Source organism: Massilia cavernae, assembly GCF_003590855.1.
Lineage (GTDB): Bacteria > Pseudomonadota > Gammaproteobacteria > Burkholderiales > Burkholderiaceae_D > Telluria_A > Telluria_A cavernae.
Window position 1 is genome coordinate 1 of the sequence record NZ_QYUP01000094.1, and the last position, 49,415, is coordinate 49,415.

A 49,415-nucleotide genomic window follows, 5' to 3' on the forward strand; every position below is an offset into this window, starting at 1 on the left:
GAAGCGCATGCACTGCACCAGCTCGTCGTCAGATACGGTCAGGATGTCGTCGACGTCGCGCCGGATGATGGGGAATGTGTACTGGCCGAGGTGTTGGGTTTGCGCGCCGTCGGCAATGGTCCTGGGCGTCTCGATGTGGACGATGGCGCCGGAGCGGAAGGACTGCTGAGCGTCGTTGCCCGCCTCCGGTTCCACACCGTACAGCCGGCACTGCGGCGACAAGGCCCGCGTTGACAGGGCCGATCCCGCGAGCAGGCCACCCCCGCCCAGGCAAACGAAGAACGCGTCGAGCGGCCCCGTTTCCTCGAACAGCTCCTTGGCGGCGGTGCCCTGTCCTGCGATGACGTCCGGATGGTCGTAGGGCGGAATCAGGGTGAACCCATGCTTGTCGGCGAGCTCGCGCCCGATCTGTTCGCGGTCCTCGGTGTAGCGGTCGTAAATTACGACGTTGCCGCCATAACCCTTGGTCGCTGCGACCTTCGCGGCCGGCGCGTCGTGCGGCATCACGATTGTGGCCGGCATGCCCAGCAGTTTTGCGGCCAGGGCGATGGCTTGGGCATGATTGCCGGAGGAAAAAGCAACCACACCAGCGCTGCGCTGTTCATGGGTAAACTTCGACAAGGCGTTGTATGCGCCTCGGAATTTGAATGCGCCCATTCGCTGCATGTTCTCGCACTTGAAGAACATCTGGGCGCCAAACTCCTCGTTGACGGTGCGCGAGGTCAGGACAGGGGTATGGTTCGCGGTGCCGGCAATGCGCCCGGCCGCTTGGACAACGTCATCATACGTGGGCAGATCGAAGGTGTTCAAGTCGGGTTCCTCCAGTTATTTAATGTCGTTGTAGGCCGTCGCACGTGAAATGCCCAGGTGTGAGGCTGCGATTTCCATGGCGCGCCGTAGCTCCAGGAAGCCGCCATCTCTTAATTCCCGCATCAGGACGCGGCGTTCGCCGGCCTTCAGCAGTTGCGGAGACGATGCCAGGCCCGCGGCATATTGGTCAATGCGGCGGCGAATTGCCTCGGCGTTCGCCGGATCGAGCGATTCTTGAACTGGCGAAGCATCCGTTGCGTTGAATTGTTCGAGTGCATTCTGCATTGAGCGAAACAGCGTGAGGTCCACGTTCAGGCACAGGGCGGCGATATACCTTCCTTCAGCGTCCTTGATGCCGATCGAGGTGCTCTTGGCGGGGCGGCCGTCAGCGAACTGGTTTGCGTAGTTGGCCAGGATCTGTGGATAGTTGCTGTCCGCGATACGCGCGAGACCGAGTTCAGTAGCAGGGTCGTTAGTGGCCCGTCCGGACAAATTGTTGTGGACGGCGAGCACCGCATGTTTCGGATCACGCAGGTCATGCACAAGCACTTCGCAGAAGGGAGCAAAGGTCTGGGCCAGCCCCTGTGCGATCTGCTTCACCTGGTCGATCAGCGCGGCCTGATCGTCTTGCAGCTTATTGTTCGGCATATCAAGGCGCGTTCAGATAGTTATCTTTCAAGCGTACATAGTGTTCGGCTGAATAGCGCAGGTACGCAAGCTCGGCATCGTTCAAAGGCCGGACTTTTTCGACAGGCCGGCCCATGTACAGGAAGCCGCTTTCCAGCGTTTTGCCGGGCGGGACAAGACTGCCGGCGCCGATCATGACGCGGTCCGGAACGATAACGTCGTCCATCACGATACTGCCCATGCCGATGAGGCATTCATTCCCGATCCGGCAGCCATGAAGGATTACTGCGTGCCCCACGGTGACATAGTCCCCGATGATGAGGGGCGAACCGCAGGGCTTCTGGCTCGTCTTATGGGACACGTGCCCCATCGTAAGGTCTTGTATGTTGGAACAGCGTCCGATGACGATGTCGTTGACGTCGCCGCGTAGCACCGCGTTGCACCATACCGAGCTATCAGCGCCGAGTTGGACGCATCCGATCACCTGTGCGGATTCATGCACGTAGGTGCGCTCGGCAAGATGCGGAGCGGCGTCGAGATAATTGGAGAGCGACATGGAAAGCCAATTGAGAAATTTTGTATAATATTAGATATTTTATCCACTGCGCGAAAAATGCGCAAGTGGGGGGCAAACCAATCAAATCTCATCGGGTCTCGAAAATATTGCTGTAATGGAATTAATTGCCCCCGAACATGGTGTGCGCCGTTCCTGTTGGCATTAAGATAAACTCGCCGGACTCTCAAGCGCCACCTGTCGGTGGTGCCGGGCGACGAATGCGGATCGGTGTTCACCCTGACCCTGCCGCTCAACGCAAGCTATTGAGGGTTTAGTTAAAATCTATTTCTAAATTCGTTTCAATAGCCCTATACTACGTCCTCACCTGTGCCTTAACACCAACCATGCAAGGAAACTACGAATGAAAACTGTAGGCGAAAAACTCGACGCGTTCAGCGTCCCAGCTGCCAAGCCTGGCTTCAACCACCATGAAGAGAACGGCGTTTCGGCCTTCGAAACCATCACCGAGTCCTCGTTCCCTGGCAAGTGGAAAGTCATCTACTTCTACCCGAAGGACTTCACCTTCGTGTGCCCAACCGAAATCGTCGAGTTCGCCAAGCTGAACAACGACCTGAAGGACCGCGACGCAGTCCTGATGGGCGGTTCGACCGACAACGAATTCTGCAAACTGGCATGGCGCCGCGAACACAAGGACCTGTCGGGCCTGAACCACTACGCCTTCGGCGATTCGACCGGTTCGCTGGTCGACATGCTGGGCGTGCGTGATCCGCAAGCTGGCGTCGCACTGCGCGCGACTTTCATCGTCGACCCGGACAACACCATCCAGCACGTTTCGGTCAACAACCTGAACGTCGGCCGCAACCCGCAGGAAATCCTGCGCATCCTGGACGGCCTGCAGACGGACGAACTGTGCCCATGCAACCGCACCGTTGGCGGCGAAACGCTGTAAGAACTCCAACCCGCTTCGGCGGGTTTTTCATTCTCTTTCTGATAGGAAAAATATATGGATTTTCTGAATTCAATTAAGGAAATGATTCCTGACTACGCGAAGGACATCCGCCTGAACATCGACGGCACCATCGCGCGTTCCAGCCTGGAAGGCGTGGACGCGGTCGGCGTGGCGCTGGCGGCGGCGTTCGCGGCGAAGAGCCGCAAGATCATCGACGTCATTACGGCAAGCGGCGCCTTGAGCCCCGAAGAGCAGAACGCGGCCATGACGGCGGCGGCGCTGATGGGCATGAACAATGTGTGGTATCCCTTCGTGGACATGGCGGACGACGCCGATTTGAAAAACCAGCCAGCGCAGCTGCGCATGAATGCGTATGCGACCAACGGCGGCGTGGACAAGCGGCGTTTCGAGATGTACGCGCTGTCGGCGTCGATCATCGGCAAGTGCCACTTCTGCATCAAGTCGCATTATGAGCTGCTGAAGAAGGAAGGCATGAGCGCGCAGCAGCTGCGCGATGTGGGCAGGATTGCGGCCGTGGTGAATGCGGCGTCGCAGGTGATTGAAGCGTCGAACTAAAGAACATTCGCTATATGGCGGAATGCCGCCCAGGCCGCATTCCGCCATTTTTCGTTGCGGCGCGCATCAGTGGATCAGGAGGGCTGCTGCACCGGAGCCATGCAATACTTCAGTCGCGACGAGAAGGTAGGTCAGGGCGCTCGCAATCGCCAGGTGTACTGCGGCTAAAGTGATAGGAAGCTTGATCATGGCATTTCTCCGATTCGTTTATCATTTTGCATGACTACATCGTATCGAAGCTACTATGGGGCAAGTATCGGCAAACAGTCCGAGACCGTGTAGGAGCTTGGCTAATCGGCTCGTCTGAATGGATGGGCTCAACCCTAGGGGTGCTCCTACGACGGGTATAGGCTGCGTCCTATTCCGGGCATATGGGCCACGCAATACAGTTGGGTTATGACCACATACAACCACCAGCTGATGCATAACGGGGCGCGCGCGGTTCGCCGCAACGCCATCTCCACCCTCCTGAAGAAGGTGTTCGGCATCGAACGCCTGCGCGACGGCCAGCGCCGCGTCATCGACAGCGTCCTCGACGGCAAGGACACCCTGGCCATCATGCCGACCGGCAGCGGCAAGTCGCTGTGCTACCAGATTCCCGCCCGTATTTTCCCCGGCACCACGATCGTGGTCTCGCCGCTGATTTCGCTGATGAAGGACCAGCTGGAAAAGCTGGTCGAACTCGGCATCGGCGCTACCCAGGTCAACAGCAGCTTGTCGCGCGCGGAGGAAGTCGAGGCGATGGAGGGCATCGCCAACGGAACTTACCGCATCGTGTTCTGCACCCCTGAACGGCTGGCCGTGCCGGAGTTCGTGGCGGCGCTGAAGAAGGTGCAGGTCTCGCTGGCGGTCATCGACGAGGCCCATTGCATTTCGACCTGGGGCCACGACTTCCGCCCGGCCTACCTGGAGATGGCGGCTTCGATTTCCGTGCTGGGCAAGCCGCCGGTGCTGGCGCTGACGGCCACCGCCACCGAGGAAGTCATCGAAGACATCGGCAAGCAGCTGGGACGCCCGCACCTGAACGTGATCAACACTGGCATCTACCGGCCCAACCTGCACTACAGCGTGCAGCAGGTGACTAGCGCCGCGGAGAAGTACGGCAAGGCGCTGGAACTCGTACAGAAAACGGAGGGTGTCGGCATCGTGTACGCGGCCACCGTCAAGGCGGCCGAGAAGCTGTACCAGATACTCGAGGAAGCCGGCGAGAGCGTCACGATCTACCACGGCAAGCTGCATGCGGCCGTGCGCAAGGCGAACCAGGACCTGTTCATGGGCGGCGAGCGCCGCGTGATGGTGGCGACCAACGCTTTCGGCATGGGCATCGACAAGAGCGACACGCGCTTCGTGATCCACCTGCAGATCCCGGCCAACCTGGAGGCCTACTACCAGGAGTCGGGCCGCGCGGGCCGCGACGGCAAGGACGCCAGCTGCATCCTGCTTTTCCTGCAGGACGACAAGCGCGTGCAGCAGTTCTTCCTGGCGAAGCACTATCCGGAAGCGGCGGAGTTGAAGACCCTGTATGCGCTGGTGCGCGAGCTGGCCGTGGAAGCGCCGGCGAGTTTCGACGCCATCGTCAAAGGCGGCGAGGACCTGCATCCGGCCAAGGTGAAGGTCTGCCTGAAGCTGCTCAAGGAGGGCAAGCTGCTGCGCCAGAACCGCAAGCTTGAATATGCGCTGACCGCCAACGTGCCGCAGGCGGCCGACTACGACGAGCTGGCCGAGGTCTACGCGCTCAAGGAGGAACGTGACCGTGCGGCGCTGGAACAGATGGTGTCGTATGCGGTGAGCGGCTTTTGCCGCTGGAAGGTGCTGCTCGATTACTTCGGCGACGAGGTCGAAGGCTTCGAAAAGTGCTGCCGCTGCGATAACTGCCTGAACCCGCCCGTGGTCATGGACGCCATCGAGATCCGCGACGACGAGTTCGCGCCGCCCGAGGCCGCGCCGGAGCCGGCCGGCCCGGTGTTCGAAGTGGGCGGCAGGGCGAAGGTGGCCAGGTTCGGCGAGGGCACGGTGCAGCTTGTTGCCGGCGACGAGGTCACCATCGCATTCCCGGATGGGGAAACGCGCACCTTCCTGGCGGAATATGTCGAACTTGCGTAGCCATAGGAGGCATTACTGCCATGACTCTCTACTCCCAATATTTCAGGTTTATCCAGGCGCTGTCGGTCATCGGCGCCTCCTGTTTCGCCCTTGCCGTGCAGGCGCAGGACCGGCCCCCAAAGCTGGGCGAGACCCCGCCGCCGCGCGAGGTGCGCTATTGCACCAACTGCGCCACGGTGGAAGCGCTCAAGCCGCCGACGGGGGGCGCGAAGCAGTATGAAATGACGATCCGCTACAGCGATGGAAGAGTGAAGACCTTCAGATATGACAACGACCCGGGCTTGCGGGTCGGCGAGAAGGTCAAGGACAACAATGGAGTGGTGGTGCGGGACGAGGCCGGGAAGCCTTCGCCGTAGGACGGAACGACGGGCTCTTGCCCGGTCGTGGTCCGTCCTGCGTGGTGGCTGTCGGCTTATGCCGTTGCCAGAACCGTGGTGTCGCCGGCAGCCTGGTCGAGCTCCGCCTTTTGCTTGGCCGCAGTCTGCTTGGCGCGCGAGCGCGAGGGCGGCAGGCGGCGCAGGGTTTTCAGCGCTTCCGCGTCCTTGATGCCGATGGTGCGCTGGTCGACGGTGATCAGGCCGATCTCGTTGAAGGCCGACAGCGTACGGCTGACGGTTTCCAGCGTGAGGCCGAGATAGCTGCCGATTTCATGGCGGGTCATGCGCAGGTTGAACAGCTTGCTGGAGTAGCCCATCGCGGCAAAGCGGTCGGCCAGCGAGACCAGGAAGCGGGCCACGCGCGCCTCGGCGCTGAGGGCGCCCAGCATGCCGATCATGGCCTGCTCGCGTACCAGCTCGCGGCTCATGACGCCGTACATGACGTTTTCCAGCTCGGCATGGACGCGGCCCAGCGCGGTCAGCTTCTTGAACGGCAGCAGGATCAGGTCGCAGTCGGACAGGGCCACCGCCTCGGACGCATAGTGCCGGGTGTGGATGCCGTCCACGCCGAGCATGTCGCCTTTCATCGGGAAGCTCAGTACCTGCTCGTTGCCGAATTCGTCGATCAGCACGGTTTTCAGGAAACCCGAATTAACGATGTACAGGGTGTCGAAGGCCTGCCCGATGGTGTGGATGCGCTGGCCGGTCTTGAACTGTACGTGCTGGAACAGCAACTCCTCGCTGTTGATGGAAACCGCCGCCGAAATGTGGAGCAGGTCGCAAACTTCCTTGAGGTTGGACCAAAGACGGCCCTGGCGTTGTCGGCCTGCTTCCATTGGCGAGGAATGCAGGGTCGACGAGGGGCTAGGGCGTGTTTCCGACGTATCCGTAGACAGCATGCTCATCTCCTAGGATGGAACTGACAGTTTCAGAGCTGTAGGCAATCACAGGGGGAACAACGATCTGTGACGCTTGGGACCGATGCTTCTGACGACCAGGACAGCGCGATTTGGAGCCCTGAACCGTGGAACTGAACTGCGAGCAAGCCGAATCGTTGGATTGAGTATGCCAACTCGAGTCCGGCATTGATATCAGCGAACGCTGAATTGAAGAGTAGGATGCGGCGCAGAAGGGTAGGAATTTTCCTATATTGCACGTCGCACCTCAGAGGGAGTCACGGGGGCGGCGGTTTGCCGCCTGGAAGCTGGGACCTGCGCTGGCGCAAGCAGGGTAGCAAGCCCCGGCGGCACAAAATCGGCGCGGGGATGTCTAAAACTTCTTGAGGCCTCAGGATTCGAAAGGCGACAGCAGGCGGTGCGCAACGGCGTACTGCACCATTTCCGACAGCGAGGTCATGCCCATTTTCTGCATGATGCGGGTCTTGTGCGTGCTGACGGTTTTTACGCTCAGGTGCAGGCCGTTGGCGATCTCGGTGATCGAGCGCCCGCTCACCAGCGACGAAAAAACTTCAAACTCGCGGTCGGACAACTGCTTGTGCAGCAACTGTTCGTTGGGCGTCATGATGTTCAGCGCCAGCTGCTCGGCCACTTCGGTACTGATATAGGGGCGCCCCGACGCCACCTTGCGGATCGCCCCCACCAGTTCGGTGCCCGCGCTTTCCTTGGTCAGGTAGCCCTGGGCGCCGGCGCGTATCGCCCGCACCGCGTACTGTTCCTCTTCGTGCATGGTCAGGATCAGGATCGCCAGCTTGGGCGTCTCGGCGCGGATCTGGCGGATCAGGTCGACGCCGCTGCGTCCGGGCATCGACAAGTCGAGCAGCAGCAGGTCGAACCCGCCCTGGCGGACATGGGAAAGTACCTCGAAGCCATTGATTGCCTCACCGACGATGTCGATATCCGGTGCGCCGTCGAGGATCCGTTTCAGGCCCTCGCGCATGATGGTGTGATCGTCGGCAATGACAATTCGAATCATAGTGTTGCCCAGGAAAGTTGATCGGTCTGCGACCGAGAGTTAGCATCCGATCATAAATGATTGGTCCATCCGAAGACTAATTCGAAATTGCAATAAACTCAATGCATGGTGACTAAGTTCCCGGCGCCTTGACCAGGCGGTGCACCAGCACGGGCTTCTGGGTATGCGACAGGACCTTGTTGGTGACGCTTCCCAGCAACAACTGGCCCCAGCCGCTGCGGCCGTGCGAACCCATGAAGATCAGGTCGCAGTGTTCCGCCCCGGCGACGTCGACGATCTTTTGCGCCGCGCCGTCGGCAAACGCCACCATGCCGCGGTGTTCCAGGCCGGCCGCTTCGGCCGCCTTCAGGATAGGCGCGAGGTGATCGCCGCCGACCCGCTGCATCTGGACCAGGTATTCTTCCTCGCTGGGGTAGGTGGGAGGAATGATTTCCACGTACACCGGGTACTGGTATTCGGGTGCGACGTAGAGGGCAAGTACTTCCGCGCCCATCTGCTGGGCAAATTTGACCCCTTCGCAGGCGGTGTGCTTGGAAACAGCGGAGCCATCGGTGGTAATCAGAATTTTCCGGTACATGGTGAGTCCTCCCACATGGATAATTCTATTCTAGTCCGCCTTTTGAAACTTGTTAGAACGTAAATGGTTGATTTCGCTCAAACTGGAAACATTCTTGCTCTGACAATGCGCGCGCCCTCATTTAATGATGCGTGGAAATTAATTTGGTGCCGCTCCGATGGCAAAACGTTAAAAATCCAAGATCGCGACACGGAAATCGGCAAGAAACCCACACTTTGCTTGTCGAAAATTTAAGTTTCTCATGTCAAACTGCTTGCCGCTGTGCTCGGACATTTACCATACGACATCGCGCTGCTACACTCGCGTAAACAGCGATGTTGCCGCGCATCATTAATCTGCATACTTCGCACCGCACCGACACGCACTACGCAACGAGCCGTTGCGACCTTATAAATGGAGAAGCAGGGATTATGACCGACGCCGCCGACGATTTCGACGCACTATTCGAGGAAGTTTCCGCGCAGCGCAGCAGCGCCCCGGTCGCCGCCGCCGCCCCCGCGCCGGTTGCGGACGAAGACGACATGGATGCCTTGTTCGACCAGGTCGCATCCGCGCGTCCGGTGCTGGCGGCGGTGCCGTCCCCAGCCGCCGCACCTGCCGCAAGCGGCGTCGAGCCGGCCGCCGGCGCCCCTGAAGCGGGCGAAACCACCGACCATGGCGACAACCCGATGTACGAGCGGCTGGGCGGCATCGTCCGCCTGCTGCACGACTCGCTGCGTGAACTGGGCTACGACAAGGCCCTGACCGAAGCGTCGAGCCAGATCAACGACGCCCAGGACCGCCTCGAATACGTGGCCACGCTGACCGAGCAGGCCGCCAACAAGGTGCTGAACACGCTCGACGACGGCATGCCGGCCCAGGACATGCTGTCCAAGAAGGCCAAGGAAATGGACACCCGCTGGAACGATTTGTTCGCCGGCAAGCTGTCGATCGACGAATTCAAGGTGCTGGCCGGCGATTCGCGCCAGTTCGCCCAGACCGTCGCCGAAGCGACCGAAGCCGAGAAGGCCCGCCTGCTCGACATCATGATGGCCCAGGACTTCCAGGACATCACCGGCCAGCTGATCAAGAAGGTGGTGAACATCACCAAGACCGTCGAACATGAACTGGCCGAGCTGCTGCGCGACAATGCGCCGCCTGCGGTTCGCGAAAAGCTGGCCGCCAAGCCGGTGGCACTCATGTCGGGCCCGTCGGTTCCATCGATCGCGCTTGACCAGGACAACGTCGACGACCTTCTTGCCGATCTGGGATTCTAATGGACGATATGCTCAAGGATTTCGTCGTCGAGGCGATGGATCTGGCTGTCAATGTTGAAGAGCACCTGCTACGCCTCGAACGCGACCCGAACAACAAGGAAACGCTGAACGCGGTGTTCCGGTCGTTTCATACGATCAAGGGCGGCGCGGGCTTCATGAACCTTCCGGCGCTGGTGGCTGCCTGCCACCTGACCGAGAACCTGTTCGACGCGCTGCGCACCGGCGCGGCGCCGGTCACGCCGATCGCGATCGAAGCGGCGCTGCAGGCGTCGGGTTTCGTGGCCGACCAGCTCACTGACCTGAACAACGGCACCCCGGCCGAACAACTGGCCTCGATGCCGGATGCGCTCGAGCGCATCCTGGTCGACGCCATCGAAGGCAAGACCGCCTCGGCGCCAGCAGCCTCACCGGCGCCCGCTCCCGCAGCGGCTGCACCGGCCGGCGCCGCGCCAGTGGCCGCAGCGGCGCCGGTTGCCGGCGCCGACGGCATCGACTGGGAAGGCATGTTCATGGCCGTGACCCCGGCCGGCACCTACACGCCATCGGCTGCGGCAAGCGCACTCGCGCAAGCCGCTCCCGCCGCCGCGCAGGCCGCGCCGGCATCGGCCGGCAAGCCGGCAGGCTGGGACGGCATCGAGCGCCGCGAAGAAAAGGTGCAGGAATTCCGCGCGGCTTCCGCGCCGGCCAAGGAAGACAGCATCCGCGTCGACGCGGTCAAGCTCGATGCGCTGCTCGAAGTGGCCGGCGAATCGGTGCAGGCCGCCAACCAGGCCGCCGTTCTGCTGGAGCGCCTGCTGCAGTTCAAGTTCGAAGGCCAGGCGGCTACCCTGATGGCGACGCTGACCGAAACCCTGGAACGTGCCTCGCGCTACTCGGCCGAATTGCAGCGCGCCACGCTGGCGACCCGCATGCAGCCGGTCGGCCGCCTGTTCCAGAAATTCCCGCGCCTGGTGCGCGAGCTGGCCAAGGACCTCGGCAAGGACGTCGAGCTGACCATCGAAGGCGCCGAGACGGAAGTCGACCGCGTGGTGGTGGACAGCCTGTACGACCCGCTGGTGCACATGCTGCGCAATGCGCTCGACCACGGCGTCGAATCGCCGGAAGACCGCGTCAAGGCAGGCAAGCCGGCCAAGGCATTCATCTCGCTCAAGGCGTGGCAGGAAGCGAACAGCGTCATGATCGTGCTGCAGGACGACGGCAAGGGCATGGACCCGGTCAGCCTGCGCAAGAAGGCGATCCAGAAGGGCCTGATCAACGAGAACGGCGCGCAGAGCGACGAGGAAGCCTACCAGCTGGTGTTCCTGCCTGGCTTCTCGACCAAGGAAGTGGCGTCGTCGGTCTCCGGCCGCGGCGTCGGCATGGACGTGGTCAAGACGGCGGTGGAAAAAAACCGCGGCGCGATCCACATCGAATCCGCGCTCGGCCACGGCACCAAGTTCGCGATCCGCCTGCCGATCGAACTGTCGATCGTGCCGACCATGCTGGTCTCGACCTCGGGCGCGCTGCTGGCGCTGCCGATGGCGGTGGTCCAGCGCGTGGTCGAACTGCCGGATACCTTCATGCAGGTCGGCGGCGCCCCGGTACTGAAAGACCAGGGCCGCCCGCTGCCGGTGCGTTCGCTGGCCGGTTCGCTCGGCTACGAGCTGTGCTCGGAGAAGGTCGGTATCGTGGTCAATTCGCCACAGCCTTACATCCTGGCGGTGGAAGCCGTGGACGGCACCGCCGACCTGGTGATCAAGCCGATGACCGCGCTGTCGGTCGACGGCATCACCGGCACCGCGCGTTCGGCCGAGGGCGAACTGGTACTGGTGGTCGGCCTGTCGTTCCTGATGGATGGCTGCCGCAGCACGGTGAAGATGGCCGCATAAAAAAATCGCGCGAAGACAATTCGCGCGACCGCAAGACCGAAATGCCCGCCGAGTTCAGCGGGCATTTTTTTATTTGCAAAAAAGGACGTTCGTGCAAATTTAAAATGTTGAATTGTATATACAAGCAAATATTGCACCAAAATGGCATTGGTGATACCGCATTGCACAAATATGGCATAATCAAATTCGGACTTTGATTCAGCGTCGCCAAAACCCACCTATCATGATCAAAACGCTCTACGACAAACTTTGGGAATCCCACATTGTGCGCGCCGATGAAGACGGCACCACAGTCCTGTACATCGACCGCCACCTGGTGCACGAGGTGACCAGCCCGCAGGCTTTCGACGGCCTGCGCGCCGCCGGCCGCAAGCTGTGGCGCACCTCCGCCAACCTGGCGGTGGCCGACCATAACGTGCCGACCACCGACCGCAAGGACGGCATCGCCGACCCTACCTCGCGCCTGCAGGTCGAGACACTGGACGCCAATGCGAAGAGCTATGGCCTCACCTACTTCAACATGAACGACAAGCGCCAGGGCATCGTGCACGTGATCGGGCCCGAGCAGGGTGCCACCTTGCCGGGCATGACGGTGGTGTGCGGCGACTCGCACACCTCGACCCACGGCGCCTTCGGTTGCCTGGCGCACGGCATCGGCACCTCCGAAGTCGAGCACGTGCTGGCCACGCAAACCCTGCTGGCCCGCAAATCGAAGTCGATGCTGGTACAGGTCGACGGCGCGCTGCCGAACGGCGTGACTGCCAAGGACATCGTGCTGGCCGTGATCGGCAAGATCGGCACCGCCGGCGGCACCGGCTACGCCATCGAATTCGGCGGCTCGACCATCCGGGCGCTGTCGATGGAAGGCCGCATGACCATCTGTAACATGGCGATCGAAGCGGGCGCGCGCGCCGGCATGGTCGCCGTGGACGACACCACCATCGAATACGTCAAGGGCCGCCCTTACTCGCCGGCCGGTCCGCACTGGGACCGCGCGGTGGAGTACTGGCGCACCCTGCGCTCGGACCCGGGCGCGCAGTTCGACATGGTGGTCACGCTCAACGCCGCCGAGATCCAGCCGCAGGTCACCTGGGGCACCTCGCCCGAAATGGTCACCTCGATCGACGGCCGCGTGCCCGATCCGGACCTGGAAAAGGACGCGGTGCGCCGCGACGCCATGGAAAAGGCGCTGGTCTACATGAACCTGAAGCCGAACACCCCGATCGAGGACATCCGCATCGACAAGGTGTTCATCGGCTCCTGCACCAACTCGCGCATCGAAGACCTGCGCTCGGCCGCAGCGGTCGTGCGCGGCAAGCAGCGCGCCTCGAACGTGCGCCTGGCGCTGGTGGTGCCGGGTTCCGGCCTGGTGAAGGAACAGGCCGAACGCGAAGGACTGGACAAGATCTTCAAGGACGCGGGCTTCGAATGGCGCGAGCCAGGCTGCTCGATGTGCCTTGCAATGAATGCCGACCGGCTCGAGCCGGGCGAGCGCTGCGCCTCCACCTCGAACCGCAATTTCGAGGGCCGGCAGGGGCAGGGCGGACGCACCCACCTGGTGTCTCCCGCCATGGCGGCGGCGGCCGGTATCGCCGGCCATTTCGTCGATGTACGCGCACTGCGCTAAAACTACCATCAAAACTAAAAGAGCCTCACCCATGAAAAAAGTATTCGCCCTTTCCCTGATCGCCCTCGTACTCACCGGCTGCAACACCATCTCCGGCATCGGCCGCGATGTGCAAAGAGTCGGCCAGGTTGTCACCGGCGCGGGCGGGAAATAATAATTCGGCGGATGCGGCCCCTGGCCATGTCCGCCCTACATGAGAGCCGCCGTAGGGCGGATAAGGCTGAAGGCCGCATCCGCCGCACGGGGCCCAAGAAAACCCCATGGACAAATTCACCCTACACGAAGGACTGGTCGTTCCCCTCGACCGTGCGAACGTCGACACCGACGCGATCATCCCGAAGCAGTTCCTGAAGTCGATCCACCGCACCGGCTTCGGCCCCAACCTGTTCGACGAATGGCGCTACCTTGACCACGGCGAGCCGGGCAAGGACAACAGCGGCCGCCCGCTCAACCCCGATTTCGTGCTGAACCAGCCGCGCTACCAGGGTGCGTCTATCCTCCTGGCGCGCAAGAACTTCGGCTGCGGCTCCTCGCGCGAACACGCGCCGTGGGCGCTCGACCAGTACGGCTTCCGCGCCATCGTCGCGCCTAGCTTCGCCGACATCTTCTTCAACAACTGCTACAAGAGCGGCCTGCTGCCGGTAGTCCTGTCCGAAGCCCAGATCGACCACCTGTTCAACGAAGTGAAGGCCTTCCCCGGATTCCGCCTCGTGATCGACCTCGAGAAGCAGACCATCGGAACCGCCGACGGCAGCATCTCCTACGAGTTCCAGATCGACGCCTTCCGCAAGTACTGCCTGCTGAACGGCCTGGACGACATCGGCCTGACCCTGCGCCACGCCGACGAGATCCGCGCCTTCGAAGAACGCCACCTGGCTGCCCAGCCGTGGCTTGCCAACGTCATCTAAACTGGGAACGACTACATGAAAATTGCAATCCTGCCGGGTGACGGCATTGGTCCTGAAATCATGGCGCAAGCCGTGCGCGTGCTCAATTCGCTGGGCGAAAAATTTGAGCTGGAAAGCGCCGACGTCGGCGGCGCCGGCTATGCGGCCCACGGCCACCCGCTGCCGCCCGCCACGCTGGCGCTGGCCAAGGAAGCAGACGCGGTGCTGTTCGGCGCCGTCGGCGACTACAAGTACGACTCGCTGGAGCGCTCGCTGCGCCCGGAGCAGGCCATCCTCGGCCTGCGCAAGGAGCTCGGCCTGTTCGCCAACCTGCGTCCCGCCATCCTGTACCCGGAACTGGCCGGCGCATCGACGCTCAAGCCGGAAGTAGTGTCGGGCCTCGACATCCTGATCATCCGCGAGCTGACCGGCGACATCTACTTCGGCAAGCCGCGCGGCGTGCGCGAATGCCCCGACGGCCCGTTCAAGGGCGAGCGCGAAGGCTTCGACACCATGCGCTACGCCGAATCGGAAATCCGCCGCATCGCCCACGTGGCCTTCCAGGCCGCGCAAAAGCGCGGCAAGCGCGTCACCAGCGTGGACAAGGCCAACGTGCTGGAGACCTTCCAGTTCTGGCGCGACATCGTCACCGACGTGCACAAGGACTACCAGGACGTCGAACTCGAACACATGTACGTCGATAACGCCGCGATGCAGCTGGTGCGCGCGCCGAAGAAGTTCGACGTCATCGTCACCGGCAACATGTTCGGCGACATCCTGTCCGACTGCGCCGCAATGCTGACCGGCTCGATCGGCATGCTGCCATCGGCTTCGCTGGACGCCAGCAACAAGGGCCTGTACGAGCCGTCGCACGGTTCCGCGCCCGACATCGCGGGCAAGGGCGTGGCCAATCCGCTGGCGACCATCCTGTCGGCCGCGATGATGCTGCGCTTCTCGTTCGGCAAGACCGAGCAGGCCAACCGCATCGAGAGCGCCGTCAAGCAGGTGCTGGCGCAGGGCCTGCGCACGCCCGACATCTACGAAGCGGGCACCACCAAGGTGGGCACCGAAGAGATGGGCAGCGCCGTCGTCAACGCATTGAAGTAGAAGATTTGAACATTAACGAGGAATGATGATGAAACTAGTAGGCTTGGTAGGCTGGCGCGGCATGGTCGGCTCGGTCCTGATGCAGCGCATGCAGGACGAGGGCGATTTCAACCACATCGAACCGGTGTTCTTCACCACATCGAACGCGGGCGGCAAGGCCCCGGCGATGGCAAAGAACGAGACCGTCCTGAAGGACGCCGCCGACATTACCGAACTGTCCAAGTGCGAGATCATCATCTCGTGCCAGGGCGGCGACTACACCAGCGAGGTGTTCCCGAAGCTGCGCGCATCCGGCTGGAACGGCTACTGGATCGACGCCGCCTCGACCCTGCGCATGAAGGACGACGCCGTCATCGTGCTCGACCCGGTCAACCTCGACGTCATCAAGGACGCGATGGTCAAGGGCGTCAAGAACTACGTGGGCGGCAACTGCACCGTGTCGTGCATGCTGATGGGCCTGGGCGGCCTGTTCCAGCACAAGCTGGTGGACTGGATGACCTCCATGACCTACCAGGCGGCATCGGGCGGCGGCGCGCAGCACATGCGCGAACTGCTTACCCAGTTCGGCACCATCAACAGCGCCGTCAAGCCGCTGCTGGACAACCCGGCCGCAGCCATCCTCGAGATCGACCGCGGCGTGCTGGCGGTCCAGCATGGCATGTCGGCTGACGAGACCAGGCAGTTCGGCGTGCCGCTGGCCGGCAACCTGATCCCGTGGATCGACAAGGACCTTGGCAACGGCCAGTCGAAGGAAGAGTGGAAGGCCGGCGCCGAGACCAACAAGATCCTCGGCCGCGGCGAAGGCTTCGGCACCACGCCTAGCGAGGCCCGGGCGATCCCGGTCGACGGCCTGTGCGTGCGTATCGGTGCGATGCGCTGCCACTCGCAGGCGCTGACCATCAAGTTGAACAAGGACGTGCCGCTGGACGAGATCAACGATATCATCGCGTCCAATAACCAGTGGGTGAAGCTGGTGCCGAACACGCGCGAAGATTCGATGCATCACCTGACCCCGGCCGCCGTCACCGGCACCCTGACCATCCCGGTCGGCCGCGTGCGCAAGATGTCGATGGGCGGCGAGTACCTGTCGGCCTTCACGGTCGGCGACCAGCTGCTGTGGGGCGCGGCAGAACCGCTGCGCCGCATGCTGCGTATCATCCTTGACAAGTAAGTTGTCAAACAGTGCAGTGCCGCCTGCGGCACTGCATTTGCGGTACTGTTATTGACACGCCAATTGCCCGCTCAAGAATGCATCAAAACACCCGATATAGGGGCGTAGGACCTCACATATAGGGCCAAAAGCTTGCGTGCTCCAAGGCATGATGATATGTTGAGACCTCCGGGAATTAGCTTTCCCCAAGCCAACTATTGACGCTGCCAACTATGCATGTAAACAAACGCCCCAAGATCGTCAGCTTCGCGATGAAAGCACTGGCCGGCGCCGTCGCCAGTGCCGTCCTGATGTCCTCCGCGGCGTACGCCGCCGGTCTTGGCAAGCTGACCGTCATGTCGTCCCTCGGCCAGCCGCTGCGCGCCGAGATCGAACTGACTTCCGTCTCCAGCGAAGAGGCCAGCGGCCTGGTAGCCAAGCTCGCCTCGCCCGAAGCTTTCCGGCTCGCGAACATCGACTTCAATCCAGCGCTGCTGTCGCTGCGCTTCACGATCGAAAACCGCGGCGGCCGCCAGTTCATCAAGATCAGCTCATCGCAGCCGCTGAACGAACCCTTCGTCGACATGCTGCTGGAGCTGAACTGGGAAAGCGGCCGCCTGGTACGCGAATACACCTTCCTGCTCGACCCGGCCGAACTGCGCGCGACCCAGCCCGCACAAGTGGCCGCGCCCGGATCCGCGCAAGCGCCCGCCACCCCTGCGCCATCCGCATCCGACTACCGTCCGGCCCAGCGTCCGGCCACGCCGGTGCAGCAGGCGCCGGCGCCGCGCGCACCGGAACGCGCCGCTGCTTCCGCCACCGAATACCGCGTCAAGCAGGGCGATACGCTGGGCAAGGTCGCCGCTGAACTGAAGCCGGTCGACATCTCGCTCGACATGATGCTGGTGGCGCTGTACCGGGCCAATCCCGACGCGTTCGCCGGCAACAACATGAACCGCCTGAAGTCGGGCCGCATCCTGGCGGTGCCCGACACCGACGCGATCCGCGGCACCGGCCAGGGCGAAGCGCGCGGCGTGGTCGTCGCGCATGCCGCCGATTTCAACGCCTACCGCGCCAAGCTGGCCGGCCAGGTCGCCACCGCGGCCCCGACCCGCACCGAGGAAGCGGGCCAGAGCGCCGCCGGCAAGATCACCGCGCGCGTCGAGGAGCGCCCGACCGCCGTCACCGAATCGAAGGACAAGCTGCAGCTGTCGCGCGCTGCGCCGGCCGCGCAGGCCGAGGGCCGTACTTCGGCAGCCACCGAGGAAGACCGCATCGCCAAGGACAAGGCGCTGGCCGAAGCCACCGCCCGCGTCAAGGAACTGGAACGCAACGTCGGCGATCTTGAAAAGCTGATGACCGTGAAGAGCCAGGCCGGCGCCGATGCCGCCAAAGCCACCGCGCCGGAAGCCGCGCCGCCAGTGGCGGCTGCCGCCGAAGCAGCAGCCAAGCCGGCGCCGGCCATCCCGCCGCGCATCAAGCCGGCCGCCAAGCCTGCGCAAGCCGCGCCGTCCGAGCCGTCGTTCTTCGAAATGCTGATGGATAACATCAGCCTGGTGCTGGCAGGCCTGGGCGTCCTGCTGCTCGCGCTGGTCGGCATCTCGACCGCGCGCCGCCGCAAGGCCGCGGCGGCCGACACCTCGCCGTCCGAGCCGTCGATCCTGGGTGCGCCGACCGACCAGGCGCACTCGATGTTCGCCGAAACCGGCGGCCAGAGCGTGGACACCAACAACAGCGTGTTCAACTCCAGCTTCGCGCCGTCCGCCAGCCAGCTCGATACCAACGAAGTCGACCCGGTCGCGGAAGCCGACGTCTACATCGCCTACGGCCGCGACGCCCAGGCAGAAGAGATCCTGAAGGAAGCGCTGCGCACCCACCCGGAACGTTATCCGGTGCGCCAGAAGCTGCTGGAGATTTACGCCGCACGCAAGGACCAGCGCGCGTTCGAAGCGCAGGCCAGCGAAATGTACGGCATGACCAAAGGGCAGGGCGACGAGTGGGCGCAAGCCGCAGCGCTCGGCCTGATGCTCGATCCGGGCAACCCCCTGTACGCCAGCGCATCCGGCGGCGAAGCTGTGATGGCCGAGCCAAGCGCGCAAGAGCGCGGCCAGCAGGCGATCCTGTCGCAGGAGTTTGGCGGTGCACTGGACGCCCAGCCGGCGGACAAGTCGGACATGGACTTCGACCTCGGCCTGCTGGACGCGGTGGAAGAGCCGACCGCCGCGCCGATCCCGGCGCCGGAAACCCAGCGGGAACCTGAAGTCCCGGTTGCAAGCGCCCCGGCAGCGGCGGAAGAGCACACCCTCGACTTCGACCTCGGCGGACTGGCTTTCGAGCCTGTCGCGCAAGCCGAACAGGCCCCGGCATCGGGCAGCGAGGAACAGCCTGCGCCGGTGCCTGCGGCCCAGGAAACCTCGGCGTTCGACATGGACTTCGACATGGACTTCGGCGCCGCGCCGGCCGAAGCCCCGGCGCCTGCGCCGACCAAGTCCTTCGATGAAATCAGCCTCGACCTCGGCCAGGACGAACAGCCGCAGGACTTCGGCACCGTCGACCTGTCCAAGGCGTCGGACGCCCTGCCTGATTCGCTGATGGACCTCGACGCGATGACCTTCGACCTGGCGTCGACCGCAGCCCCGTCGCCGGTCACCGGCACTGCCGACGCCGCCCCGCAAGCCCACCGGGCCTTCGAGGTGCCTGACCTGCCGTTCGAGCCGCTCGACGAATCCACCGTGGCGCCGATGGCGGCGCCACAGGCCACGCAATTCGACATGTCGGGCATCGACCTCGACCTGCCGCCAACCGGCCGCGATGAAACCGCGCTGCCCGACCTGGGCGAACTCGACCACCTCGGCGACGCCGGCATGGATGCGGGCGGCGAGATGTCGACCGTCGACATGGAAATGGAAACCAAGCTGGACCTCGCCATCGCCTACCAGGAGATCGGCGACAAGGAAGGCGCGCGCGAGCTGCTCGATGAAGTCATCAAGGGCGGCAATGCCGGACAAGTCGGCAAGGCCAATGGGATGCGGGCGAAACTGGGTTGATGAAAGCTTCACACGACGGCCAGTTATCGAAACGCATAGCACTCGGGGTCCAGTACGACGGCAGCAGCTGGAGCGGCTACCAGAAACAACCAGGCGGGAACACGGTCCAGGACCGGCTTGAAGCGGCGCTGCGCGAGTTTGCGCGCGCCGACCTGCCGACCACCTGCGCCGGCCGCACCGACGCCGGCGTACACGCGCTGGAGCAGGTGGTCCACTTCGACACCAGCCTGTCGCGCGACATGAACAGCTGGGTGCGCGGCGTCAACGCCTTCCTGCCCGAATCGATCGTGGTGCGCTGGGCCACCGAAGTGCCGCACGACCCGGACAACGAATTCCACGCGCGCTTTTCCGCCTTCTCGCGCACCTACCACTACGTCCTGTACAACAACCCGCACCGTTCGGCCCTGCTGGCCAGGCGCGCGGGCTGGGTGTTCCGCCCGATCGATGCGGACCTGATGCGCCAGGCCGCCGAATGCCTGGTCGGCACCCACGATTTTTCTGCTTTCCGTTCCTCGCAGTGCCAGGCCAAGACCCCGGTCAAGCAGCTGCACGAACTGCGCATCGAGCAGCGCGGCGACATGATCATATTTACCGTCTGCGCCGCCGCATTCCTGCACCACATGGTGCGCAATCTGGTCGGCTCGCTGATCTACGTCGGCATCGGCCGCAAGCCGCCCGAATGGATGCGCGAGGTACTGGAAAGCGGCGACCGCGACATGGCCGCGCCCACCTTCATGCCCGACGGGCTGTACCTGGCCAAAGTAGGGTACGATTCCAAGTGGGGGCTGCCTCAGGAAGACGCGCCCCTCTGGTTCTGAACAAAGGAGGGCGCATGCAGCGCACACGCATCAAGATCTGCGGGCTGACCCGCCCCGAAGACGTCGCCGCCGCGGTAGCCGCCGGCGCCGACGCGCTTGGCTTCGTCTTCTACGAAAAGAGCCCGCGCTTCGTCACCGCCGCCCGCGCCGCCACGCTGATGGCGGCGGTGCCGCCGTTCGTCACCACGGTGGGCCTGTTCGTCAACGCCACGCCGCAGGAAATGGCGGCGGTCACCCACGTTGCGCCGGTGTCGCAGCTGCAGTTCCACGGCGACGAGTCGCCCGAGCACTGCGCCGCGCTGGCCCAGATCGCCAACCGGCCGTTCCTGCGCGCCTTCCGGGTACGCCCTGACACCCGGCCCGTCGAACTGCTAGAATACGAAAATCAATACCGCGCCGCCAGTCCACTGTTCTCGGGTCTTTTGCTCGACACTTTCGTGGATGCCTACGGCGGTGCAGGAAAGGTCTTCGATTGGTCCCTCATCCCAAAAGAAATCGCGCCTCGGGTCGTTTTGAGTGGTGGCTTGAGCGTACAAAACGCGACTGACGCGGTGGTACGTGTACGTCCCTATGCGGTCGACATCAGCAGTGGTGTCGAACAGCAGAAGGGCATCAAGGACGCCCACAAGATCGCCGCCTTCACGCAGGCGGTCCGGGCAGCCGACGCCACCCCTGAAAGCGAGTTTACCAATGAAAGAAGTACCTGAACGCGGCGGCGCCGCGAAACTGTTCAAGACCCCCGACTACCAGCTGCCCGACGCCAAAGGCCATTTCGGCCCGTACGGCGGCTCGTTCGTCGCCGAGACCCTGAGCCACGCGCTGGCCGAACTGAAGGAAGCCTACGCGCGCTACAGCCACGACCCCGGCTTCCTCGAAGAATTCCGCTATGAGCTGAAGCACTTCGTCGGCCGTCCTTCGCCGATCTACCATGCCAAGCGCTGGTCCGACATACTGGGCGGCGCCCAGATCTACTTCAAGCGCGAAGACCTGAACCACACCGGCGCGCACAAGATCAACAATGTGATCGGCCAGGCGCTGCTGGCCAGGCGCATGGGCAAGCCGCGCATCATTGCCGAAACCGGCGCCGGCCAGCACGGCGTGGCTACGGCCACCATCTGCGCCCGCTTCGGGCTCGAATGCGTGGTCTACATGGGCGCGGAGGACGTCAGGCGCCAGGCCCAGAACGTGTACCGCATGAAGCTGCTCGGCGCGACCGTGGTGCCGGTGGAATCCGGCTCCAGGACGCTGAAGGACGCGCTCAACGAAGCGATGCGCGACTGGGTCACCAACATCGAGAACACCTTCTACATCATCGGCACCGTGGCCGGCCCGCACCCGTACCCGATGATGGTGCGCGACTTCCAGTCCGTGATCGGCGAGGAATGCCTGGTGCAGATGCCCGAGATGACCGGCCGCCAGCCGGACTATGTGGTCGCCTGCATCGGCGGCGGCTCGAACGCGATGGGTATCTTCTACCCTTACATCGACCAGAAGGGCGTGCAGCTGGTGGGCGTGGAAGCGGCCGGCCACGGCATCGACTCCGGCAAGCATGCGGCGTCGCTGACGGCGGGCATTCCCGGCGTCTTGCACGGCAACCGCACCTACCTGCTGCAGGACGAGAACGGCCAGATCATCGAAACCCATTCGATCTCGGCGGGCCTGGACTATCCGGGCGTGGGACCCGAGCACGCGTGGCTGAAGGACTCGGCGCGCGCGCAGTACGTGTCGGTAACCGACGAGGAAGCGCTGAAGGCCTTTCACGACTGCTGCCGTATCGAAGGCATCATCCCGGCGCTGGAATCGTCGCACGCGCTCGCGTATGCGGCCAAGCTGGCTCCGACGCTGTCGAAGGACAAACTGATCCTCGCCAACCTGTCGGGACGCGGCGACAAGGACATGCACACCGTGGCTTCAATGATGGGGCTGGACTTCAGCTAGACCCACCTCCAACCTACAAGCCACGAAAGAGAAAAAACATGTCCAGAATCGCAGCAAGCTTCGCGGCGCTCGCCGCACAAAACAAGACCGGCCTCGTCACCTTCATCACCGCGGGCGACCCGGCGCCCGAACTGACGGTGCCGCTGATGCACGCGCTGGTCGCCGGCGGCGCCGACGTCCTCGAACTCGGCGTGCCGTTTTCCGACCCGATGGCCGAAGGCCCCGTCATCCAGCGCGCCTGCGAGCGTGCGCTGAAATTCAACATCAGCCTTGGCGACGTCTTCAACTACGTGCGTGAATTCCGCAAGACCAACCAGACTACGCCAGTGGTGCTGATGGGCTACGCCAACCCGATCGAACGCATCGGCCCGGACGCCTTCATCAAGGCCTCGAAAGAGGCGGGCGCCGACGGCGCCATCGTGGTCGACTACCCGCCGGAAGAGTGCGAGCAATTCGCCAGGTCGATGCAGGCCAACGGGCTTGACCTGATCTTCCTGCTGGCCCCGACCTCGACGCCGCAGCGGATCGCCGAAGTGGCGAAAGTGGGCAGCGGCTTCTGCTACTACGTGTCTCTGAAAGGCGTGACCGGCGCCGGCAACATCGACATCGAGGACGTCTCGCGCCGTTTGGCGTCGGTGCGCGAGCACGTCAAGCTGCCGATCGGCGTGGGTTTCGGCATCCGCGACGCCGAGACGGCGAAGGCGCTGGGCAAGGTGGCCGACGCCGTCGTCATCGGCAGCCGCATCATCCAGGAACTGGAAAACGCGCCGCGCGAGCGGGCAGTGGAAGCGGTGCAATCCTTCGTCTCCGCCATCCGCACCGCCCTCGACAGCGCAAACCAGGCGTAAAAACTTTCATGAATCGGGGACAGACCCCACACCAGTAGCGACGTTCAATCGAACTGAATGTTCCAAAATATGGGTCAGACTGGGTCACGCTGACCACCATTTTGAAATATTCCAAAATGGTGGTCTGTCCCTTGGTCTGTCTCCGACTTGCGCTCGTTCGGTTTAGTCCGTCACCGGATAGTTGCGCGTGGTGATCACCCCCATCGGCGTCGTCACCTTCACCGTCAACTGGGCGCTACTGACTTCATTGGAGCAGGCGAGAGTATTCGGATTTTGAATCGCATCGCTCTGCATCTGCACCGGATATATCCAAGCTTCGGCGCGTGGGTCGTTTGTATTAGGAACGACAAACGAAGTCGGAGTAAGCAACTTACCATTCGATGTTTTGAACTCAATTAAAGTGCCGGCTGGCAAAATATTCCCCGGGAGATCGAACGCCAGTTGAGTAGCACTTGCCCGGTTCTTCTCGAATACTGTCGGGTTCGTATCGCGGATAGCTAGGTTTATCGTCACCGCGTTATTAACGAAAGGCGTGCCCGTAGTGCAATGGCTTAGGGCGAAAGACTGGGCGCCAAGCGAGTCGATTGCTGCCGAACTTCTCGACATTACCTGAACAAGCGCACCACGGACGTGTGTCACGGGCATTTGAACCGGCGGGGTAGGTACGACCTTTAAGACGCCGTTGTATTGGCCTTCTCCTAACTGGTTCCAGCCTCCATTGTTATCCGAATCGATAAAAATCTCGCCCGTTTGCCTCACTAAATTGTTTCCAAGTGTCCACCCGTCGTTGGGATTGGCGGGGCGCGGCTTTTCGCTCCAGTTTGAGTCTTCGACGCCCCAGTTTGCATTGGCATTCAGATCGGTTACGGCGCGGTCATTTCGGAAAGGTTCACCCAAATCTTGGAACGGATCCGAAGATTCTTGGTAGTAGATATTCGTTCCTTTTTGATCAACAAAGCTTTCTTCCCCAAGTGCGTAGGCCAAGATTGTTACGCGTCCATCTGAGGGGCGCGGGTTAGCAGCGCAAAAGCGCACGCTGCAAGATCCAGGAATGCCCTTCTGTAAAATTACGCTACCGTCCGTAAGCGTAGTGTTAACCAGCCCGGTTAGGCAGGAAGCGTCAACGGTCCCGCCCTCCGCGGTAAAACTCACTGCAGTCCCGTCTGGTGCCGGATTGTTGAAATGGTCGGCGAGGCGGACAGTCACCATCGATCCTACGGGCGTCGGGCATCCGCTAAAGTTGACTCCTTCGACGTTGAAGATTTCCGTCGCAATCGTGAAGCTGTTTTGGTCCGGTATGCCGGTGGAAATTACTAGCTGGTCGGAAAGTGTCGTGATCGACGTGTTGATTGTTGCGATCACTCGCACCGGTGTATTTACAGTCCCGGCTGCCACAACTGTGCTGACCGTGCCATCACTTCCGGTGGTCGCAAAGGCAGGGTTGGCCGTCAGCCCGCCAACCGTCGTCGTCAGCGCAAAATCGACGCGCTGGCCGGATACCGGATTGCCATTCTTGTCGAGCACCTTGAAGATCACGGTGGACGATTCCAGGCGCCCGGCGCCGCCGGTGCCCTTCAGCGAGATATTCTGCGGCAGCGCCGACACGAAGGCCAGCTGGCCCGCAACCGCGCTTTGTACGTTGACCGTTCCGGCCTGGCTGATCCTGGCGCCGGCCAGCGTGGTCGACGCGGTAATCACGTCGGAGGCGCCGCAGCCCTTGTCGATATACGAGGTGCTGGCAACGCCCGCCACAGTGCTGACCGGCGAACTGATGACGGCCTTGCCAGCCGCAGCGCATGGCGAACTGAAGGTAACGGTCTGCGCGGGTGCGAACGGCGACGATCCTTCAAGTACCGTCACCGCCACGCTGGCTGTGCCGCCCGCCGACAGCGGCGATGGGCCGATCGTCAGCGCGCTCATGGTCAGCGCGGGGAAGGTCACACTGTAATTGGTGCTGCCGGTCGCGCTGGCGCCGCCCATGGTGGCGGTAGCGTTCACGGTAAACGCGCCAGCCTGCGCACCTGCCACCAGGCCAACACTCGCAATGCCGGAGGCGTCGGTCAGCGCGGTGCCGGACGACGGCACCATCGACGCGGTCTTGTCGGTGCTGGTGAAGGCGACGGCGACACCCGGAAGCGCCTTGCCGCTGCCGTCCTTCACCAGTGCCCTGACCATCGCGGAACGCTGGGGCGACACGGAGCTGGCGGCAGCACCCGAAGCATCGACCACACTAAGCGCAAGCGGAGCGATTGCCGCCGGCGCGCCTGGCGCGGCACTTGCGCCGCACGAAGGCAGGTTTGGATCCCGGGTTGGATCGAGGATGGTGCACGCGCCGCCGGGGCCTCCGCTGCTGCCGCCACAGGCGCTCATTGCCATTGCCATGATGCAGGCGGACGTCCAGGTCGCCGCGCGGCTAGTTATTGTTCTCATTTGCGCTCCACGTATGGTTTATTGATCGAAGCCGTCAGCCCTGCGGACGTGAGGAGGGGGACGGTTGGTAATGCAGCGGTCACCGGCTTTTCGGTCCAGGCGACGGCATCCTTGCCGAGCACCAGCCGCAGGTCGGTTCCGGCATTCGCGGCGGCCTTCTGCAGAGAGGGTTTTCCGCCCAGCGCCGCCTGCAGTTCGCGTGCCTGGCGCTCAAAGCCGGGGACGAATTCGATGCTGGATCCGGCGCGTCCGAACGGTCTGGCGTTGGTAAGGCGGCTGACCGCGATACCACGCTTGCCCAGCAATTCCTTGTAGCGCCTCGCCATGCCGGCGACGCCGTTGCCGTTGGCGATTTCAAGGCGCGATGCAGACGGCTTCACGACAGCGGCGTGTTCTGCGGCCAGCGGAGTCGCCGGCTTTACAGCAGCAGCGGGCGGCGCCGGCTTCACAAGCGCCGCCGGCGCCGCCGCCGGTTTCACGGCATTGGCGGGTTGTGCCGCCAGCTTCACGCGCGGCGCTGGCACGGCGGCCGGTGCCGGCGCGGAAACGGCTGCCAGCGGCGACGGCTGCGTCCTCTCCGCCATCCGCAATTCGTACCTGTTCGGTGCAAGCCGGACCAGCTGCATGCCGCTCGCCTGCTCGGCTGGAGCCGCGGCGGCGACGGGGACAGCCGCTGGCGTGGGAGGTGCGCCAGCGATTGTTCCCGTCGCCGGCGACGCCAGCGGGGCAGGACGCGGCAGGTTTCCCGCCACGGGTTGGGCGGAAGCACTGTCGGCCAGCGCGAGGTTGTTGCGCGCGCGTTCATTGGCCGGTTCGAGTGCCAGCGCCTGGCGGAACGCGGCGGCAGCCGCCGCGTACTCGCCCTGCAAGTAGTACACATAACCGAGATTGTTGCGTGGCTGGACCAGCTCCGGATACTCCGCACAGACGGCCAGCAGCATCGCCCGCGCCTGCGGCAGGCGTCCCTGCCGGGCGTGCAGGATCGCGGCGGCGATGCGCGGTTCGGGGGCGGCCGGATCGCGCGCGATCGCATAGGTGTAGGCGGTCAGCGCCAGTTCCAGGTCGCCGCGTTCCTGGTGATAGCGGCCCAGCCGGTAATAGCCCGAGGACATGTCGTTGGCGGCATGGCGGACTTGCTGCACCGGCTGTATCATCAGTTGCAACGGCCCCGGCAAGTGCGAGCACGAAGACAGCAGGCAGACTCCCAGGATGGTCAGGGCCAGGCGCTGGTTCAGCATGATGCTTCCTTTCAGTTGGTGCCGGCGAAGGTCGGCAGCAGGACACGATAGATCTGGATGAAGGCTGGCCCCATTAACACGACCAGCAGCGACGGGAAAATAAAGAAAATCAGGGGGAACAGGAGCTTGAGCGCGATCTTGGCCGCCTGCTCCTCGGCGCGCTGGCGGCGCTTGGTGCGCAGCAGTTCCGACTGCACCCGCAGCGATGCGGCGATGCTGGTGCCGAAACGTTCGGCCTGGATCAGCATCGCCACCAGCGCGTCGACGTCGTCGACGCCGGTGCGCACCGCCAGCCCGCGCAGGGCCTTTTCCTTGCTGCTGCCGGCGCGCAGTTCCAGTGTCACCAGGTTCAGCTCATCGCTGAGGATGCGGCTTTTCAGGCCGATTTCGCCCGCTACACGCGTCAGCGCGGCGTCGATGCCCAAACCTGCTTCGACACACACTGTCAGCAGGTCCAGCGCATCCGGAAAGCTTTCGAAGACTTCGCGCTGGCGGCGTTTGGTGATGTTTTTCAGGATCATGTTCGGCAGGTAGTAGCCGATGGCAGTGGCGCCGAGCACGTACATCAGCAGCGTATTGCTGCCGAAGGTGCTGCTCGAAATGCTGAGCCCGAAAAATACGGCGAGCGGGAGTCCGATCGCCAGCGAGGTTTTGGCCGCGAAGAATACAATAGGCGCCCACGGATGGCGGAAACCCGCATTCAGGAAGCGCACCCGGATTACCGAGCCTTCCGCGGCATCGTCGGACAGCGACAGTTTGGCGACCGGTTCGGCCAGTGCCACCACCTTGGTCATCCAGGGCGCCGGGCCAGCGGCGGGAGCATCGGAAGGCATGCCGACGGCGTCCAGCCGTCCCCGGACCACGGTGCCGTTGGCAAGGCGCAGTCCAAGCAACGCAACGCCAAACACAAGCGCGAAAACCAGGGTGAGAAAGCCGAGTTCGAGGATAGTCATGGCATCGGTCCCGAGAAAGTGATTGGCCGGTTCATACCCGGATCCGGATGATCTTGCGCATCACGAGCACGCCCAAAGCCATCATGAAGAGCGCGGCAGCGATCATTTTTTGTCCGGCCAAGTCGGTGAACAGGACCGAAAGGAATTCTGGATTGGTCAGTTGAATGAGTGCGCCCGCGCCGAACGGAAGCAGGCCCAGCACCCATGCCGACATCTTGCCTTCGGCCGACAGCACCCTGATGTGGCCGAGCAGCTTGATGCGGTCCCGGATAATCTTGCCGATGTTGTCCAGCAGCTCGGACAGGTTGCCGCCGGTGTCGCGCTGGATCAGCACAGCGATGACGAAGTAGCGCAGGTCGGTGCTGGGCACACGATTGGCCAGGTTCATGAGCGCGTCCGGCATCGACACGCCGAAGTTGACCTCATCGAACGCGATCGAGAACTCGCCGGCGAGCGGATCGCTCATTTCGTCGCCGACCATCTTCAGTGCGGTGGGGAAGGCATGCCCCGCGCGCAGGGCGCGGCTCATCAGGTCCAGCGCGTCCGGCAGCTGGGTTTCGATCCGGTTGAGGCGCTCGCTGCGCGCGCGGCTCACCAGCGGCAGCGGCAGAATGGCGGCGGCGGCACCGGCGGCAAGCTGGATCAGCAAGGGCATTGCAAACCAGGCGGCGACCAGCGCCGCCGCAGCGGCCAGGCCCAGTGAAACGCCGAGGAACTGGCCGACGGTCCAGCTTTTTCCCGATTGCAGCAACAGGCGGTCCAGCAGTGCCGCGCGCGGAATGGTGGACAGCAGCCGCTGGATCGCGGGCGAAGAACTCATCACGCGTTTCCTGGTGATCGACACGGCCTTGCTGGCATGGTCGGCCGACATGACGCGCAGGCGGCGGTTTATCCGCTCGGCTTCGGGCCCCTTGGCGGAGTTCCACGTCAGGTATGCGCCCTCGATCAGCAGTACCACGGCGACGAAGATCAGGGTCGCAAAAACAAAGTAAAGGGAGTCCATGATGGCGGCCTATGAGAATTGGCGGGTCGGGTCGAACAGGTTGTCCGGAACGCTGATGCCGTAGGTGCGCAGCCGGTCGACGAAGCGCGGCCGGATGCCGGTTGCGCAGAAGTGGCCGATCACGGTACCGTTCTCCCCCAGGCCGGTCTGTTTGAACTGGAAGATCTCCTGCATCGTGATGACGTCGCCCTCCATGCCGGTCACTTCCTGCATCGACACCAGCTTGCGCTTGCCGTCGGTAAGGCGCGATACCTGCAGCACCACGCCGATGGCGGAACTGATCTGCTGGCGCATTGCCTTGCTTGGCAGCGAGGCCGCCGCCATGCTGATCATGTTTTCCAGGCGGGTCAGGGCGTCGCGCGGCGTGTTTGCGTGGATGGTCGCCATCGATCCTTCATGGCCGGTGTTCATCGCCTGCAGCATGTCGAGCGCTTCGCCGCCGCGCACCTCGCCCAAGATGATGCGGTCGGGCCGCATGCGCAGGGCGTTGCGCACCAGGGCGCGCTGGGTTACCTCGCCATTTCCCTCGATGTTGGCAGGGCGCGTTTCAAGCCGTACCACGTGCGGCTGCTGGAGCTGGAGTTCGGCCGCGTCCTCGATGGTGACGATGCGTTCCTCCGGGCTGATGAAGCCTGAGATCACGTTCAGCATGGTGGTCTTGCCGCTGCCCGTACCGCCCGAAATGAGGATGTTGATCTCAGCCTTGCCCAGTCCTTGCAGTATGTCGGCCATGGCGCTGGTCATGCTCTTGTATTCGACCAGGTCGTGAAGGCGCAGCGGTTCGGCCGAGAAGCGCCGTATCGACATGACCGGTCCGTCGATCGCAAGGGGCGGGATGATGGCGTTCACGCGCGAGCCATCCGGCAGGCGCGCATCGACCATCGGGCACGACTCATCGATGCGGCGGCCCACCCGCGACACGATCTTGTCGATGATCTTCATCAGGTGGGCGTCATCGCTGAAACGCACATCGGTCAGTTCCAGCTTGCCGCGCCGCTCCACATAGACCTGGCTATGGGTGTTGACCAGGATGTCCGACACGGTGGGATCGGCAAGCAGCAGTTCGAGCGGGCCGAAACCCAGCATTTCGTTCTGGATGTCGCGGGTCAGGTTACGCCGCTCGGCCTCGTTGATGACGACCGTTTCCTCTTCGAGCAGGTGCTCGACCAGCATCTTCAGTTCGTCGCGGATCTGCTCCTGCGACAGCAGTTGCAGGCTTTCCAGGTCCACCCGGTCGAGCAAGGCCTGGTGGATGCGGTGTTTCAGCTGGCTGTAATTACCCGCAGCTGCGGCGCGCGGGACTGCGGCGGGCAGTCCGCCCTGGGAACTCGCCGTTGTCGCCAGGCGGTCCCGCAGTGTCATGATTTCTGCATCCATGGCTGTTTCTCCTCAAAAACCGGGGCGCCGATCGCAGCGGCCTGCGCGCCCTTGAATATCCTGGCGACCCAGCCATGCTGCGCAACCTGCACGGGTGGGGCGATCTGCAGCGCCATCGTCTTCAGCGCCCTGGCGATCGGGCTGTTCTTTGCCAGCTTCATCACCGGTACGCCCTGGTTCACCGATGCCGCCGCAGTTTCGTAGTGGTTCGGCACCGACATCGTCACCGTGGTGGCGCAGGCCCTTTCCAGGTCATGCAGCTTGATGTCGCTTTTTTTCTCGTGTCGGTTGACGATGACCTGGATCTTCTCCTTCGGATAGCCAAGGGAACGGAATACTTCGATCAGGCGCTTGCCGTCGCGGATATACGGCAGCGTGGTTTGCAGGACGGGGAACACGGTGTCGGCCTGGTCGAGCGCGCGCAGGCTGACCGGGTCGAGGCTGCGGCCGACATCGAGGATGACGAAATCGTAGTGGCGCCGCGCCAGCCGCAACAAGGCGTCGATGTGCTCCGGCAGTATGTCGCCCGCATGGCCCGGATTGTCGGGTGCCGCCAGCACCGAAAAATTGGGGGTGACGTTCATCATGCTGGAGGCCAGCAGCGACGCGTCGAGCCGGTGGATCTGCAAGGCCACGTCAGCAAGCGTGGCTACCGGCTTCTGGTCGGCCAGGAACAGCGAGGCGTCGCCAAACTGCAGGTTGAGGTCCACCAGCGCCACGCGCTTTCCGGCCAGCTCGGCCAGCGCATAGCCAAGGTTGGTCGCCAGGAAGGTGGCGCCGCTGCCGCCCTTGCACGACACGAAGGCAAGCACCTTGCCGTTGGCATGGGTATGCTGCAGCAGCTTCTCGTCGATCCGGGCGACGGCGGGGAACAGGGCGTCGGCCGAGACTTGCCATGGCAGTACTTCGCGCACGCCGGCGCGCATGGCTTCCATCAGGAACGCCAGCGTGTGCACTTCGGAAAGCACGATGAATTCCATGCGCGGGAAGGCGCCGCCGAGTCGTTCCAGGCGAGCCAGGTCGTCGGCCTGCCCGGACGGGTGATCCAGCACCAGGAGCTCGGGCGCGTTCTGGGCGTTCAAATTGCCAAGCCGTTCCAGCGAACCGGCAACGACGTCGATTTCGTCGGCATCGCTGCGTTCACGCAGCAGCCGTGCAATCTCGGCCAGGCGTCTTTCATTGCGTGATACGACGGTGATCTTCACGATAGCTCCAATACGGTTAATTAATACCAGGACCGGCGGCCTACATGCACACAGGGTTGGCCACACCTCCGAAGGTCGATTTCATGCTCTCCCGCGGCAGCGTGGTGGAAAAAGGCGGGAACTTCGGCGTGAATTTCAGGAACGGGATATAGGTAACGACGGCGGCCGGCGCGACTTTTACCTTCACTTGCTGGCAGGTGTCGATGGCGCAGCCGTCCGGCAGGTAGTCGATGCTGATGTTGTCGGCGGGGATGACCGGGAACAGGTTGGCCATGCGCGTCTTGATGACGGAGGCGTCGAAGTCGCACACGACGGCGAGGCGGGCGCCGAGCCGGGTCGCCTCGGTGGCGGCATTCCAGTAAAACGTGACCCGGCTGAATTCGATAATGCCGAACAGGAGCGTCAGCAGCAGCGTAATGATGAGTGCGAACTCGATCGCGGCGACGCCGCGCTGGCGCCTGATGGGGATAAAGGCGGGCGGTTTCATAACACTTGCACCATCGTGACGTGGATCGGGGAGAACGTAAAGTTAGGCACGAATGCCGGGGCCATGCTCCGGAACTGGAAGCCGGACACCTCCACGCTGACCAGGTTGACGGTGCCGCGCCCGGTGGACTGCAGGTTGTAGGCGGTGTTGGTGGTGCGGTCGTTCACACGGATGTAGCTGGTGCTCATGCCTGTCACCAAAGGCGGGGCCGAGTCGCAGGCGAGTTTTCCGCACAGGACCAGCGAGCGAGCCTCGTCGATGCGGCCTGCTTCGCCTGGCGCGAACTGGGAGAGGTGGCGGGCGCCATCCCGCACACCTTTGGCGATCGCGTTGTATTGATACATCGCGCGGCCGAATTCGGTCACGCCAAAGGCGAGCACCAGCAAAGGCGTCAGCAGCAGTGCCATTTCGATCAGGACAGAGCCTTGCTGTTTGCGCTTGGTATTCATCGTTCCTCCTATTGCACCAGCGTGGGGACCAGCGGTCCGTTGGTTCCGCCGGCGATACCGGCGCTGCGGCACGGGCTGTTGGCGGCATCGGCCATGCCGCGCCATTCAAGGTAGATATCGCCGGACGCGCCATTCGACATCGGGTTGAGCATCAGCACGCAAGCCATGCTAAGGATCTTCACCGTGGCCGGCGACTTGCCGCATTCGACGATCGGCACCGCGACCAGGCGCCGCTCGCTTCCATAAGTCAGGTGCTCGGCAGACGTCGATTCGTTGCCGCCGACGTTCCCGGCGGCGCCGTTAGGCGCATACTCGTTGGACGTGAATGGCTTGTGAAGCGCCTGCTTCAGGCGGTAGTCGGCGTAGGCGCTGGTGCCAATACCGATTACCGTGCCCGGATTCTTGCTGGGGTAGGAATAGCCGGTCTTGTCCGGCGCGACGGTGGCAGGGGTGGGCGCATTGGCGCCGTTCTGGTATATGCCGAAACGCGTGTTCCATGCGCTTTTCGCTCCCTGCTTGACGCCGGACTCGCGCACGTCGTCGCCCACCCTGACGCCGCATACCGAGCCGTTGCCCAGCAACTGGTCACGCACTTCGTTGGTGCCGCCCGAGTTGGGGGTGAAATCAACCCAACGGAAATTCCCTGCCAGCTCATCGCCGCCCGCGCCGCTGTTGAAGTTTGACGTGATCCACTGGCCCACGGAGTAGCCATAGCTGGGTGGCGTAGCGTTCAAGGAGCAAACGCCGACCGGCGACACCGCGCAAGCGGTCTGGCCGGGCGCCAGCGTCGCCACCGCGCGCGCTTCGACGGTGGTGGGCGCAATCGCTTGGCGAACTTGCATCAACCAGGTCCGGATGGGCGCCGAACGGGCCACGCACATCGCGAATTTCGAACCCGGCAGCGCGCCTTCGTCGATGCTCAGGTAGGAGCTGTTCGGACCAATTGCGGTATGAAACCGGATGTCGTTGCGGCCGATCGACACTGCGCGCTTCTGGAAGTCGTTCGTGTTCCTCGAGGCGACAAAGCTGCCGGCCGCCACGGCGTCTTCGAGGAAGGCGGCAGGGCAGGGGCCAACGTCCGGGTCGCACACCAATTGGTTGGCTGCGGCGAGCGCGCACGAGTCGGCGGCGTTCTGCAGTTCGGTCTTGTTGACGAACAGGTGGCCGAGGTCGAGCACCAGCGCGCCGAAGCCGACCAGGACGAAGATCGACAGGGCGACGATGATCGCGACAACGCCACCTTCGCGCCTGCGGCGCGGGAACTGGGGCCGGGAATGTGAGTTTCGTAGCATGATGACCGCCGCCTAGCGCGCGCCTCCGATACCGATGGTGAACACATTAGGCTGCGGCTGCGGCGAGCGGTAGGACTTTTGATACGCGTCGTAGCTGCTCTTGGCGGCCTGGCCGTCGATCCCTTTCACCGGGTCGCGGTTGCTGCCGGCCAGCGGATCGATGACCTGCTGGGCCATGGCCAGGCTGACGCTGGCGCCGACCGGACGTTCATGCGCGCAGCCCGCAAGGCAGGCGGCGAGGGCGAGCAGGCTTGGGACGGTGAGGTGCGGTTTCATGGCATGCTCCTATTTGGTGTCAAAGCCGGAAGGCGGGGTCGCCATGGCGGCACGGCTGGGCGCAGGGCTGTCCTTGCGCTCGCCTTCCAGTTTCCCGCCCAGGAAAAACTCGGCGCGCGACGGCTCGATGTAGTCGTCGGTGGGCAGTTTGTAATCGGGCGGCAGCGGCTTGACCAGGTGCGGCGTGATAATGAAGACCAGTTCGGAACGGTCGGTCTGGAAGTCGCTGCTGCGGAACAGCGCGCCCAGCACCGGCACTTCGCCCAGCAACGGGAAGGCCTTGACGTTGGTGGTGACGTTGTTCTTGATCAGGCCACCAATGGCAAAGCTCTGGCCGTCGAGCAGCTGCACCGTGGTGGTGGCGCGGCGCGTGGTGAACGAAGGCAGGATGGCGGTGCCCGATATGCCGGTGGCGGTAATGCCGATGCCGTCCTTGTTCAGGTCCGACACTTCCGGCGCCACCTTCAGGTTGATCCGGCCGCCTGCCAGCACGGTTGGCGTGAATTTGACCGCCACCCCGAATTCCTTTTCTTCCAGCGAAATGGTCGGAATGCCGCCGTTGTTGGTCTGGCTGACCGGAATGAAGATTTTCCCCCCGGCGAGGAAGCTGGCCTCCTGGCCGCTGACGGCCATGATGGTTGGTTCGGCCAGCACCTTCAGCAGGCCGTTGCGTTTCTGCGCGTCCAGCGTCGCGAAATTGCCATTCTTGTTGTTGAAGGCGTCGAGGATGCTCGGATTCTTGCTCAGCAGGTTGGACAGGATGCTGTAGGTCCAGCTGCCGTTGGTGCGGCTACCGCCCAGGCTGACGCCAAGCTGATCGACCAGCGTACGCGAGACCTCGGCTACTTTAACTTCGAGCATCACCTGCTGGGGCGCGGCGACCGACATCATGTTAATCACCTTCATCTGCGCCGCCCCACCGCCGGCAGCACCGCCTGCCGCCGCGCCTTCTTTCCCGCCGCGCTGGACGTAGGCGTTGGCGAGCGCCAGCATCTGGTCGAGGGTGACCACGTCGGACACGGTTCCCGACAGTACCAGCGTGTCCGCTGCGGCGGTGATCTTGACGTCCTTCTCGCCGCTGACCAGTTCCGCGAAGCGGCTGTGCAGGGCGCTGGTGTCCATGGACACTGAAATATCGATGATGGTGGCGTCCTTCTGCTTGTTCCACAGGATCAGGTTGGTCGTGCCGACCGATTTGCCGAGCATGTAGACCTCGCTCGGGTTCAGCAGGATGACGTCGGCAATCCGGGCGTCGCCGACCGACACGCGCGATACGGGATAAGGAAGGCGCATCAGCGTCGATTTGCCCTCGGCCAGGGCGACCTGCGGCGCCAGGTTCACGACGCCGCCGGCAGGCGCGGCGTTGGCCGGCTGCATGACCTTCTTTTTAGGCGCGGCCTGGCCCGGTGCGGCGGCCAGCGCGAACGCTGCGATGACGGCGATGGCGCCGGCGCTGCGACGGCCCGTTGTGCCAGCCTGCCTCAAAAATGTACGCATTGCACCTCTCCCGGTTCTTGTCAAAATTGTTGGGTACTGCGGTCCAGCCCCTTGATCAGATCAACCTGTTCGCGTGGACGAACCAGGGTTGCCTTGCGGATGACAGGGCGGGCGGCGCGGGCTACCGCAGGACGCACGACAGGTGCTCCCAGCAGTGCGTTCTTGGTGGCGCCGTCGGTATTTACCGGATCCGGATCGATCTGGTTCCTGAGCACCAGCGAAAGCGTGCCGACGCTGCGCGCCACATCCAGCTTTTCAGTCTGTTCCGGCGTCAGTTCGAGCGTCACGGCGTTGACGACCTTGGGCTTGGTGTCGTCGCGGTTGGGGTCCTGGGCGATTGCCAGGACCAGGATGCGTTCAAGGACAATTTTCGAAATCGAAATCTCGCGGTTGTTGGCCGTTTTGGTGGTGTCTTCCTGCGTGTTGACCAGGATGTCGACGAAATTGCCGGGGAGGGCAAAGCCGGCCACGCCGACTACGTCGTTGACCCGTACCGTCATGGCGCGCTTGCCGTTGGCGACAACCGCGGACAGCCCCCCTTGCGTGCCTGGTGGCGCCAGCTTGGTTTCCATGATCGGCTCGCCGCGCTGGATGGTCGCGCGGGTCACGCGCGTGTCGATCAGCTTGGCCTGGGTGAACGCGCCGGGAGGCATTGCGCCCGACGGCCAGTCGACCATGCGGATCATTTCGGGCGTGATGCGCGAGCCCAGGCTGATGTCGACCATGGCGACCGCCACCTGGGTAGTGTTGCCGCTGGCGCGGGACTTGATCCAGCTGGCGGCGGCAATCACCGCAGCGACGGCCAGTACCAGTGCGATTCCGAGCATGACGAGTCCACGTGTATTTTTCATGTCATTCACCTTTGTTTGGCGTACCTAAGCCGGTTGTCTCCGGCGCGGTGTGCTGGTCGCCGGTAAAGTAGTTTTTCCATGCCCATCCGATCGAGGCGGGCGTCAGTACCGGCGTCTCCCCTTCGTAGGCGCCTTTGTCGCGCACCTGCGACAGCAGGTCGCGCGGGTAGCATGCGAGCAGCGCGCGGTCTTCGCGCTGGTGGTATTCGCGGATCAGGTAATCAAAAGTGTCGGCGCACCAGGCAATGCCGTACTGTTCGCAGCAGCCCATGAAGATGCGCTTGTAGTCGTTTTCCAGCATCGGGCCGACGTGGACCTTGTAGCCGATGCGGCGCAGGAAGGCGCCGTCGCCCAGCTCCGCCGGCGGCAGGTTGGACGAGAACACCACGATCACGTCGAACGGCACCTGGAACTTGTACCCGGTGTGCAGGGCCAGGAAGTCCAGCTTGCGGTCCATCGGCACGATCCAGCGGTTCAGCAGGTCGGTCGGGGAGCAGCGCTGGCGGCCAAGGTCGTCGATGATGAAAATGCCGTTGTTGGCCTTCAGGTGGGGCGGGGCCTGGTAGTAGCGGGTGGTCTGGTCGAACTTCAGGTCGAGCATGTCGAGCGTCAGCTCGCCCCCGGGTCAGCACGGCGGGACGCGGCAAGCTTTACACAGGCGGTGGGGGTCCCGCACCAGGCCGCTCGGCGCAGCAGGTCTTTCGGCGCTGGCCGCTACCTTCCGCGCGTGGTGCACGACGGGTCGTACATCCTGGACGACTGCACCGCCGCGCATAGATTGCATACGGCACGCTGATCGGCCCGGCTCAGCAGCCCCGCGAGGCGTTCGGCCCAGGCTAGGTCTTGCCGCTGCTGCCGGGCCGTGGATGAACAATGGGCGCTGCCCGATTCATGGCAGCGCCCAGCTAGGTCCAGCACTCCGGTAGTTGACCACGACTGTCGCGCATTCTGCATTGACATCAGCCGCGCGAGATGTGCATCGCCGCCACCGCATGCGCGCCTGGATTTCGTTGCTGTAGCTTTACGAGCCGTGAACCGGCGCACGGGCCCGCGGTAGCCGCCAAGCGTTCACGGTATTCGGCGCCGCAGCACCCTCCGAGGTTCCAGTCAGCTTGTAGGAATATCGGCGTCGGTGCCGGCTCGCCAGAGTGCGGGTGACGGCCTCGCACGTTTTTCCGCACGCCATGAAGACGATCAGCGGATCGCATCGATGTTCCACGCTCAGCGATTCATGTGTGGCCAGTATCCGCGCAGCCCGCACCAGGTCGCGCAAGGAACAGGATTTGGACCGCCATTTCGACCAGGAAATACCGAAACGGCAGGCACTGTCTCCAGGTAGTGGTTCGTGGCGGCACGTGGATCGAGTGTTGGTCGACGGCGACCGGGAGCAACTTTTCCTGCGTTCGGATATCGGGTTCAGCCAGCAGTTGCAGTTTACGTCATGACAAACTGCCCAGTGCACGTTCAGTACGACAAGAAGAATCGGCAAGCGTTCGGCGGGTGGCGACGGCGTAGGGCGAGCTTTCGACTGACTCCGTGGGCTGTGTCGTCTCCGGCCGCTGCGCACGCCCATATGCACTAATATGTACGCTGCACAATCATTGTGCGGAGGTTGGACAGACGAGTTGGGCGCAACGGGCGCTTGCAGTGGCTGAGCGAGCAATGCCAGCACCCGCGCGTCGGTGGGCTAGCACTCGTACTTAAATTGGCTGCGGCGTGCCCAGGTATGCGCCGACCATGGCCCATCAACTTCAACGTCGCTGCACCCATCGTGCGAAAAACGTACAATGGCATCAGGGCGAACTTTCCAACTGCCATCCCGTCCACGATGCAAAAAATCGCGCCTTCCTCCGGACGGCGAGAATCGCTGAGATGACGACGCGAGCGTTGCGCCGGTCGCGAAACAAAGCCAGTTGGGAATGCAGCATGCTACACGAAACGTCAACCGTCGTGCAAGCAACCAAGCATGACGACAGAGAGCCACGAGGCTCACACTGCGTTGCGTCGTACAATGACAAGATAGCGGCGCATGGGCGACTCGTGATTGGAATTGCACCGCCCCGGCTATGGGAGCGGGCGAGTATTTTTTATTTACGGCGTGCCTGTTCCAAGCTCGGTCCCAAATCGCGAGTGACACTATTTCCAGCTACGTCTCCACGATGTCGAAGGAGCGATAATAACTACAGCGATCAGCGCTGCGAATCAGGCCGATATTCAATTGCCGTCTACGCACTCTTCTTCCTGCATAAAGCTCTGATGGAATTTTCATGATGGTCCCCTTCAGGTTCTAGGTAGCGATAAGGTGTGTGCTCAATGTTCAGCGCGTGCGTTGCATCTATCGATCCGGCTCCTACATCAATGCGATATTGACGCCGAGGACGCAGATGACGGCAAGAGAGACCAGCGAGGGCGTACTTCAATAAGATGCGAACCCCGATTTCTACCTTCGAGGAAATCGTCACGAAACGCTGGGCGTAGTTGTTCGAGAAGTACATGGCTTACCTTCCACTTCTGCTGGCTCTTCGTTCGGTATTTCCTGCTCCGGATCAATACACCGCGCTGATGTCTTAATGTCATGCCCTTGCTTACCAACAACCGATCGCACCAAACGACCCTTTATGGCGGAGACATTTGTCTGTTTTTTTGGTTGCCAGGCCGGACAACTCACGTCGCGCGATCGCACGAAGTTTTGCAGCGAGTCGCAAAGGTTCGCAAACTGGGCGCGAAGAAGAGGCGGACCGGAGCGTCGCGCGGAGATGGTTCCATCAGCAGGTCGCCAGAGGTGCGGTGTTCACCGCGAAGACGTCAGTTCGAGCCGGTTGTTTACTTCCAGCCTTCTTGTCAGATCGAGACCAGTAGTTTGCGCAACGTTGTGCTCCGAGCAGGAAACGGCTTGCGCGAGCGCCCCTTGTTCGTCATCCGTTGCCCTCGATGATCGCGCGACGATCTGGCGATTCCCTCATGGTGAGCCCATGCGAGTTTCGGCGTGGGGATCCGGCTTGGGAATGCGCGTGGCTGGCATGAAGGCGCCGAAAGAACGGCATCATTTCATGGTCGACCCCACAGGGGGGGCCTTATTTTCGGCCCCTTGGTCGAACTTTCTCGATGGGGCCCCGCCGCCAAATTACCCACTTCGGCCGGCGCGTCCTTGCGCAACACGCCGCGCGCGCCGAGCCAGCCACCGCGCGGTCCAGCAGCGCCTCGTCGCGCGCTCCGACTGACAAATACAGGGCGCGATGCGCCGTGACCAGCAGGCTGGGAAGGAAGTCGATCGAGCGATTGCGCCGTTAATGTCACAGGAGTCCGAGCAGGATCACCGTCGGCGACCAGTGTGCAGGCGGCAGCAGCGCATTCCTCGCGGATTGGATGACGCTCGCCGCCACCTTCATGCCGTACGCTTCGCTCTCTATCAGCCGTTCCCAATCCCACAGGCATAGTCTGTGGTCCGTCCAGACCAGCATGACTCCTGATAGGAGCTTTCCTGGCCGGGATTCCATGGTGGCCGCACCGTATACCGGAAATGTCGACATGGACCCGGATGGCCCGCCTTCGCTCGCTGGCCGACGTAAGGCGTAAGCCACCCAATGCCACGGCCCGTTCCCGAAATCGAACGCGGAACGAAAGGGGGCAGCGGGGCCCGGACGACATTCGTTTTCAATGCGGATGTGCAGCCAAGCCGTGGGTCCGGCGCAAATTTCGACCGCACCGCGCGTAGCCAAGCGTCTGGCGCGCCCTGTGATATTGCTGACGCCTTCACTGACAATCTGGAATACCTCGGCGCCGAGGCGGTCGTGGATGCCGGCCGTCTCATGTCCGCTGAGGGCGATGTCGAGGTTATAGAACTCCTTCATGTGGGACGCATGAGCGCGCAGCGCGGACGGGAATGCAGGCTCGTCGTTTTTGGCGCGCGCGAGGTTGCCGGCCAGCTCGCGCAATTCGGCAATGTAGGCGTCGGCCATGTCCGCCACCTGGCGCAGGTCGGGCGCTATCGGGTTGGCGTCGCCGGCCTTGCTCAGCAGCGCCCGCAATACGTGCGACATGCCGATGTATGGCTGGACGGTCGTGTCGTGCAGGTCGAGCGACATCTTCACGCGCTCGCGGCGCGCCGCGTCCGACGCCATGCGGTCAAGCAATTCGATGTTCTCGATCACGGGGACGGCTTGTGCCACCACCTGCGCCAGGAAGCGCACGTCGCCCTTGTCCAGGGTGGCTTGCGGGGCAACGACGAAAATGCGGCCTTCGCCGTTTCGTAGCGGAAGGGGCACGCAGATGAACGAGCGCCCCCCGAGGATGTCGGCAAGGCTGTTGCCGATGGCTACCGGGGCCTTATGCCATCCGGGCCGCGTGGCGTCGTTGACGAGAAATGCTCCGGGCCACGGCACGAAGGGCAGGAGCGATGCGCGGAATAGCGCGCTGCAGGTCGGCGGCGCCGCGACCAGCGGCGCTGCAGCTTCACTGTCCAGCACGCAGGGGCGGAGGGGGGCGCCGCTGGCGTTGGAGTCGGCCTTGCGCAAGATCCAGGGACAGGCGGGGTTTTCCCGCGTCAGGGAAAAACACGAGGTGGCGCCAAAGAATACCCGGATCTGTTCCAGCACGGACACAATTGTGTCCTCCACGCCAAAGCGCGGATTCGACAAGCGGCTGACGTCGCGCAGCAAGGCGATGCGGCGCTTCTGCTTGATCGATGCCTGCGCCCAGTGCGACACCATATAGCCTAGTCCCAGCAGGAATGTGGCGCGCAGCAGCATGCGCGCCAGTTCCGTCTGGTCGGCCGCCTGCGTGGCGGCGAGGCAATACAGTACCGCGCATGCCAGCGTCACCCGCGCACCCTCGTCGTAACCCCAACGGAATGCCGCGGTCGATATTGCAAAGAAGAAAAGGTAGAAGAATCCGGTCTGCGGTCCCGCAATAACTAATACCAGGCTGAACCAGAACACGTCCAGCCAGTGCACCAGTTTGGAGTCGCCCAATTCGCCGCCTAGTCGCACGGAAATATAGATAACGGCGCTGTGCGCAGTGTATGCGTAAAACGCCAGTAAAGTAAACGGATGGGGATCGCCGATGCCATTGGGATCGATAATCATCGCCAATATGGTCGCGACGGCAAGTACTATGCGCATCGTTGCGATCGGTGCGGTTTCGTCGACGTCGTCGAGCGACGCGTCGAGCCGGGTGTTGTTTATCACATGGCCCCCTATGCCAGCGACAGGCGCATGTCATTATGTGCCTGCTTTAATTACTAATTTCTTATTAGAAAATATACTCTCGAACTCTTACTCAGGTCAATTCTTTTAAACAATGCTGCGAGTAAATATACCTTTGTTTCGAAAAGTGTACGTACGAACGCACGGGCGAAATTGAACAACCTGTAAAATAATTCAGCGACGCTAAGGCGATGTAAATGCGTGTATTTGTCGCCGTGGGAAATGATGGCAAATTCACACGATTCGACATTCGAAGCGCGAACGGCTACACTACCGACCACTGAAGATCGCTGTACGAAGGAGAACTCATGAGTTGGTTAGAAAAACTGCTGCCCCCGCGGATCCAGCGCTCCGATGCCGCTGCGCGTAAGACCATGCCGGAAGGCCTCTGGGTAAAGTGTCCGTCGTGCGAAGCGGTTCTCTACCGCACCGATCTGGAGTCGAACCTGCATGTTTGCCCGAAGTGCAGCCACCACATGCGCATCCGCGCGCGCGATCGCCTCGATGCGCTGCTGGACGAAGGCGGACGTTATGAAATCGGCCAGGAAACCCTGCCGGTCGATACCCTGAAGTTCAAAGACAGCAAGAAATACCCTGACCGCCTGAAAGCGGCGATGGACGCCACTGGCGAAACCGACGCGCTGATCGTCATGGGCGGCGCCGTCATGAGCCTGCCTGTGGTCGTGGCCTGCTTCGAATTCGAATTCATGGGCGGCTCGATGGGCTCCGTGGTCGGCGAGCGCTTCGTGCGCGGCGCCCAGGTCGCGCTGGAGCAGAAGGTGCCGTTCATCTGCATCACCGCCACCGGCGGCGCGCGCATGCAGGAAGGCCTGCTGTCGCTGATGCAAATGGCGAAAACCACCGCCATGCTGACCAAGCTGTCCGAGAAAAAGCTGCCGTTCATTAGCGTGCTGACCGATCCGACCATGGGCGGCGTGTCCGCGTCGTTCGCCTTCATGGGCGACGTCGTGATCGCCGAGCCGAAGGCGCTGATCGGCTTCGCCGGCCCGCGCGTGATCGAAAACACCGTGCGCGAAAAGCTGCCTGAAGGCTTCCAGCGCGCCGAGTTCCTGGTCACCAAAGGCGCCGTCGACATGATCGTCGACCGCCGCAAGATGCGTGAAGAAATCGCCCGCCTGCTCGCGCTGCTCCAGAGCCAGGCCGTCGACGTCATCGCGTAAAGCCTCACATCGCCATACCGGCCGCGCGTCCATGCGACGCGCGCGCCGCCAACGAAGCACATCCCATGCAAAACCTCCCGACCACATTGCCTGCCTGGCTTGCGCTGCTCGAGTCGCGCCACGCCGAAGTCCACATCGACATGGGGCTAGACCGGGTGAGAACGGTCAAGGAGCGCATGGGCCTGAAGTTCGACTGCCCGGTGATCATGGTGGCCGGCACCAACGGCAAGGGCTCGACCTGCGCCATGCTCGAAGCGATCCTGCTGCGCGCCGGCTACAAGGTCGGCCTGTACATCAAGCCGCACTTCCTCGACTTTAACGAACGCGCCCGCATTGGCGGCGACCTCGCCAGCGACGAGGCGCTGGTGACCAGCTTCAACGCGGTCGAAGCGCGGCGCGAGGACGTATCGCTGACCTATTTCGAATTCACCACGCTGGCCATCATGCACCTGCTGGCGAACTCGAACCTCGACGTCGCCATCCTCGAAGTGGGACTGGGCGGGCGCCTCGACGCGGTCAACGTCATCGACGCCGACGTCGCCATCGTCACCTCGGTCGACATCGACCACACCGACTACCTTGGCGACACGCGCGAAAAGATCGGCTTCGAAAAGGCCGGCATTTTCCGTCCCGGCAAAGCGGCGATCTGCAGCGACCCGGTTCCGCCGGAGTCCCTGATCAAGCACGCCGAAGAAATCGGCGCCGACCTGTGGCTGCTGGGCCGCGACTTCAACTACGCGGGCGACAAGCAGCAGTGGAACTACGGCGGCCGCAGCCAGCGCCGCAATTCGCTGGCCTATCCGAGCCTGCGCGGCGCCAACCAGCTGCTCAACGCCTCGGCCGCACTGGCTGCGCTGGAAGTGCTGCGCCTCGAACTGCCGGTGGGCGCGCAGGAAGTGCGCACCGGCCTGGTGGTGGTCGAGCTGCCGGGCCGCTTCCAGGTGCTGCCTGGCCGCCCGACCGTCATCCTCGACGTCGCGCACAATCCGCACGCGGCGTCGGCGCTCGCGTCGAACCTCGGCAACATGGGCTTCCATCCCTTCACCTACGCGGTGTTCGGCGTCATGCAGGACAAGGACATCGACGGCGTGATCAAGCCGATGCTGGAACATGTCGACCACTGGTGCGTGGCCGACCTGCCGTCGCCGCGCTCGGCCTCGTCCGGCGAACTGGCGGAAAAGCTGCAGGCGCTGCGTCCGGCAGACGCGAAAGAGGGCGAGTTTTCCGCCACCGCCTTCCCTGATCCGGCACAGGCGTACGCGAATGCGATGAGCCGGGCCGGGGAGAATGATAGAATTGTGGTCTTTGGCTCCTTCTACACCGTCGCAGGCGTGATGGCAGCCCGAAAATCCTCACTCACTGACAAATAATCGCATGGGCTTGTTCTCGAACTCCAGTAAAAACAAGCAAGAGGCTACTGCGGAAGACAGCGGCCATTTTTACAGCGCGGATGATGACGAAGCTGCGGCGCAAGCCAAGTCCAAGCGCGCATCGAACGCAGGCGGCGCCGCACCGCGCCGCGCCCGTTCGAAGGCGGCTTCCGACCCCATCCTCCCCGAGAAAAAACGCGCCCGCCGCCGCCTGGTAGGCGCAGTCGCGCTGGCGCTGGGCGTTGCCGTCGGCCTGCCCATGCTGCTCGACTCGGAACCCAAACCGCTGTCCTCCGGCATTGATATCCGCATCCCGTCCAAGGACAAGCCGGCAGTGCTGGCGGAAGCGCCGGTGCCTGCCGCCGATGCGCTCGACGCGCGCGAGGAAATCGTCGAGGCGCCGCAGGCTGCCGCAGCGGCCACAAACGACGTCGCGGAAGTCAACGTGGCTGCCGCCAGGCCGGACATGAAAATGCTGCCGAAGGAAGAGCCGAAGCCGACCGACCTCAAGATGGTGGAAAAGACCACGCCGAAGCCGGCCGAAAAGGCGCCGCCCAAGGTCGTCAAGGCGGAACAGAAGCCGGCCGACGCCGCGCGCGCGATGGCCATCCTCGAAGGCAAACCCGCGGTAGCCTCGGGCGAAAAGTTCGTCGTGCAGGTGGCCTCGCTGGCCAGCCAGGAAAAGGTCGACGAGCTGCGCGCAAGGCTGCGCGAGGCAGGTATCAGCTCCTTCACGCAAAGGGTAAAGACGAAAGAGGGTGAACTGATCCGCGTGCGGGTCGGCCCTTCGAGCAAGGACGAGGCCGAAAAGACGCGCGCCAGGCTGGGCAAGCTCGGGCTCGGCGGCAGCGTGGTGCCTGCGTAATGCCGGTTGACGGCGAAGGAAGCTGCGCGGCGTGACGATTTTCGATTATTTGGTACTGTTCGTATTGGCCGCGTCGGTTGTCATCAGCACCATGCGCGGGCTGGTCAAGGAAATCCTGTCCCTGGTGAGCTGGGTGACCGCTTTTGTCGTCGCCAACGCCTACGGCGCCTCGCTGGCGGCCATGCTGCCTTCGATGGTCCCCGGCGAGGCGGTGCGCCTGATGGTAGCCTTCGTCGTCCTCTTCCTCGGCGTCCGGATATTGATGGGCCTGCTTATGCTGGCCGTTGACGCCTTGATCAAGGCCGGCGGCTTGTCCGTGGCCGACCGCGGCCTGGGCGGACTGTTCGGCCTGGCGCGCGGTATTGTATTTGTGCTTGCGGCCGTCATATTGTGTGGCATGACGGCAATCCCACAGCAGGCGTTCTGGAAAGAAGCGCTGCTGAGTCCAATGGCCGAGACCGGCGCGCGCACGGTGAGGCCTTTCCTGCCTGCCGCGCTCGCCGAGCACATTAAGTTTTGAATATTTTTAAATCAAGCAGTACCAGTCTTTAGGAGCGCACCATGTGTGGCATCGTCGGCGTCGTCTCGAACAATCCCGTCAACCAGCTGTTGTATGACGCGTTGCTGCTGTTGCAGCACCGCGGCCAGGACGCAGCCGGGATTGCAACCAATCACAGCAGCATGTTTTCCATGCACAAGGCCAACGGCCTGGTGCGTGACGTGTTCCGCACGCGCAATATGCGCTCGCTCCAGGGCAACTCGGGCATCGGCCACTGCCGCTATCCGACCGCCGGTTCGTCCAGCGAGGAAGAAGCGCAGCCGTTCTACGTCAACGCGCCGTTCGGCATCACGCTGGCCCACAACGGCAACCTGACCAACCAGGAACAGCTCAAGGAAGAGATGTTCCGCAATGACCGCCGCCACATCAACACCGACTCCGATTCGGAAGTGCTGCTGAACGTGCTGGCGCATGAAATCCAGGAAGCCACCGTCGGCCTCGCGCTCGACCCGGATTCCGTGTTCAAGGCAGTGGCCAACGTGCACCGCCGCGTACGCGGCGCCTACGCCGTGGTGGCCCAGATCGCGGGCCACGGCCTGCTGGCCTTCCGCGACCCGTTCGGCATCCGTCCGCTGTGCATCGGCGCCAACGAGACCGACAAGGGCACCGAGTACCTGGTGGCCAGCGAATCGGTTGCGCTGGACGGCATGGGCTTCCGCTTCATCCGCGACATCGCGCCGGGCGAAGCGGTGTTCATCGACGTCGAAGGCAAGCTGCACGAGCGTCAATGTGCGGACAACCCGTCGCTGAACCCCTGCGCTTTCGAATACGTGTACCTGGCGCGTCCGGACTCCGTGATCGATGGCGCGTCGGTCTACGCCACCCGCCTTCGCATGGGCGAATACCTTGCCGACAAGGTGCGCAGCCAGATCAACGTGGACGACATCGACGTGGTGATGCCGATCCCGGATTCGTCGCGTCCAGCCGCGATCCAGCTGGCGCTGAAGCTGGGCGTCGAGTACCGCGAAGGTTTCATCAAGAACCGCTACATCGGCCGCACCTTCCTGATGCCGGGCCAGGCGATCCGCCGCAAGTCGGTGCGCCAGAAGCTCAACGCGATCAACGCCGAATTCAAGGGCAAGAACGTGCTGCTGGTGGACGACTCCATCGTGCGCGGCACCACCAGCCGCGAGATCGTGCAGATGGCGCGCGAAGCTGGCGCCAACAAGGTGTACTTCGCTTCGGCTGCGCCTCCGGTGCTGTTCCCGAACGTGTACGGCATCGACATGCCGACTCGCGACGAGCTGATCGCCTACGGCCGCACCAACGAGGAGATCTGCCGCGAGATCACGGCCGACGCGCTGGTGTTCCAGGATGTCGATTCGCTCAAGCGCGCGATTTCGGACGTGAACCCGGCGCTGAAGAACTTCGAGGCTTCCTGCTTCGATGGCGTCTACGTCACCGGCGACGTCACTCCGGAATACCTGGACCGTCTCGAAAACGCGCGCAACAATCCTAAAGCGGCGGCGGAGGAAGATGCAGCCCGCACCCGCCTCAACCTGAACCTCGCGACCTCCGAGTAAGCGATAAACCCGGCAGCCTTCGTGCTGCCGGTTTTTTTTGACCCATCATGAACGACAAGAAGAACTACGGCTTTACCACCACCGTCCTGCACAACGACCGCCGCAAGAACATCGAGCACGGATCGCTGCACAAGCCGGTCCACAACTCGGTCGCCTTCGGCTATAACGACGCGCGCCAGCTCGCCTCGGTATTCCAGGGCAGGGAGCCGGGCTTCCGTTACGGCCGCCAGGGCAATCCGACCATCTCCGCACTGGAGGACAAGGTCACGCGCATGGAGGGCGGCGTGGCGACACTGTGCTTCGCCACCGGCATGGGCGCCATCGGCGCCGTGTTCCAGGCGCTGCTGCGCGCGGGCGACCACGTGGTGTCCTCGTCCTTCCTGTTCGGGAACACCAACAGCCTGTGGCAGACGGTGGCGGGGCAGGGCGTGGGCGTCGATTTCGTCGACGCCACCGACGTGCGCCATGTCGAAGCGGCGCTCAAGCCCGAGACCCGCATCGTGTTCGTCGAGACCATTGCCAACCCGCGCACGCAGGTGGCCGACCTGGCGCGCATCGGCAAGCTTTGCCAACAGCGCGGCATTCTCTACGTGGTCGACAACACCATGACCACGCCTTACCTGTTCCGCCCGAAGGACGTGGGCGCGGGCCTGGTGGTCAATTCGCTGACCAAGTCGATCGGCGGCCATGGCAATGCGCTGGGCGGCGCGCTGACCGACACCGGCGCCTACGACTGGAACAACTACCCGAACATCGCCGCCAACTACAAGCGCAATCCGCCGGCGCAGTGGGGCATGGCGCAGCTGCGCGCCAAGGCACTGCGCGATTTCGGCGCCTCGCTGGGGCCGGAAGCGGCCCACCATATCGCGGTCGGCGCCGAAACGCTGGCGCTGCGCATGGAGCGCACCTGCGCCAATGCGATGGCGCTGGCGCAGATGCTCGAGGCGGACGACCGCGTCGCGGCCGTGCACTATCCGGGCCTGCCATCGCATCCCCAGCACGCGGTGTCGTCGGAGCTGTTCCGCTCCTATGGTTCGCTGTTCAGCTTCGAGTTGAAGGACGGCATCGACTGCTTCGATTACCTGGGCCGCCTGGACATCGCCGTCTCGGCCAGCAACTTGGGCGACACGCGCACGCTGGTGATCCCGGTGGCGCACACGATCTTCTTCGAGATGGGCGCGGAGCGGCGCGCCAGCATGGGCATCGCGGAGTCCTTGATCCGCGTGTCTGTAGGTATTGAAGAGACGGACGATCTCGTGGCAGACTTCAGGAACGCGCTCGACGCCTGATTCACTCAACTTACGGTTTGGGAAAATGAAGAAATACCTGTTCTGCCTTGCGCTGCTGTGCAGCGGCGCCGCACTCGCGGCCGACGACATCGCCACCGCCAACGCGCTGTTTGCCAAGAAGTCCTATCCGCAGGCGCTGCAGATTTACACCAGGCTGGCCAACGGCGGCAACGTCGAAGCGCAGCAGCACCTGGGCGAGATGTACCTGTATGGCGAGGCGGGGGCGGTCGACCTGGCCAAGTCGGAAGCTTGGTTCACCAAGGCTGCGGCGAAGGGTAACAAGATCGCGATCGCCTCGCTCGAGATGATGAAGAAGCGCGCCGAGCGCCGTGCCGACATCGAGTACTGGACCTCGAAGTACGACGGCACGGAACTGAAGTCGGGCAAGTACCGCTGCGTGGCGCCGCGCATTCCGGCGCTGTCGAAGCAGAACGACGAGATCGACGGCCTTGGCGCGAAGATGACGGCGTGGCAGGACTGCTATAACAACTTCGTGCAGAACCTGAATAATTCGTCGCCGCTGACGAAGCTGATTCCGAAGGATGTAGCGGACCTGATGACCAAGGACGAGCATGAGCAGGCGGCCAAGCACCTGGCTGGCGTGCTGTCGCGGATTGCGGAGGATGCCAAGGTGTCGTCGAAGCTGGTGCTGGCGGATTTCGCGGCATGGCGCGACGCGACGGACAAGTATGTGTCCGAGCACAATGCGATGGTGAAGGACGCGAAGGCGCGATAGCGCACGCGGTGTTCGGTGGATGCTTCGCTAAGGAGTATCCGCTTGCAAGCGGATACCGTTTCGCAGGCGAATCGCATGCGATTCAAAACCCCTGCTGCACCATCCGCCGAATGCCGCCTAGTGCCAGCTGCGCATCAACCCCACAGCCAGTCCCTCCAGCACAAACTCATCTTCCGCCGGATCGATGCGGATGATCTTGAAGTCCGGGTTCTCCGGCAGCAGTTCGATAATCTGTCCGGTGCGCTTGTAGCGCTTGACGGTCACTTCCTCGCCAAGCCGCGCCACCACGATCTGCCCGTTCTTGGCGCTGTCGATCTTCTTCACCGCCAGCAGGTCGCCGTCCATGATGCCGGCGTCGCGCATCGACCATCCGCGCACCCTCAGCAGGAAATCCGGCTTGGACGAGAACATGGCCGGGTCGACGCTGTAGGTCGCCTCCACATGCTCCTGCGCCAAAATAGGCGAACCGGCCGCGACGCGACCGACCAGCGGCAGCGACATCATCATGACGGCCGGCGCGACCGGCATCGATTCGACGCTGGCGCCGACGAGCCGGATGCCGCGCGAGGTGCCCGGCGAAATTTCGATGGCGCCCTTGCGCGCCAGCGCCTGCAGG

At 63.1% G+C, this 49,415-nt stretch carries 46 protein-coding genes; 24 read left to right on the plus strand and 22 right to left on the minus strand.

Annotated features, from left to right (window positions below; genetic code table 11):
• The 3 genes from D3872_RS09935 to D3872_RS09945 form a co-directional block, all read right to left on the minus strand.
• On the minus strand, positions 1 to 810 hold an 810-nt coding region (locus D3872_RS09935; RefSeq protein ID WP_119810625.1), incomplete at its 3' end, for a threo-3-hydroxy-L-aspartate ammonia-lyase.
• Positions 811 to 825: 15 nt separating this feature from the next.
• Positions 826 to 1,458, minus strand: coding sequence for a helix-turn-helix transcriptional regulator (locus D3872_RS09940; protein WP_119810626.1), 633 nt, complete (start codon positions 1,456 to 1,458; stop codon positions 826 to 828).
• A 1-nt stretch (position 1,459) separates the two neighbouring features.
• Complete coding sequence (locus tag D3872_RS09945) at positions 1,460 to 1,993, minus strand: gamma carbonic anhydrase family protein (RefSeq protein ID WP_119810627.1); 534 nt, start codon at positions 1,991 to 1,993, stop codon at positions 1,460 to 1,462.
• Positions 1,994 to 2,354: 361 nt separating this feature from the next.
• Here D3872_RS09945 and D3872_RS09950 point away from each other — a divergent pair, with 361 nt between their 5' ends.
• Together D3872_RS09950 and D3872_RS09955 are read left to right on the plus strand one after the other, a co-directional pair.
• Complete coding sequence (locus D3872_RS09950) at positions 2,355 to 2,903, plus strand: peroxiredoxin (protein ID WP_119810628.1); 549 nt, start codon at positions 2,355 to 2,357, stop codon at positions 2,901 to 2,903.
• Between the two features lie 54 nt (positions 2,904 to 2,957).
• Complete coding sequence (locus D3872_RS09955) at positions 2,958 to 3,479, plus strand: carboxymuconolactone decarboxylase family protein (RefSeq protein ID WP_119810629.1); 522 nt, start codon at positions 2,958 to 2,960, stop codon at positions 3,477 to 3,479.
• 66 nt (positions 3,480 to 3,545) lie between these two features.
• Here the strand turns inward: D3872_RS09955 and D3872_RS27005 are convergent, their stop codons facing one another.
• Positions 3,546 to 3,668, minus strand: a complete 123-nt coding sequence (locus D3872_RS27005) for a hypothetical protein (protein WP_274381709.1) — start codon at positions 3,666 to 3,668, stop codon at positions 3,546 to 3,548.
• Between the two features lie 207 nt (positions 3,669 to 3,875).
• Here D3872_RS27005 and D3872_RS09960 point away from each other — a divergent pair, with 207 nt between their 5' ends.
• Both D3872_RS09960 and D3872_RS09965 read left to right on the plus strand, forming a co-directional pair.
• Positions 3,876 to 5,582: a RecQ family ATP-dependent DNA helicase gene (locus tag D3872_RS09960; protein ID WP_119810630.1), complete on the plus strand. Its 1,707-nt coding sequence runs from the start codon at positions 3,876 to 3,878 to the stop codon at positions 5,580 to 5,582.
• Positions 5,583 to 5,602: 20 nt separating this feature from the next.
• Positions 5,603 to 5,938 (plus strand): hypothetical protein, encoded by a 336-nt coding sequence (locus D3872_RS09965; protein WP_119810631.1) that lies wholly within the window; start codon positions 5,603 to 5,605, stop codon positions 5,936 to 5,938.
• A gap of 56 nt (positions 5,939 to 5,994) precedes the next feature.
• On the opposite strand, the gene D3872_RS09970 is transcribed toward D3872_RS09965, so the two are convergent.
• The 3 genes from D3872_RS09970 to D3872_RS09980 form a co-directional block, all read right to left on the minus strand.
• Positions 5,995 to 6,795, minus strand: coding sequence for a Crp/Fnr family transcriptional regulator (locus D3872_RS09970; RefSeq protein ID WP_119810632.1), 801 nt, complete (start codon positions 6,793 to 6,795; stop codon positions 5,995 to 5,997).
• A gap of 451 nt (positions 6,796 to 7,246) precedes the next feature.
• Positions 7,247 to 7,891: a response regulator gene (locus D3872_RS09975; RefSeq protein ID WP_119810633.1), complete on the minus strand. Its 645-nt coding sequence runs from the start codon at positions 7,889 to 7,891 to the stop codon at positions 7,247 to 7,249.
• Positions 7,892 to 8,003: 112 nt separating this feature from the next.
• The gene (locus tag D3872_RS09980) at positions 8,004 to 8,468 is read right to left on the minus strand and encodes a universal stress protein (protein WP_119810634.1); all 465 of its coding nucleotides are present in this window, start codon (positions 8,466 to 8,468) and stop codon (positions 8,004 to 8,006) included.
• A 410-nt stretch (positions 8,469 to 8,878) separates the two neighbouring features.
• Here D3872_RS09980 and D3872_RS09985 point away from each other — a divergent pair, with 410 nt between their 5' ends.
• The 12 genes from D3872_RS09985 (at position 8,879) to trpA (ending at position 23,014) form a co-directional block, all read left to right on the plus strand.
• A complete protein-coding gene (locus D3872_RS09985; RefSeq protein ID WP_119810635.1) occupies positions 8,879 to 9,724 on the plus strand; it encodes a protein phosphatase CheZ in 846 nt (281 codons plus the stop codon).
• Positions 9,724 to 11,592 carry a chemotaxis protein CheA gene (locus tag D3872_RS09990; protein ID WP_119810636.1) on the plus strand — a complete coding sequence of 623 codons (1,869 nt, stop codon included), beginning with the start codon at positions 9,724 to 9,726 and terminating at the stop codon, positions 11,590 to 11,592. The genes D3872_RS09985 and D3872_RS09990 overlap by 1 nt, the downstream gene beginning before the upstream one ends.
• 223 nt (positions 11,593 to 11,815) lie before the next feature.
• Positions 11,816 to 13,219, plus strand: a complete 1,404-nt coding sequence (leuC, locus tag D3872_RS09995; protein ID WP_119810637.1) for a 3-isopropylmalate dehydratase large subunit — start codon at positions 11,816 to 11,818, stop codon at positions 13,217 to 13,219.
• Positions 13,220 to 13,250: 31 nt separating this feature from the next.
• Positions 13,251 to 13,373, plus strand: a complete 123-nt coding sequence (locus tag D3872_RS10000) for a lipoprotein (protein WP_119810638.1) — start codon at positions 13,251 to 13,253, stop codon at positions 13,371 to 13,373.
• Positions 13,374 to 13,479: 106 nt separating this feature from the next.
• Positions 13,480 to 14,127 carry a 3-isopropylmalate dehydratase small subunit gene (gene leuD, locus D3872_RS10005; protein WP_119810639.1) on the plus strand — a complete coding sequence of 216 codons (648 nt, stop codon included), beginning with the start codon at positions 13,480 to 13,482 and terminating at the stop codon, positions 14,125 to 14,127.
• Between the two features lie 15 nt (positions 14,128 to 14,142).
• A complete protein-coding gene (leuB, locus tag D3872_RS10010; RefSeq protein WP_119810640.1) occupies positions 14,143 to 15,213 on the plus strand; it encodes a 3-isopropylmalate dehydrogenase in 1,071 nt (356 codons plus the stop codon).
• A gap of 28 nt (positions 15,214 to 15,241) precedes the next feature.
• Positions 15,242 to 16,384: an aspartate-semialdehyde dehydrogenase gene (gene asd, locus D3872_RS10015; RefSeq protein WP_119810667.1), complete on the plus strand. Its 1,143-nt coding sequence runs from the start codon at positions 15,242 to 15,244 to the stop codon at positions 16,382 to 16,384.
• A gap of 212 nt (positions 16,385 to 16,596) precedes the next feature.
• Positions 16,597 to 19,410 (plus strand): motility hub landmark protein FimV, encoded by a 2,814-nt coding sequence (locus tag D3872_RS10020; RefSeq protein WP_119810641.1) that lies wholly within the window; start codon positions 16,597 to 16,599, stop codon positions 19,408 to 19,410.
• Positions 19,410 to 20,228, plus strand: a complete 819-nt coding sequence (gene truA, locus D3872_RS10025) for a tRNA pseudouridine(38-40) synthase TruA (RefSeq protein WP_119810642.1) — start codon at positions 19,410 to 19,412, stop codon at positions 20,226 to 20,228. Before D3872_RS10020 ends, truA begins: the two co-directional genes overlap by 1 nt.
• A 14-nt stretch (positions 20,229 to 20,242) precedes the next feature.
• The gene (locus D3872_RS10030; protein WP_119810643.1) at positions 20,243 to 20,935 is read left to right on the plus strand and encodes a phosphoribosylanthranilate isomerase; all 693 of its coding nucleotides are present in this window, start codon (positions 20,243 to 20,245) and stop codon (positions 20,933 to 20,935) included.
• On the plus strand, positions 20,919 to 22,166 hold the full coding sequence (trpB, locus tag D3872_RS10035) for a tryptophan synthase subunit beta (RefSeq protein WP_119810644.1): 1,248 nt from the start codon (positions 20,919 to 20,921) through the stop codon (positions 22,164 to 22,166). The genes D3872_RS10030 and trpB overlap by 17 nt, the downstream gene beginning before the upstream one ends.
• Before the next feature lie 38 nt (positions 22,167 to 22,204).
• On the plus strand, positions 22,205 to 23,014 hold the full coding sequence (gene trpA, locus D3872_RS10040; RefSeq protein ID WP_119810645.1) for a tryptophan synthase subunit alpha: 810 nt from the start codon (positions 22,205 to 22,207) through the stop codon (positions 23,012 to 23,014).
• Between the two features lie 162 nt (positions 23,015 to 23,176).
• Here trpA and D3872_RS10045 read toward each other — a convergent pair whose 3' ends face one another.
• Entirely contained in the window at positions 23,177 to 25,174 is a 1,998-nt protein-coding gene (locus tag D3872_RS10045) for a hypothetical protein (RefSeq protein WP_441295141.1), read from the minus strand.
• Between D3872_RS10045 and D3872_RS26035 the strand changes: the two genes are divergently transcribed.
• Positions 25,059 to 25,469 carry a hypothetical protein gene (locus tag D3872_RS26035; protein ID WP_220476921.1) on the plus strand — a complete coding sequence of 137 codons (411 nt, stop codon included), beginning with the start codon at positions 25,059 to 25,061 and terminating at the stop codon, positions 25,467 to 25,469. The genes D3872_RS10045 and D3872_RS26035 overlap by 116 nt on opposite strands.
• Here D3872_RS26035 and D3872_RS10050 read toward each other — a convergent pair.
• The 13 genes from D3872_RS10050 to D3872_RS10110 all read right to left on the minus strand — a co-directional run bounded on the left by D3872_RS10050 (position 25,441) and on the right by D3872_RS10110 (position 41,258).
• Entirely contained in the window at positions 25,441 to 26,682 is a 1,242-nt protein-coding gene (locus D3872_RS10050; RefSeq protein WP_119810647.1) for a LytR C-terminal domain-containing protein, read from the minus strand. The two genes, D3872_RS26035 and D3872_RS10050, sit on opposite strands and share 29 nt — an antisense overlap.
• Before the next feature lie 11 nt (positions 26,683 to 26,693).
• Positions 26,694 to 27,635 (minus strand): type II secretion system F family protein, encoded by a 942-nt coding sequence (locus D3872_RS10055; protein ID WP_119810648.1) that lies wholly within the window; start codon positions 27,633 to 27,635, stop codon positions 26,694 to 26,696.
• A gap of 31 nt (positions 27,636 to 27,666) precedes the next feature.
• Positions 27,667 to 28,638 (minus strand): type II secretion system F family protein, encoded by a 972-nt coding sequence (locus D3872_RS10060; protein ID WP_119810649.1) that lies wholly within the window; start codon positions 28,636 to 28,638, stop codon positions 27,667 to 27,669.
• 9 nt (positions 28,639 to 28,647) lie between these two features.
• Positions 28,648 to 30,000: a TadA family conjugal transfer-associated ATPase gene (locus D3872_RS10065; protein WP_119810668.1), complete on the minus strand. Its 1,353-nt coding sequence runs from the start codon at positions 29,998 to 30,000 to the stop codon at positions 28,648 to 28,650.
• Positions 29,997 to 31,220 (minus strand): CpaE/TadZ family protein, encoded by a 1,224-nt coding sequence (locus tag D3872_RS10070; RefSeq protein WP_119810650.1) that lies wholly within the window; start codon positions 31,218 to 31,220, stop codon positions 29,997 to 29,999. The genes D3872_RS10065 and D3872_RS10070 overlap by 4 nt, the downstream gene beginning before the upstream one ends.
• Positions 31,221 to 31,260: 40 nt before the next feature.
• Complete coding sequence (locus D3872_RS10075) at positions 31,261 to 31,707, minus strand: TadE/TadG family type IV pilus assembly protein (RefSeq protein WP_119810651.1); 447 nt, start codon at positions 31,705 to 31,707, stop codon at positions 31,261 to 31,263.
• Positions 31,704 to 32,156: a TadE/TadG family type IV pilus assembly protein gene (locus tag D3872_RS10080; protein ID WP_182915759.1), complete on the minus strand. Its 453-nt coding sequence runs from the start codon at positions 32,154 to 32,156 to the stop codon at positions 31,704 to 31,706. Before D3872_RS10080 ends, D3872_RS10075 begins: the two co-directional genes overlap by 4 nt.
• Positions 32,157 to 32,164: 8 nt before the next feature.
• Complete coding sequence (locus D3872_RS10085) at positions 32,165 to 33,448, minus strand: pilus assembly protein TadG-related protein (protein WP_119810653.1); 1,284 nt, start codon at positions 33,446 to 33,448, stop codon at positions 32,165 to 32,167.
• A gap of 12 nt (positions 33,449 to 33,460) precedes the next feature.
• Positions 33,461 to 33,724 (minus strand): hypothetical protein, encoded by a 264-nt coding sequence (locus D3872_RS10090; RefSeq protein WP_119810654.1) that lies wholly within the window; start codon positions 33,722 to 33,724, stop codon positions 33,461 to 33,463.
• 9 nt (positions 33,725 to 33,733) lie between these two features.
• On the minus strand, positions 33,734 to 35,221 hold the full coding sequence (locus tag D3872_RS10095) for a type II and III secretion system protein family protein (protein ID WP_119810655.1): 1,488 nt from the start codon (positions 35,219 to 35,221) through the stop codon (positions 33,734 to 33,736).
• A 20-nt stretch (positions 35,222 to 35,241) separates the two neighbouring features.
• A complete protein-coding gene (gene cpaB, locus D3872_RS10100) occupies positions 35,242 to 36,072 on the minus strand; it encodes a Flp pilus assembly protein CpaB (protein ID WP_119810656.1) in 831 nt (276 codons plus the stop codon).
• A 1-nt stretch (position 36,073) separates the two neighbouring features.
• On the minus strand, positions 36,074 to 36,673 hold the full coding sequence (locus D3872_RS10105; RefSeq protein ID WP_119810657.1) for a DUF8689 domain-containing protein: 600 nt from the start codon (positions 36,671 to 36,673) through the stop codon (positions 36,074 to 36,076).
• Positions 36,674 to 39,365: 2,692 nt separating this feature from the next.
• Positions 39,366 to 41,258 (minus strand): histidine kinase, encoded by a 1,893-nt coding sequence (locus tag D3872_RS10110; RefSeq protein WP_119810658.1) that lies wholly within the window; start codon positions 41,256 to 41,258, stop codon positions 39,366 to 39,368.
• Between the two features lie 326 nt (positions 41,259 to 41,584).
• Here D3872_RS10110 and accD point away from each other — a divergent pair, with 326 nt between their 5' ends.
• The 7 genes from accD (at position 41,585) to D3872_RS10145 (ending at position 48,799) form a co-directional block, all read left to right on the plus strand.
• Complete coding sequence (gene accD, locus D3872_RS10115; protein WP_119810659.1) at positions 41,585 to 42,457, plus strand: acetyl-CoA carboxylase, carboxyltransferase subunit beta; 873 nt, start codon at positions 41,585 to 41,587, stop codon at positions 42,455 to 42,457.
• Positions 42,458 to 42,522: 65 nt separating this feature from the next.
• Positions 42,523 to 43,827, plus strand: coding sequence for a bifunctional tetrahydrofolate synthase/dihydrofolate synthase (folC, locus tag D3872_RS10120; RefSeq protein WP_119810660.1), 1,305 nt, complete (start codon positions 42,523 to 42,525; stop codon positions 43,825 to 43,827).
• A gap of 4 nt (positions 43,828 to 43,831) precedes the next feature.
• Positions 43,832 to 44,692 (plus strand): SPOR domain-containing protein, encoded by an 861-nt coding sequence (locus D3872_RS10125; RefSeq protein WP_119810661.1) that lies wholly within the window; start codon positions 43,832 to 43,834, stop codon positions 44,690 to 44,692.
• A gap of 31 nt (positions 44,693 to 44,723) precedes the next feature.
• Positions 44,724 to 45,212 (plus strand): CvpA family protein, encoded by a 489-nt coding sequence (locus D3872_RS10130; RefSeq protein ID WP_119810662.1) that lies wholly within the window; start codon positions 44,724 to 44,726, stop codon positions 45,210 to 45,212.
• A 41-nt stretch (positions 45,213 to 45,253) separates the two neighbouring features.
• Complete coding sequence (gene purF, locus D3872_RS10135; protein ID WP_119810663.1) at positions 45,254 to 46,774, plus strand: amidophosphoribosyltransferase; 1,521 nt, start codon at positions 45,254 to 45,256, stop codon at positions 46,772 to 46,774.
• Between the two features lie 47 nt (positions 46,775 to 46,821).
• Positions 46,822 to 48,063, plus strand: a complete 1,242-nt coding sequence (locus tag D3872_RS10140; protein WP_119810664.1) for a cystathionine gamma-synthase family protein — start codon at positions 46,822 to 46,824, stop codon at positions 48,061 to 48,063.
• 25 nt (positions 48,064 to 48,088) lie between these two features.
• Positions 48,089 to 48,799: a tetratricopeptide repeat protein gene (locus D3872_RS10145; RefSeq protein ID WP_119810665.1), complete on the plus strand. Its 711-nt coding sequence runs from the start codon at positions 48,089 to 48,091 to the stop codon at positions 48,797 to 48,799.
• Positions 48,800 to 48,916: 117 nt separating this feature from the next.
• Here the strand turns inward: D3872_RS10145 and lexA are convergent.
• On the minus strand, positions 48,917 to 49,415 hold a 499-nt coding region (lexA, locus tag D3872_RS10150; protein ID WP_119810666.1), incomplete at its 5' end, for a transcriptional repressor LexA.

Excerpts from the sequence above, each read along its gene's own strand:
- D3872_RS09940 (WP_119810626.1), bottom strand. The coding sequence starts at position 1,458 with ATGCCGAACAATAAGCTGCAAGACGATCAGGCCGCGCTGATCGACCAG.
- D3872_RS09945 (WP_119810627.1), bottom strand. The coding sequence starts at position 1,993 with ATGTCGCTCTCCAATTATCTCGACGCCGCTCCGCATCTTGCCGAGCGC.
- D3872_RS09950 (WP_119810628.1), top strand. The coding sequence starts at position 2,355 with ATGAAAACTGTAGGCGAAAAACTCGACGCGTTCAGCGTCCCAGCTGCC.
- D3872_RS09955 (WP_119810629.1), top strand. The coding sequence starts at position 2,958 with ATGGATTTTCTGAATTCAATTAAGGAAATGATTCCTGACTACGCGAAG.
- D3872_RS27005 (WP_274381709.1), bottom strand. The coding sequence starts at position 3,668 with ATGATCAAGCTTCCTATCACTTTAGCCGCAGTACACCTGGCGATTGCG.
- D3872_RS09960 (WP_119810630.1), top strand. The coding sequence starts at position 3,876 with ATGACCACATACAACCACCAGCTGATGCATAACGGGGCGCGCGCGGTT.
- D3872_RS09965 (WP_119810631.1), top strand. The coding sequence starts at position 5,603 with ATGACTCTCTACTCCCAATATTTCAGGTTTATCCAGGCGCTGTCGGTC.
- D3872_RS09970 (WP_119810632.1), bottom strand. The coding sequence starts at position 6,795 with ATGGAAGCAGGCCGACAACGCCAGGGCCGTCTTTGGTCCAACCTCAAG.
- D3872_RS09975 (WP_119810633.1), bottom strand. The coding sequence starts at position 7,891 with ATGATTCGAATTGTCATTGCCGACGATCACACCATCATGCGCGAGGGC.
- D3872_RS09980 (WP_119810634.1), bottom strand. The coding sequence starts at position 8,468 with ATGTACCGGAAAATTCTGATTACCACCGATGGCTCCGCTGTTTCCAAG.
- D3872_RS09985 (WP_119810635.1), top strand. The coding sequence starts at position 8,879 with ATGACCGACGCCGCCGACGATTTCGACGCACTATTCGAGGAAGTTTCC.
- D3872_RS09990 (WP_119810636.1), top strand. The coding sequence starts at position 9,724 with ATGGACGATATGCTCAAGGATTTCGTCGTCGAGGCGATGGATCTGGCT.
- leuC (WP_119810637.1), top strand. The coding sequence starts at position 11,816 with ATGATCAAAACGCTCTACGACAAACTTTGGGAATCCCACATTGTGCGC.
- D3872_RS10000 (WP_119810638.1), top strand. The coding sequence starts at position 13,251 with ATGAAAAAAGTATTCGCCCTTTCCCTGATCGCCCTCGTACTCACCGGC.
- leuD (WP_119810639.1), top strand. The coding sequence starts at position 13,480 with ATGGACAAATTCACCCTACACGAAGGACTGGTCGTTCCCCTCGACCGT.
- leuB (WP_119810640.1), top strand. The coding sequence starts at position 14,143 with ATGAAAATTGCAATCCTGCCGGGTGACGGCATTGGTCCTGAAATCATG.
- asd (WP_119810667.1), top strand. The coding sequence starts at position 15,242 with ATGAAACTAGTAGGCTTGGTAGGCTGGCGCGGCATGGTCGGCTCGGTC.
- D3872_RS10020 (WP_119810641.1), top strand. The coding sequence starts at position 16,597 with ATGCATGTAAACAAACGCCCCAAGATCGTCAGCTTCGCGATGAAAGCA.
- truA (WP_119810642.1), top strand. The coding sequence starts at position 19,410 with ATGAAAGCTTCACACGACGGCCAGTTATCGAAACGCATAGCACTCGGG.
- D3872_RS10030 (WP_119810643.1), top strand. The coding sequence starts at position 20,243 with ATGCAGCGCACACGCATCAAGATCTGCGGGCTGACCCGCCCCGAAGAC.
- trpB (WP_119810644.1), top strand. The coding sequence starts at position 20,919 with ATGAAAGAAGTACCTGAACGCGGCGGCGCCGCGAAACTGTTCAAGACC.
- trpA (WP_119810645.1), top strand. The coding sequence starts at position 22,205 with ATGTCCAGAATCGCAGCAAGCTTCGCGGCGCTCGCCGCACAAAACAAG.
- D3872_RS26035 (WP_220476921.1), top strand. The coding sequence starts at position 25,059 with ATGCCGGAGGCGTCGGTCAGCGCGGTGCCGGACGACGGCACCATCGAC.
- D3872_RS10050 (WP_119810647.1), bottom strand. The coding sequence starts at position 26,682 with ATGCTGAACCAGCGCCTGGCCCTGACCATCCTGGGAGTCTGCCTGCTG.
- D3872_RS10055 (WP_119810648.1), bottom strand. The coding sequence starts at position 27,635 with ATGACTATCCTCGAACTCGGCTTTCTCACCCTGGTTTTCGCGCTTGTG.
- D3872_RS10060 (WP_119810649.1), bottom strand. The coding sequence starts at position 28,638 with ATGGACTCCCTTTACTTTGTTTTTGCGACCCTGATCTTCGTCGCCGTG.
- D3872_RS10065 (WP_119810668.1), bottom strand. The coding sequence starts at position 30,000 with ATGACACTGCGGGACCGCCTGGCGACAACGGCGAGTTCCCAGGGCGGA.
- D3872_RS10075 (WP_119810651.1), bottom strand. The coding sequence starts at position 31,707 with ATGAAACCGCCCGCCTTTATCCCCATCAGGCGCCAGCGCGGCGTCGCC.
- D3872_RS10080 (WP_182915759.1), bottom strand. The coding sequence starts at position 32,156 with ATGAATACCAAGCGCAAACAGCAAGGCTCTGTCCTGATCGAAATGGCA.
- D3872_RS10085 (WP_119810653.1), bottom strand. The coding sequence starts at position 33,448 with ATGCTACGAAACTCACATTCCCGGCCCCAGTTCCCGCGCCGCAGGCGC.
- D3872_RS10090 (WP_119810654.1), bottom strand. The coding sequence starts at position 33,724 with ATGAAACCGCACCTCACCGTCCCAAGCCTGCTCGCCCTCGCCGCCTGC.
- D3872_RS10095 (WP_119810655.1), bottom strand. The coding sequence starts at position 35,221 with ATGCGTACATTTTTGAGGCAGGCTGGCACAACGGGCCGTCGCAGCGCC.
- cpaB (WP_119810656.1), bottom strand. The coding sequence starts at position 36,072 with ATGAAAAATACACGTGGACTCGTCATGCTCGGAATCGCACTGGTACTG.
- D3872_RS10105 (WP_119810657.1), bottom strand. The coding sequence starts at position 36,673 with ATGCTCGACCTGAAGTTCGACCAGACCACCCGCTACTACCAGGCCCCG.
- accD (WP_119810659.1), top strand. The coding sequence starts at position 41,585 with ATGAGTTGGTTAGAAAAACTGCTGCCCCCGCGGATCCAGCGCTCCGAT.
- folC (WP_119810660.1), top strand. The coding sequence starts at position 42,523 with ATGCAAAACCTCCCGACCACATTGCCTGCCTGGCTTGCGCTGCTCGAG.
- D3872_RS10125 (WP_119810661.1), top strand. The coding sequence starts at position 43,832 with ATGGGCTTGTTCTCGAACTCCAGTAAAAACAAGCAAGAGGCTACTGCG.
- purF (WP_119810663.1), top strand. The coding sequence starts at position 45,254 with ATGTGTGGCATCGTCGGCGTCGTCTCGAACAATCCCGTCAACCAGCTG.
- D3872_RS10140 (WP_119810664.1), top strand. The coding sequence starts at position 46,822 with ATGAACGACAAGAAGAACTACGGCTTTACCACCACCGTCCTGCACAAC.
- D3872_RS10145 (WP_119810665.1), top strand. The coding sequence starts at position 48,089 with ATGAAGAAATACCTGTTCTGCCTTGCGCTGCTGTGCAGCGGCGCCGCA.